This is a genomic window from Paenibacillus sp. S33 (genome assembly GCF_053615415.1).
In genome coordinates this window covers 1952399-2010069 of sequence record NZ_JBSIEZ010000001.1, presented here as the reverse complement: position 1 = coordinate 2010069, position 57671 = coordinate 1952399, and the positions used below count along the sequence as shown (strand labels likewise).

The 57671-nt window shown below is 45.1% G+C and carries 58 protein-coding genes, 1 tRNA gene and 1 other annotated feature (2 of these 60 running past the window's edge); of the genes, 17 read left to right on the top strand and 42 right to left on the bottom strand.

Annotated features, from left to right (window positions below; translation table 11 throughout):
- Both ACWGXJ_RS09550 and ACWGXJ_RS09545 read right to left on the bottom strand, forming a co-directional pair.
- Nucleotides 1-1173 carry the beginning of a beta-mannosidase gene (locus ACWGXJ_RS09550; protein ID WP_452566627.1) on the bottom strand. 1380 nt of this gene lie to the left of the window's left edge, so only the first 1173 of its 2553 coding nucleotides appear in the window; it begins with the start codon at nt 1171-1173; its stop codon lies beyond the left edge, outside the window.
- A gap of 204 nt (nt 1174-1377) precedes the next feature.
- Entirely contained in the window at nt 1378-2445 is a 1068-nt protein-coding gene (locus tag ACWGXJ_RS09545) for a LacI family DNA-binding transcriptional regulator (protein ID WP_250261767.1), read from the bottom strand.
- A 280-nt stretch (nt 2446-2725) separates the two neighbouring features.
- Between ACWGXJ_RS09545 and ACWGXJ_RS09540 the strand changes: the two genes are divergently transcribed.
- Entirely contained in the window at nt 2726-4417 is a 1692-nt protein-coding gene (locus ACWGXJ_RS09540; RefSeq protein ID WP_452566626.1) for an ABC transporter substrate-binding protein, read from the top strand.
- Between the two features lie 72 nt (nt 4418-4489).
- Here ACWGXJ_RS09540 and ACWGXJ_RS09535 read toward each other — a convergent pair whose 3' ends face one another.
- The 3 genes from ACWGXJ_RS09535 to ACWGXJ_RS09525 are packed head-to-tail and all read right to left on the bottom strand — an operon-like array spanning nt 4490 to nt 6697.
- Nucleotides 4490-5713: an MFS transporter gene (locus ACWGXJ_RS09535; protein WP_452566625.1), complete on the bottom strand. Its 1224-nt coding sequence runs from the start codon at nt 5711-5713 to the stop codon at nt 4490-4492.
- Entirely contained in the window at nt 5700-6275 is a 576-nt protein-coding gene (locus ACWGXJ_RS09530; protein WP_452566624.1) for a GNAT family N-acetyltransferase, read from the bottom strand. The genes ACWGXJ_RS09535 and ACWGXJ_RS09530 overlap by 14 nt, the downstream gene beginning before the upstream one ends.
- Nucleotides 6276-6334: 59 nt before the next feature.
- A complete protein-coding gene (locus ACWGXJ_RS09525; protein WP_061828689.1) occupies nt 6335-6697 on the bottom strand; it encodes a DUF2500 domain-containing protein in 363 nt (120 codons plus the stop codon).
- Nucleotides 6698-7102: 405 nt separating this feature from the next.
- On the opposite strand from ACWGXJ_RS09525, the gene nrdI reads away from it, so the two are divergent.
- The 3 genes from nrdI (at nt 7103) to nrdF (ending at nt 10715) form a co-directional block, all read left to right on the top strand.
- Nucleotides 7103-7462, top strand: coding sequence for a class Ib ribonucleoside-diphosphate reductase assembly flavoprotein NrdI (gene nrdI, locus ACWGXJ_RS09520; protein WP_016819181.1), 360 nt, complete (start codon nt 7103-7105; stop codon nt 7460-7462).
- Nucleotides 7449-9533: a class 1b ribonucleoside-diphosphate reductase subunit alpha gene (gene nrdE, locus ACWGXJ_RS09515; RefSeq protein WP_061828561.1), complete on the top strand. Its 2085-nt coding sequence runs from the start codon at nt 7449-7451 to the stop codon at nt 9531-9533. The genes nrdI and nrdE overlap by 14 nt, the downstream gene beginning before the upstream one ends.
- 216 nt (nt 9534-9749) lie before the next feature.
- The gene (gene nrdF, locus ACWGXJ_RS09510; RefSeq protein WP_029516760.1) at nt 9750-10715 is read left to right on the top strand and encodes a class 1b ribonucleoside-diphosphate reductase subunit beta; all 966 of its coding nucleotides are present in this window, start codon (nt 9750-9752) and stop codon (nt 10713-10715) included.
- Between the two features lie 175 nt (nt 10716-10890).
- Here the strand turns inward: nrdF and ACWGXJ_RS09505 are convergent, their stop codons facing one another.
- From ACWGXJ_RS09505 to ACWGXJ_RS09455, 11 genes are all read right to left on the bottom strand, one after another.
- Nucleotides 10891-12126 carry an MFS transporter gene (locus tag ACWGXJ_RS09505; protein ID WP_250261769.1) on the bottom strand — a complete coding sequence of 412 codons (1236 nt, stop codon included), beginning with the start codon at nt 12124-12126 and terminating at the stop codon, nt 10891-10893.
- Nucleotides 12127-12282: 156 nt separating this feature from the next.
- Nucleotides 12283-12756: a MarR family transcriptional regulator gene (locus ACWGXJ_RS09500; RefSeq protein ID WP_235308061.1), complete on the bottom strand. Its 474-nt coding sequence runs from the start codon at nt 12754-12756 to the stop codon at nt 12283-12285.
- Nucleotides 12757-12987: 231 nt separating this feature from the next.
- Nucleotides 12988-13413: a VOC family protein gene (locus ACWGXJ_RS09495; protein ID WP_235308060.1), complete on the bottom strand. Its 426-nt coding sequence runs from the start codon at nt 13411-13413 to the stop codon at nt 12988-12990.
- Nucleotides 13414-13504: 91 nt separating this feature from the next.
- Nucleotides 13505-14158 (bottom strand): hypothetical protein, encoded by a 654-nt coding sequence (locus ACWGXJ_RS09490; RefSeq protein ID WP_452566623.1) that lies wholly within the window; start codon nt 14156-14158, stop codon nt 13505-13507.
- Nucleotides 14159-14180: 22 nt separating this feature from the next.
- Entirely contained in the window at nt 14181-14720 is a 540-nt protein-coding gene (locus ACWGXJ_RS09485) for a GrpB family protein (protein WP_452566622.1), read from the bottom strand.
- A 90-nt stretch (nt 14721-14810) separates the two neighbouring features.
- A complete protein-coding gene (locus ACWGXJ_RS09480; RefSeq protein ID WP_452566621.1) occupies nt 14811-16919 on the bottom strand; it encodes a class I SAM-dependent methyltransferase in 2109 nt (702 codons plus the stop codon).
- Between the two features lie 357 nt (nt 16920-17276).
- Complete coding sequence (locus tag ACWGXJ_RS09475) at nt 17277-18248, bottom strand: glycoside hydrolase family 43 protein (protein WP_254327869.1); 972 nt, start codon at nt 18246-18248, stop codon at nt 17277-17279.
- Nucleotides 18249-18289: 41 nt separating this feature from the next.
- Entirely contained in the window at nt 18290-19675 is a 1386-nt protein-coding gene (locus ACWGXJ_RS09470; protein ID WP_254326049.1) for an arabinan endo-1,5-alpha-L-arabinosidase, read from the bottom strand.
- A gap of 80 nt (nt 19676-19755) precedes the next feature.
- On the bottom strand, nt 19756-20598 hold the full coding sequence (locus tag ACWGXJ_RS09465; RefSeq protein ID WP_025723511.1) for a carbohydrate ABC transporter permease: 843 nt from the start codon (nt 20596-20598) through the stop codon (nt 19756-19758).
- Between the two features lie 27 nt (nt 20599-20625).
- On the bottom strand, nt 20626-21516 hold the full coding sequence (locus ACWGXJ_RS09460; protein ID WP_013309768.1) for a carbohydrate ABC transporter permease: 891 nt from the start codon (nt 21514-21516) through the stop codon (nt 20626-20628).
- A 93-nt stretch (nt 21517-21609) separates the two neighbouring features.
- A complete protein-coding gene (locus ACWGXJ_RS09455; RefSeq protein WP_029516750.1) occupies nt 21610-22953 on the bottom strand; it encodes an ABC transporter substrate-binding protein in 1344 nt (447 codons plus the stop codon).
- Between the two features lie 508 nt (nt 22954-23461).
- On the opposite strand from ACWGXJ_RS09455, the gene ACWGXJ_RS09450 reads away from it, so the two are divergent.
- On the top strand, nt 23462-24391 hold the full coding sequence (locus ACWGXJ_RS09450; RefSeq protein WP_452566620.1) for an ArsR/SmtB family transcription factor: 930 nt from the start codon (nt 23462-23464) through the stop codon (nt 24389-24391).
- Nucleotides 24392-24447: 56 nt separating this feature from the next.
- Here ACWGXJ_RS09450 and ACWGXJ_RS09445 read toward each other — a convergent pair whose 3' ends face one another.
- Nucleotides 24448-25158, bottom strand: a complete 711-nt coding sequence (locus ACWGXJ_RS09445; RefSeq protein ID WP_452566619.1) for a DUF1361 domain-containing protein — start codon at nt 25156-25158, stop codon at nt 24448-24450.
- Between the two features lie 92 nt (nt 25159-25250).
- Nucleotides 25251-25859, bottom strand: a complete 609-nt coding sequence (locus ACWGXJ_RS09440) for a DUF1349 domain-containing protein (RefSeq protein WP_254327866.1) — start codon at nt 25857-25859, stop codon at nt 25251-25253.
- A 189-nt stretch (nt 25860-26048) separates the two neighbouring features.
- Nucleotides 26049-26287, top strand: a binding site (T-box leader).
- Nucleotides 26288-26329: 42 nt separating this feature from the next.
- On the opposite strand from ACWGXJ_RS09440, the gene ACWGXJ_RS09435 reads away from it, so the two are divergent.
- Nucleotides 26330-27514 (top strand): aminotransferase class I/II-fold pyridoxal phosphate-dependent enzyme, encoded by a 1185-nt coding sequence (locus ACWGXJ_RS09435; protein WP_452566618.1) that lies wholly within the window; start codon nt 26330-26332, stop codon nt 27512-27514.
- Between the two features lie 170 nt (nt 27515-27684).
- Here the strand turns inward: ACWGXJ_RS09435 and ACWGXJ_RS09430 are convergent, their stop codons facing one another.
- The 4 genes from ACWGXJ_RS09430 to ACWGXJ_RS09415 all read right to left on the bottom strand — a co-directional run bounded on the left by ACWGXJ_RS09430 (nt 27685) and on the right by ACWGXJ_RS09415 (nt 30013).
- Nucleotides 27685-28245, bottom strand: coding sequence for a GrpB family protein (locus tag ACWGXJ_RS09430; protein ID WP_254349439.1), 561 nt, complete (start codon nt 28243-28245; stop codon nt 27685-27687).
- A gap of 12 nt (nt 28246-28257) precedes the next feature.
- Nucleotides 28258-28566, bottom strand: a complete 309-nt coding sequence (locus ACWGXJ_RS09425; RefSeq protein WP_452566617.1) for a macro domain-containing protein — start codon at nt 28564-28566, stop codon at nt 28258-28260.
- A gap of 53 nt (nt 28567-28619) precedes the next feature.
- The gene (locus ACWGXJ_RS09420; protein ID WP_069291647.1) at nt 28620-29351 is read right to left on the bottom strand and encodes an SDR family NAD(P)-dependent oxidoreductase; all 732 of its coding nucleotides are present in this window, start codon (nt 29349-29351) and stop codon (nt 28620-28622) included.
- 80 nt (nt 29352-29431) lie between these two features.
- On the bottom strand, nt 29432-30013 hold the full coding sequence (locus ACWGXJ_RS09415; RefSeq protein ID WP_069291646.1) for a TetR/AcrR family transcriptional regulator: 582 nt from the start codon (nt 30011-30013) through the stop codon (nt 29432-29434).
- 194 nt (nt 30014-30207) lie between these two features.
- Between ACWGXJ_RS09415 and ACWGXJ_RS09410 the strand changes: the two genes are divergently transcribed.
- Nucleotides 30208-31443 (top strand): MFS transporter, encoded by a 1236-nt coding sequence (locus tag ACWGXJ_RS09410; protein ID WP_254325895.1) that lies wholly within the window; start codon nt 30208-30210, stop codon nt 31441-31443.
- A gap of 84 nt (nt 31444-31527) precedes the next feature.
- Here ACWGXJ_RS09410 and ACWGXJ_RS09405 read toward each other — a convergent pair whose 3' ends face one another.
- The 4 genes from ACWGXJ_RS09405 to fabF all read right to left on the bottom strand — a co-directional run bounded on the left by ACWGXJ_RS09405 (nt 31528) and on the right by fabF (nt 35239).
- Entirely contained in the window at nt 31528-32268 is a 741-nt protein-coding gene (locus ACWGXJ_RS09405) for a zinc ribbon domain-containing protein (RefSeq protein WP_452566616.1), read from the bottom strand.
- A gap of 105 nt (nt 32269-32373) precedes the next feature.
- Nucleotides 32374-33327 carry a helix-turn-helix transcriptional regulator gene (locus ACWGXJ_RS09400; RefSeq protein WP_452566615.1) on the bottom strand — a complete coding sequence of 318 codons (954 nt, stop codon included), beginning with the start codon at nt 33325-33327 and terminating at the stop codon, nt 32374-32376.
- 20 nt (nt 33328-33347) lie between these two features.
- On the bottom strand, nt 33348-33854 hold the full coding sequence (locus tag ACWGXJ_RS09395; RefSeq protein WP_322172122.1) for a GNAT family N-acetyltransferase: 507 nt from the start codon (nt 33852-33854) through the stop codon (nt 33348-33350).
- A gap of 146 nt (nt 33855-34000) precedes the next feature.
- Nucleotides 34001-35239: a beta-ketoacyl-ACP synthase II gene (gene fabF / locus ACWGXJ_RS09390; protein WP_165175803.1), complete on the bottom strand. Its 1239-nt coding sequence runs from the start codon at nt 35237-35239 to the stop codon at nt 34001-34003.
- Between the two features lie 162 nt (nt 35240-35401).
- On the opposite strand from fabF, the gene ACWGXJ_RS09385 reads away from it, so the two are divergent.
- From ACWGXJ_RS09385 to ACWGXJ_RS09370, 4 genes are all read left to right on the top strand, one after another.
- Nucleotides 35402-36241: a helix-turn-helix transcriptional regulator gene (locus ACWGXJ_RS09385; protein WP_452566614.1), complete on the top strand. Its 840-nt coding sequence runs from the start codon at nt 35402-35404 to the stop codon at nt 36239-36241.
- A 135-nt stretch (nt 36242-36376) separates the two neighbouring features.
- Nucleotides 36377-38191, top strand: a complete 1815-nt coding sequence (locus ACWGXJ_RS09380) for a DEAD/DEAH box helicase (RefSeq protein ID WP_069291644.1) — start codon at nt 36377-36379, stop codon at nt 38189-38191.
- A 1-nt stretch (nt 38192) separates the two neighbouring features.
- On the top strand, nt 38193-39143 hold the full coding sequence (locus tag ACWGXJ_RS09375) for a YqhG family protein (protein WP_061828581.1): 951 nt from the start codon (nt 38193-38195) through the stop codon (nt 39141-39143).
- Between the two features lie 258 nt (nt 39144-39401).
- Nucleotides 39402-40457, top strand: coding sequence for a hypothetical protein (locus ACWGXJ_RS09370; RefSeq protein ID WP_452566613.1), 1056 nt, complete (start codon nt 39402-39404; stop codon nt 40455-40457).
- Nucleotides 40458-40554: 97 nt separating this feature from the next.
- Here the strand turns inward: ACWGXJ_RS09370 and ACWGXJ_RS09365 are convergent, their stop codons facing one another.
- The gene (locus ACWGXJ_RS09365; protein ID WP_029516735.1) at nt 40555-40746 is read right to left on the bottom strand and encodes a YqzE family protein; all 192 of its coding nucleotides are present in this window, start codon (nt 40744-40746) and stop codon (nt 40555-40557) included.
- Nucleotides 40747-41035: 289 nt separating this feature from the next.
- On the opposite strand from ACWGXJ_RS09365, the gene ACWGXJ_RS09360 reads away from it, so the two are divergent.
- Nucleotides 41036-41797 (top strand): N-acetylmuramoyl-L-alanine amidase, encoded by a 762-nt coding sequence (locus tag ACWGXJ_RS09360; RefSeq protein ID WP_452566612.1) that lies wholly within the window; start codon nt 41036-41038, stop codon nt 41795-41797.
- Here the strand turns inward: ACWGXJ_RS09360 and ACWGXJ_RS09355 are convergent.
- The 3 genes from ACWGXJ_RS09355 to ACWGXJ_RS09345 all read right to left on the bottom strand — a co-directional run bounded on the left by ACWGXJ_RS09355 (nt 41772) and on the right by ACWGXJ_RS09345 (nt 43709).
- Entirely contained in the window at nt 41772-42707 is a 936-nt protein-coding gene (locus ACWGXJ_RS09355) for a divergent polysaccharide deacetylase family protein (protein WP_452566611.1), read from the bottom strand. The genes ACWGXJ_RS09360 and ACWGXJ_RS09355 overlap by 26 nt on opposite strands.
- A gap of 125 nt (nt 42708-42832) precedes the next feature.
- Entirely contained in the window at nt 42833-43345 is a 513-nt protein-coding gene (gene msrA / locus ACWGXJ_RS09350; RefSeq protein WP_061828586.1) for a peptide-methionine (S)-S-oxide reductase MsrA, read from the bottom strand.
- Between the two features lie 279 nt (nt 43346-43624).
- Nucleotides 43625-43709, bottom strand: a tRNA-Leu gene (locus tag ACWGXJ_RS09345).
- A 222-nt stretch (nt 43710-43931) separates the two neighbouring features.
- On the opposite strand from ACWGXJ_RS09345, the gene ACWGXJ_RS09340 reads away from it, so the two are divergent.
- Nucleotides 43932-44468: a hypothetical protein gene (locus ACWGXJ_RS09340; RefSeq protein WP_452566610.1), complete on the top strand. Its 537-nt coding sequence runs from the start codon at nt 43932-43934 to the stop codon at nt 44466-44468.
- A 142-nt stretch (nt 44469-44610) separates the two neighbouring features.
- On the opposite strand, the gene ACWGXJ_RS09335 is transcribed toward ACWGXJ_RS09340, so the two are convergent.
- From ACWGXJ_RS09335 to ACWGXJ_RS09315, 5 genes are all read right to left on the bottom strand, one after another.
- Nucleotides 44611-44940 carry a carboxymuconolactone decarboxylase family protein gene (locus ACWGXJ_RS09335; protein WP_165176713.1) on the bottom strand — a complete coding sequence of 110 codons (330 nt, stop codon included), beginning with the start codon at nt 44938-44940 and terminating at the stop codon, nt 44611-44613.
- A 118-nt stretch (nt 44941-45058) separates the two neighbouring features.
- A complete protein-coding gene (locus ACWGXJ_RS09330) occupies nt 45059-45280 on the bottom strand; it encodes a hypothetical protein (RefSeq protein WP_061828588.1) in 222 nt (73 codons plus the stop codon).
- 140 nt (nt 45281-45420) lie between these two features.
- Entirely contained in the window at nt 45421-45765 is a 345-nt protein-coding gene (locus ACWGXJ_RS09325) for a hypothetical protein (protein WP_007429850.1), read from the bottom strand.
- Between the two features lie 101 nt (nt 45766-45866).
- On the bottom strand, nt 45867-46439 hold the full coding sequence (locus ACWGXJ_RS09320; RefSeq protein ID WP_013309742.1) for a xanthine phosphoribosyltransferase: 573 nt from the start codon (nt 46437-46439) through the stop codon (nt 45867-45869).
- Nucleotides 46440-46523: 84 nt separating this feature from the next.
- Nucleotides 46524-47129 (bottom strand): DedA family protein, encoded by a 606-nt coding sequence (locus ACWGXJ_RS09315; protein ID WP_209947969.1) that lies wholly within the window; start codon nt 47127-47129, stop codon nt 46524-46526.
- A 140-nt stretch (nt 47130-47269) separates the two neighbouring features.
- On the opposite strand from ACWGXJ_RS09315, the gene ACWGXJ_RS09310 reads away from it, so the two are divergent.
- Complete coding sequence (locus ACWGXJ_RS09310) at nt 47270-48376, top strand: YkvI family membrane protein (RefSeq protein ID WP_028542811.1); 1107 nt, start codon at nt 47270-47272, stop codon at nt 48374-48376.
- Here ACWGXJ_RS09310 and ACWGXJ_RS09305 read toward each other — a convergent pair.
- A complete protein-coding gene (locus ACWGXJ_RS09305) occupies nt 48373-49497 on the bottom strand; it encodes a glycosyltransferase family 4 protein (protein ID WP_452566609.1) in 1125 nt (374 codons plus the stop codon). The two genes, ACWGXJ_RS09310 and ACWGXJ_RS09305, sit on opposite strands and share 4 nt — an antisense overlap.
- 205 nt (nt 49498-49702) lie before the next feature.
- On the opposite strand from ACWGXJ_RS09305, the gene ACWGXJ_RS09300 reads away from it, so the two are divergent.
- Nucleotides 49703-50884: a GGDEF domain-containing protein gene (locus ACWGXJ_RS09300; protein ID WP_452566608.1), complete on the top strand. Its 1182-nt coding sequence runs from the start codon at nt 49703-49705 to the stop codon at nt 50882-50884.
- A gap of 125 nt (nt 50885-51009) precedes the next feature.
- On the opposite strand, the gene ACWGXJ_RS09295 is transcribed toward ACWGXJ_RS09300, so the two are convergent.
- Together ACWGXJ_RS09295 and ACWGXJ_RS09290 are read right to left on the bottom strand one after the other, a co-directional pair.
- Entirely contained in the window at nt 51010-51792 is a 783-nt protein-coding gene (locus ACWGXJ_RS09295; RefSeq protein ID WP_322172115.1) for a pseudouridine synthase, read from the bottom strand.
- A complete protein-coding gene (locus ACWGXJ_RS09290) occupies nt 51789-53453 on the bottom strand; it encodes an RsmB/NOP family class I SAM-dependent RNA methyltransferase (RefSeq protein WP_452566607.1) in 1665 nt (554 codons plus the stop codon). The genes ACWGXJ_RS09295 and ACWGXJ_RS09290 overlap by 4 nt, the downstream gene beginning before the upstream one ends.
- Before the next feature lie 163 nt (nt 53454-53616).
- Between ACWGXJ_RS09290 and ACWGXJ_RS09285 the strand changes: the two genes are divergently transcribed.
- Nucleotides 53617-54144: a thioredoxin family protein gene (locus tag ACWGXJ_RS09285; protein ID WP_013309735.1), complete on the top strand. Its 528-nt coding sequence runs from the start codon at nt 53617-53619 to the stop codon at nt 54142-54144.
- An 83-nt stretch (nt 54145-54227) separates the two neighbouring features.
- Here ACWGXJ_RS09285 and ACWGXJ_RS09280 read toward each other — a convergent pair whose 3' ends face one another.
- Genes ACWGXJ_RS09280 through ACWGXJ_RS09270 form a run of 3 tightly spaced genes read right to left on the bottom strand, consistent with a single transcriptional unit; the run spans nt 54228 to nt 56739 of the window.
- Nucleotides 54228-54797, bottom strand: a complete 570-nt coding sequence (locus ACWGXJ_RS09280; RefSeq protein ID WP_250268018.1) for a DUF309 domain-containing protein — start codon at nt 54795-54797, stop codon at nt 54228-54230.
- Entirely contained in the window at nt 54798-55610 is an 813-nt protein-coding gene (locus ACWGXJ_RS09275; protein ID WP_023988035.1) for a GTP pyrophosphokinase, read from the bottom strand.
- Between the two features lie 34 nt (nt 55611-55644).
- Nucleotides 55645-56739 (bottom strand): quinone-dependent dihydroorotate dehydrogenase, encoded by a 1095-nt coding sequence (locus tag ACWGXJ_RS09270; RefSeq protein WP_061828594.1) that lies wholly within the window; start codon nt 56737-56739, stop codon nt 55645-55647.
- Between the two features lie 217 nt (nt 56740-56956).
- On the opposite strand from ACWGXJ_RS09270, the gene ACWGXJ_RS09265 reads away from it, so the two are divergent.
- On the top strand, nt 56957-57103 hold the full coding sequence (locus tag ACWGXJ_RS09265; RefSeq protein WP_023988033.1) for a hypothetical protein: 147 nt from the start codon (nt 56957-56959) through the stop codon (nt 57101-57103).
- 27 nt (nt 57104-57130) lie between these two features.
- Here the strand turns inward: ACWGXJ_RS09265 and ACWGXJ_RS09260 are convergent, their stop codons facing one another.
- Nucleotides 57131-57671, bottom strand: partial view of a L,D-transpeptidase gene (locus ACWGXJ_RS09260; RefSeq protein ID WP_452566606.1) — the end only. It continues 884 nt past the right edge of the window; 541 of the gene's 1425 nt are visible here — the last part of the coding sequence; its start codon lies beyond the right edge, outside the window; the stop codon is at nt 57131-57133.

Genomic DNA, 57671 nt, shown 5'->3' with positions numbered 1-57671 from the left:
ATCTTGCCACACGAGCAAACCGTATTCATCACAAAGCTCATAAAATATGTCTTGTTCATAAATACCGCCACCCCACACCCGCAGCATATTCATATTCGAGGCAGCTGCACTGGCAATTTCATACCGATATCGTTCCATCGTAACTTCAGTGACAAAGCTGTCATTCGGAATATGGTTAGCCCCTTTTGCAAACACAGGGATTCCGTTCAGCTCAAAATAAAAGCTCTCTCCTGCTGCATCCCGTTCACGTACAAGACGGATGGAACGCAGTCCCGTTTTTACTGATTTTTCCGCGATTACAGCTCCTTGTTCTTGCTCCACCAATTCGGCCACAAACGTATATAAATGCGGCTCCCCCAGCCCACGGCACCACCACAGCTTCGGCTTCTTCATCTCCAGCTCCAGCTCGACCGTCTGCTTCCCCTTCAGCAGCCGTACCGGCTTGGACCACACCTTCCCGTCAGCGGAAATACGCAACTCGGCATCTCTAATCTCATCTGCATTTTCGATCTCTACCACTGCCATGAGTTTAGCCCCTACCGAATTCACCTCGTCCTGTCGAATAAACAAGTCTCTCACGATTAGACCGGACCACGCCTCGATCCGGACCTCTCTCCAGATACCGCTCGTCACCAGCCTCGGTCCCCAGTCCCAACCATAGTGGTAGGGAGCCTTACGCGCGAAAACGCTTACCTTTTTGTCGGACAAACCACCGATCTCGGACTGATCATTGGGTGCAGGGAGTCCATAACCTAAGCTTTCCAGCTTGGGTACATCTTCAGCAATCGGAGAACGAAAACTGATTTCCAGCCGATTTTCCCCTTGCTGAACAATTGCCTTCACATCCTGTCTCCATACCCGAAACATATTATTGGCTGACAAGACATATTGGCCATTCACTTTTACATTCGCGTATGTGTCCAGACCTTCCAACACCAACTCTACACATTGACATTGAAGCTGATCTGCATTTATCTCAAAATGGGCTTCATATATCCAATCCTGCTTATCAATCCACTGTACCTCCATCTCGTTCATACCGATAAACGGATCAGGAATTTTGCCATGCCGTAAAAGATCAGTATGCACACAACCCGGCACTTTCGCGCTGAGCCACTCATCACTTTGTGCTTCCCTAAACCTCCAGCCATCCAACCCTATCACATTAACCATCGTCACAAGCCTCCTATAAGCATGATTGGGAACATCTGGATTCGTCAGTAACATAACAAAAATAACATTAAGCTAACAAAATAGTCAATTGTTTTTTAGAACAAATGACAAAATACAAAATAAAAGTCGCCCTCTGCCCCTAACAGGCTAAAAGCGACCTCCTTCGTCTTCACGGTGTATGGTGTCATAACACGTATCTGGACATTAACTATATGTGATTGTGCTGATGGGACGCTCACGGTCATCATTTTCCCGACTGATCCGGGGTGCATGAACTTCCCGTACGAATAGCTCAGCATGTAGCAACTTTTTCTCGACAGGCGAGTTCGGGTTCGTTATGCGCCATAACAACTGGTCCACTGCACGCATTCCCAGCAATTCCTTATCCACTCTCACCGTGGCATAAATCGGCATTTGTTCATTCGTATCGTCAAACCCGGTCACTCCGCAACGCCTCGGAACGTCAATCCCCTTTTCTTTCAGAACATCCACGACTTGCGCAGCAGTCACATCATTAGCACATACAAAAACCTCAGGCAGTTCGTCCTCGGACAACTTTTCCATTTCCTCAGCAAGCGCTTGCGCTCCCCTGTGAAGAAGAGCTTTAATCTGCCGCAATTCTACTCCGCTCATTTCCAGTGTGGATCGACATGCTTCCCAGCGTTCGTAGAAACTGTGAGCGTCATCAATATGACCTACAAACTGAAAGCGGGTATAGCCCCTACACAGCAAGTCCTTCATTAATTCACTCATGCATGTGCGATTATCTGTAAACACCGTATCACTTAAAAATGCAGAATCCCAATGATCTACCATAACGACCGGAATACCCATCCGATAAATGTTCAGCAACAATGAAGTTGAAATCGTCCCTACCGTGATAATTCCTTTAATCGACTCTGGATTCAGTAAAGAAAACATGTCTTCAGTCGAGGGCTCCGTTAACGTGATCATATCCATACCCTTACGGTTCAGACGCTCGGAAATCCCTTCAAATACAGGTCCCCAGTACCTAGATTCCCTGTTCTGGTACCTAATATTCGGAAATAACACTAGCACGGTACCCGACCATTCTCTGGTATCTGTGTCCCGAGGCTCTACCCCTGTGATTTTGGGATGACTGCGAAAATAGCCCATCTGGGCGGCAAGCTTGACCAGAACCGCCCTTGTCTCTTCACTTACACCGGGTTTGCCTGACAGTGCACGCGAAACAGCGAACTTTGAAACGCCCGCCGCATCCGCAATTTCTTGCAACGTTACTTTTCCACGCATCTTCTCACCCAACCCTATTCGGAATCTTTTTCTACCTTAATCTTTCTAATACACGGGTGTACCTATAAACTGGTACCATCGTAGCATACTTTGTTTTAGATCATCAAATGATTGATTTGTACAAATCCACACCCTGCACCAAAATATGTTTGCTTAATAAAAAAACAAACCGCATAACAAGCAATTATAAATTACTTGACGTGAGGTTCTTTATTTCCTACAATTTACTATTGAAAGCACTTACATTGTGTAAATCATACTTATTAAGGGGGATTTGCAAATGTTCATGAACAGGTCGGTACGACAGAGTTCCATTCTACTCCTGTCTTTGCTGCTGCTCGTTACAACGGGCTGCGCGAATGGAACAGACGGTAAGGCAGAAAAGGAAGATCCTAATGACACCAGTCCCATTACTCTTACTTTCTTTGGCGGTGATTCCAGCTCTAACTGGAACAACATGAAGGATGCTGTCGGGCAGGAAATTATCAAGAAAACGGGTGTTACGCTAAATGCCGAACATGCTGTCAATGGTCGAGGCGAGGAAAAGTTTGCTTTAATGGCAGCAAGCGGAGAGTATCCAGATCTCGTGTACCCCAAAGGAGACATTGGAAAAATGGTCGACGCCGGGGCACTCATTGACTTAACCGACCTCATTGACAAATACGGCCCTAACATTAAGAAAGTGTATGGAGACTATTTTAATCGTATTAAATATAGTAGTGAAGATCCAGCCATTTACACGATCCCGACCAATTTGGGTGTGGATCACATCGCGTTTGATGCACAAGCTGGCTTCGAAATCCAGCATCAGGCACTTAAGAAGCTTGGATACCCTAAAATCCGCACCGTTCAAGATTTTGAAAAAGCACTTAAAGATTATGTCGCCAAATATCCTACCACCAATGGCCAGCCTACCATCCCCCTATCACTCGATGCCGAAGACTGGAAAATTCAAATTACGGTGACAAACCCGGCTGTTACTGCTACAGGTGGACCCGACGATGGCGAATATTATATTGATCCTAAAACACACAAAGCCATTCTTCACTACAAGCGCCCAGAGGAACGTGAATATTTCCGTTGGTTGAACCATATGTACAATGAAGGACTGTTGGATAAGGATACATTTGTGCAAAAAAGTGATCAGTACAAGTCCAAAATCGCCGCAGGCCGTGTCATCGGACTCATTGATCAGGAATGGAACTACCAAGATGCCGAAAATGCGCTCAAGGCAGCAGGTAAGGATGAATTCACTTACGCCCATTTTCCAGTCACTTTAAATGAAAAATACGAGGACCATTCCCTCCAGCCCATTGGCTTCGATACTGCATCCGGGATCGGAATTACAACCTCATGCGAAAATCCGGTGCGAGCTATCAAGTTTCTGGATTTTCTGGCCTCCGACGAAGGACAAATTTTACGCAATTGGGGAATTGAAGGCCAGCATTACAACGTAGAGAACGGCAAACGAGTCATTCCGGCGGATGTGCAACAACGTAAAAACACCGATAACGCTTCTTTTAGCAGAGAGTCAGGAATCGGTTTGTACTGGATATGGGGGCCACATTATGGCGATAGCGTGAAGGACCCTTCTGGCAACTATTACACAACCAATTATCCAGAGATGATTACCGAAAATTATAGTCAAGCCGAAAAAGAGTCCCTTCAGGCATACAAAGCCCAGACGTGGAAAGACCTGTTTCCGAACGAAAAGGATTTTCCGGTAAAAGAGTGGGGTGCTGCCTACAACATGCCTGTTCCGACCGATACGAATTACAATGTTATTTATCAAAAGTCGCAGGACATTGTACGCAAACGGATTCCTGAGGCTGTACTCGCCAAGCCAGATCAGTTCGACGCTGTGTATGACCGCATGCTCCAAGAGCTGGATCAGGCAGGTGTGCCAAAGGCTGAAGAAATCTATACTGGCCTAATCCAAAATCGGCTGAAACTGTGGTACGGTGAAAAATAAGGTTTGCTTTTTAATGAAATATTATAGGGCTGACAGACCATGCTGTTCAGCCCTTCTACATTAACTTTTACATTAAATATTCTGTTTGGTTTCTTTTTCTTTCCAAGAATTACTTTTCCCTGAAACACGATGGACGTAAAACAATAAAATGATTGGAATCAACGCAATCCCGCCACACATCACCCAAGATATTTGAATAGGTGTTTGATCGGAAGACAAATCCGTAAAATTACGACTGATGATCCCTGTCACGATTAAACCTACGCACATGCCTAATTGTGAAATCGCAGAATCCAGAGATAGTAGTGTAGAACGATACTCATTAGAGATTCTTTTGTTCAGAAAAATTTGTTTGGCAACCGGGTACATGCCGCGTCCAATTTCATAGATCAAAAAGGTAAGCAATACAGGATAAAATGTGTTGAACGCACCAGCTAAAATGAGCCATACCCCTATCATGCCGCAAGCATACATGAGTATATGTACATCACTGTATCGTGCGCCTAGCTTTCGAACCAGATAACTTCCCAAAGTCATACATAGTGAATAGCCTGCCTTGATAAACCCCATAATCCAAATTCCTTGTTCGGAAAGGCCAACCAGACGTGGCTGTTGAAATGTATTCCCCGCTGAGTTCGAAAAGCTGATAAATAAACCAATCATAAACACAATCCAGATGGACTTATTTTCAAAACCGATACGGACGCTTTCTCCGATAATCGTTTTAATGCGAGTAGTAGACGTCTTTCGATGAGCAACATTCTCCTCATCCATATAAAAGGAACATAGAAAAATGCATACAATAATAGATAAAATACTGACTGCCCATGGAAGTGAATAGTTATAGGTTGCGAGAAAGGCCCCCAACAGACCACAAATAAATCCCGAAATGTACTGTATACTGTTAGAGGTTGTAAAAAGAACTTCCATGGGCTTATCACTGTTTTCCACAACCCAGGATTCTAACGAACCTGATTGTAAACATATAGCCAGACCCCCAAAAACTTGCGCGAACACAAGCACCCCGATATGATCTGTCCAAACGAACAACACACTGTAGACTAAAAAACAGCAAAGTCCCAAAATAACAGAAATTTTTCTGCCATACTTGTCTGCAATCGCCCCTGTGGGTATCTCAAACAAAAAAATACTTACAAAAAATACAACCAGTAAGAAGTTCGCACTTTGCAGAGAAAGTCCTTTAGCTAATAGAAATAGGATGAGCGTAGTCCCCGTGATTTCACTCATAAAAAATTGAAGAAAGCTGACGGAGTAAAATAGCTTATGAGGTTGCACTCTCAGGACTCCGTCGCTTGCTCTCAGCCTTATATTCACTTCGCAAAATCCCCATCTGAATAATGTCATAGTATTGCCCTTCCCTGAATAGCTTTTCCCGCAGCCGACCTTCTTCCTTGAAGCCGCAGGCCAGATAGCAACGGTGTGCACGTTCATTGAACGCATAGACCTCCAACTCCAGCCGATGCAGATTCAGCGTATGAAATGCGAATTTTTGTAACAACCGGATCGCTTCCCGTCCGTAACCTTTGCCCAGATCGCCGTCACGCCCGATCACAACACCAAGGGTGGCGTGCCGATTCACCCAGTTGATTTTGAATAAATCCAGTTGTCCGATATAGTCCAGTGTGTCTTTATGCGCAATGACAAAACCTTTGATCTCGGGGTTGCCGTCAATCATCATCTGCACAAAGGATTCGCTATTCACCTGTGAATGCGGGTAGATAAACACGTCGCTTAAACCACGTGTGATTTCCGGGTCATTGACCCATTTTCGGATAGCTGGTATATCTTCTTGACGGTATTCTCTCAATACTATTCGTTTTCCAATGATATGCGGCATCGTAATCTTCCCTCCAATTATGTATTTGTTTTGGCAATACTAACTCGCCGCCAACACCTTTACGCTTCCATTACTCTCACAAACTCCAGAAAACGTGTACCTTTATAATGAAGCTCCCCACGATCCCCGATCACAATCATACCAAAGTCTGTATCCTTCACCTCCAGCTCCATACGTTCACCCCCGTCAAACTCAAAGGTGATATAATAATATGTCGAAGCTGAAAAATCGCCTGATCCCCCACGCACTCTCGTCCGTTTATCCACAACCTTACATGAACGTTGTACCCGTTCGGCTGCTTGATTGGACAGGCCCGCTCCTATCGTTTTGACAATTCCCATAATCATTACAAAAGCAATGAGTCCAAATACGATAAAAAAGATTGTATTAAACGATTGAAATTCCATAAAATCACTTCCCATTCGCTTCATCCTTTCTACAGTAAAATGTAAATTTTCCATTCTATTGCCCATTGACAAATCGTACATCTTCACCCTCAAAAACTCCAATACTTTTTTAACATACTTACGAAAAAAAAGTTCTTTCGCTCTTTTCCGCACCCCGCTTGGACTTATACCCGATCTGGGTCCTCTGATCCCCTCTAGACCGATTGACAAAACTATATATAGATATAAAATAGAAAATGTACTCTAAATATAGTGTAAAAAACGTATTTATGCCCGATATCTTGAAGATACAGGTATGAAAATACATGTAAATATAGAGTCAAAATCTTAAATGGCGCAGCCAGCAAGGGATTCCATCTATAATAGATCCCAGGCAATGCGTTTTCTTTTTTCGTTAATTGTTTAAGGAGGTTGCATACCATGCTGATTGCATATGATTCGAAGACCGGCAATGTAAAAAGATTTATAAACAAGCTCAAGCTTCCAGCGGTTCAGATCGAGGAGCAAATGACTATAGAAGAACCTTACGTACTTATTACATATACAACTGGGTTTGGGCAGATACCTGAGAGGGTATCTTCCTTTTTGAAAAAGAATGCTCAAAACCTTGTTGGTGTAGCTGCAAGCGGCAACCGTAACTGGGGTGAGAAATTTGCCAAAAGTGCGGATTTGATTGCCGATCATTATAATGTCCCCGTGATTAGTAAATTTGAATTATCTGGAACGTTCGGAGATGTAGAGCGTTTTAAACAGGAGGTGAGCCGAGTTGCGGCATATTGAATTGAACAACATGTTGATGAAACGCGATACAGACGGCTTTTTCCAATTGGAAAAAGACCAAGAGGCTGTAGCAGAGTTTATGAAGGAAGTTCAGGAACGGAGTTTGAAGTTTGCTGACACAGCCGCTCAAGTGCTGTATATGATTGAGAATGATTATTACGAAAATTTCTATAACAGCTACACGGCTGACGAAATTAATGATATTTTCCATATCACTCATAGCTATAATTTTAAATTTCCTTCCTATATGGCAGCATCCAAGTTTTACACCGACTATGCAATGAAGAGTAACGACCGGAAAGTCTATCTGGAACATTACCCTGACCGGGTTGCTGCTGTCGCGCTGCATTTAGGACGCGGTAATGCCGATACGGCACGCCTGTTGTCCCGCTCGATGATGGAGCAACGCCTCCAGCCAGCAACACCAACCTTCCTGAATGCAGGCAAAAGCCGCCGTGGGGAATTGGTATCCTGCTTCCTGCTCGAAATGGACGACTCCCTGAACTCAATCAACTATGTGCTGAACACCTGCATGCAGTTGTCCAAAATCGGGGGCGGTGTTGCGGTCAACCTGTCGAAACTGCGGGCACGCGGCGAAGCGATTAAAGGCGTAGAAGGCGCAGCAAAAGGCATTATGCCTGTGCTGAAGCTGATGGAAGACGGCTTCTCCTATGCGGATCAAATGGGACAACGTAAAGGCTCTGGGGCAGCCTATTACAACATTTTCGGATGGGACGTGCTTGAGTTCCTGGATAGCAAAAAGATCAATGCTGACGAAAGAGTACGTCTCAAGACACTTTCTATTGGATTGCTGGTGCCAAACCGCTTTTACAAGCTGGCTCAAGATAATGAACCGCTGCATGTATTTGCTCCTTACAGTGTGTTCAAAGCCTATGGAACGCATCTGGACGACATGGATTTGGATGAAATGTACGACACGTTGCTCGCTGACGATCGGGTGAAGAAAAAAATAGCGATGAGCGCACGTGACATGCTGACGAAAATTGCCATGATTCAGTTGGAGTCTGGTTATCCATATATCATGAACAAAAGTAACGCGAACCAGGCACATGCTCTTAAAAACGTGGGTCAAGTCAAGATGTCGAACCTATGCACGGAAATCTTCCAGTTGCAGGAAACTTCCGAAATTACAGATTACGGCCAACAGGATACCATCCGCCGGGACGTGAGCTGTAATCTGGCTTCTCTGAACATTGTAAATGTGATGGAACATGGCAAAATCCGCGAATCCGTTCACGAGGGTATGATCGCGCTCACCTCAGTCAGCGATATGACCCAAGTAGCTAATGCACCAGGTGTTGCGAAAGCAAACCGTGAAATGCACTCCGTCGGACTGGGTGTTATGAATCTGCACGGCTATCTTGCCAAGAACAAAATTGCGTATGAAAGCAATGAAGCGAAGGACTTTGTCCGTACCTTCTTCATGACGATGAACTATCATTCCATCGAAAAAAGTATGGAAATCGCGAAAGCAGCTGGACAAAGCTTTTATGGATTTGAGGAATCGGATTATGCGACAGGCGTATATTTTGACCGATACCTGAACACAGATTATCGACCAACAACTGCACGTGTACAAGAGTTGTTCAAAGACATCTATGTTCCGACTTCAGCGGACTGGGACAAATTAAAAGCAGATGTGATGAAAAATGGTCTGTACCACGCCTATCGGATGGCGATTGCGCCGACTGCTAGCATTTCGTACATTCAAAATGCAACATCCAGCGTCATGCCGATTGTTGAGCAGATTGAAACCCGTACCTATGCCAATTCGACGACCTACTATCCAATGCCTTATTTGCAAAAGGATAACGTGTTCTTCTATAAATCTGCTTATCAAATGGACCAGTTCAAAGTGCTTGATCTGATTGCAGAAATCCAGCCGCACGTGGACCAAGGAATTTCGACCGTGCTTCATGTGAACAGTGACGTGACTACGCGTCAGTTAGCACGTTGCTATCTGTACGCTGCACACAAAGGACTTAAATCGTTATACTACACACGCACCAAAAAGCTGTCTGTGGAAGAGTGCCTCACCTGCTCCATCTAAAGTATAAGGTAACAAGCTGTAGTATAAAAATTAGATTTTGAATAGATATAGATGCTTTGCATTAGAAGCTGTATCCAGCGTGTGGTTCAGACCTTTTCGGGACTGGACAGACCCTCGCGGATACAGCTTCCGTATGTCAAGCATACGATGATTCGCCTGCACTATTTCAATGTGTGTTTCCAGGGAATCTCACAAGCTGAAGGGAGAATGCTAACAATGACAGGTATACAAGCTGTAAACTGGAATCGCTCGGACGATGATTTCACACTGATGTTCTGGAACCAGAACATTATGCAATTTTGGACGGATGATGAAATCCCGTTGTCTGACGATAAAATGTCCTGGGTAACCCTCAGTGATATCGAAAAAGAAGCCTACATGAAGGTGCTGGGCGGCTTGACGCTACTGGATACCATTCAAGGCGGCGTGGGTATGCCGCAAATTATGGAGCATGTGGACGGACTACAGCGCAAAGCTGTACTAAGCTTTATGGCGATGATGGAACAAATTCATGCCAAGTCGTACAGTAGCATCTTTACAACGCTAGCTTCCACGGAAGAAATTGACGGCGTATTCCGCTGGGTGGAAGAAAATCCACATCTCCAAACCAAGGCAGAAACCATTCGTCAGTATTATATGAATATCCACACACCGAAAGACCTGTATCTCGCGATGGCAGCGTCGGTGCTGTTAGAAAGCTATTTATTTTATAGCGGCTTCTTCTACCCTCTTTATCTGGCGGGCCAGGGCAAGTTGACATGCAGTGGAGAAATTATCGATTTGATCCTACGGGACGAAAGTATTCACGGTGTGTACGTAGGTGTACTGGCACAGGAGATTTATGCAGAATTGGATGAGGAAGAACAACGTGATCTTTACCAGACACTGGTAGGCTTGTTGCGCTACTTGCACAATAACGAGGAACAATACACCGAGCAAATTTACACTCCTATTGGACTCGTAGACGATGTGAAAGTCTTTTTGCGCTACAACGCCAACAAGGCCATGATGAACTTGGGCTTTGATCCACTGTTTGAAGAAGAGGAAGTTAATCCCATTGTATTCAACGGCATCAGCACTCACACTAAGCAGCATGATTTCTTTTCTAAAAAAGGAAACGGCTATGTGCGGGCGATGAATGTAGAGCCGCTGACAGATGATGATTTTAATTTTGGCGTATAAGTACAAATACGTGAAATTAATTTAGCAAGGTGATACTATGAAGAGCCGTCCGCATGCGGATGGCTCAGACTGTAAAATAATAGGGTTTCAGAACTTGTTCCTAAGTTCTGAAACCCTATTATTTTCTTAAAACTACCTGCTATGCAGGTGGTTCCGGAAAGCTTCGAGCAGTAGTTTACATATTCACATGCGTTCTCTTATATAAAACTGGTATGGCCACTGCTATAAGAATCATACCCATAAAAGCGGGTGCGGCATGACCAAGTGATACATAGATTTGACCTCCAATGATAGGCCCCATCATTCTTGCTAAAGCCTGAATAGATTGACTACCTCCTTGAATCCTTCCTTGTTCACTAGAATCAACAGACTTGGAGAGCATCCCATTGAATGAAGGCCCAAAGACTGAATCACCAAAACCAAATATAAACATTCCAGCGATAAAAAGAGGATAGAATGAGAACAAAGCAGATAGCGCAATAAGACTATAGCCTATAATCTCCGAAACCATTCCAAGAATGGCTATCTGTTTATCACTAAGTTTTCTCAAAAGCTTTGGCATGATGAAACCTTGTGAGATAATGTCTTGGACACCCATAATTGAGAACATAAGTCCGATTAGTGCAGGCTTCCAACTAAAAGTATCCATTGTAAATTGTGAAAAAACGGCCTGTAAAGATCCGTTGGGTATCCAAAGTAAGAACGCCGAGATAAGTAGCCTGTTTAAGTTTTTCATGGAAAGCAGGTTTGCAAGCTGTATGAATGGATTAAGTCTTACAAAAGTAATTTCTTTCAGTCTATGTTTCTTGTCAAGGCTCTCAGGCATAAAAAAGAATCCATATATAACATTCACTAAAGTTATAATTGCTCCAAAATACATGGGTACAGAATAACCAAACTTGGCAAGTAACCCGCCTACAGTTGGGCCAATGACGGTACCTACACCTACAACCGCACTCACCCATCCAAAGTATTTAGTTCTCTGTTCTGTAGGAATGATGTCTGCAAAATAGGCGAAGATCGTGCTTATGCTCCCACCTGTTATACCCTCTATTATGCGTCCCGCAAATAGTACCCATAGAGCTCCTCCTATGCCAAAAACCAAGTACCCGATTGCGGAACCCAAAAGGCATACTAAGAGCAATGGACGACGGCCATATTTGTCACTCAGAGCTCCAAGCACGGGGGCCGCAAAAAACACGCAGAAGGCATAAACAGAAGTCAGCAGCGTGACAACGATAGCTTGTTCTCCCGGATTGCTTATATAAGGCTGTACTAAGAAAGGGACGACAGGTGCTATGATACTGAAGCCTATTCCGCAAAGAAACACAGAGATAAGACCGAATATTAAAGCGTGTTTATCTACGGTTTGTTCTGTGTTCTGTTCATTGTGTGATCTAAATTTGAACATTAAATTCTCCCCTCAAAGGCTATGTTTTTATTTCCTTGGAAGCAAAAACATCGTATCACAATTTTGCTTCCTCGGCAACAAAATAATAGCAAAAAAAAAGGCTGCCTGTTCTCAATAGAGCCCGGCTGCCTGTGATTTGATTTTCATTATTCAGATTTATTCCGACTTAATATCTATACCCTGTTTCTTTATTTCCGCATCCAAATGCCTATTATACTTTTCCACGAAGCTAAGCATACTATCAAATTGTTCCTCGGTTACCTGTTCAAACACGGCTTTATCTCGCTCTTGAAACTCTTTATGCAAGTCCTCATGGATTTTATAGATTACTTTCCCTTGCTCCGTAAGCCGAAAATAGATTTCTTTCTTGTTATCCGGCTTCTGGTAGCTTTCGATAATGCCTTTTTTTATGAGCTTCTTAGTTATTTTACTTATGGCACCGCTAGTCATATAAAGGGACTCCGCAAGTTTTGTCACGTTGGAATCTACATTTCTTTCAATGTATTCGATGCAATGGACTTCAGAAGACTTATAACCCTTAAGACTGTCTTCCATCTTATCCTTATTAAGCCACACCATCTTGTTATATAAGTCCCTGAACCCCATCATGACCTGTTCTTCTTTGTTCATGGCCTGTCCTCCCACCCGTTGGTGCATTAACAACATAATATAATATATTTTTGTTTCTATTTCAACAAGCGTCTAAGCATTCAGTAAATAAACCTAATCTACTAAACGGCAAGCAGGGTAAAAAAGATATCACTCCCCATGCTGTATGTATATTTATTCTTCAGACGAGGACATACACGCAAAAAAACGGCCAGATCGCTAAAGTAGCGGAATCGAGCCGTTTTCCATTTCTTAAGACCGAGCCTCTGTGAACATTTGAAAGGTGACACCAAACTTGTCTGTTACATTCCCATAAGCTGGACTAAAATGGGTTTCCTGCAAAGGCATTCCCACCTGTCCTCCTTGCTGTAGAGCATCAAACATTTTTTGAGCTTGCTCCACACTATCGGTTGTAATACAGATGCTCACCTGATTCCCACTGCTAAACGGTGATCCGGGAAAGGTATCAGAAAACATGAGCTCTGTCTCACCCACTTTAAGGGTAGCATGTCCCACACGTTCCTTGACCTCTGCGGGAATGGGAAAATCGGGGTTTTCCGGCATTTCTCCAAAGGTTTGAATAAAAAGCAGTTGAGCATCCAATGCCTCTTTATAAAATTCGATTGCTTCTTTTGCATTTCCATCCATCGTGATGTAAGGAATCAAACGTTTGGACATCTTCAACACAGCTCCTTTAATTCGAGGTGATTAACCCAGCATTTCTCCTGTATTATATACAAAACTTGTCAAGAAAAACAAATCTGTATTCTTAGCTTTCATGCACTTGAACGCCAAGCTGCTTTAGCTCCTTTATCGCTTCCGTAACGTTACGCTGTGGATGAAGCGCAGAGATCATCTGTGCAGTGATCGGAACGCCGTTGAAAATCTGGCTTACCACTCCTAGAGAAATCGGCAACTCATAGTAACTTTCAGCCCAATCCTGATATTCCTCCGGTGTAACTATAATTTTCCCCAGCAAAAAGGATGAGCCATCGTCATATCCCTCAGGAAAGTTCGTGTTGCCCTTACTCCACTCCTTATCTCCCGCTTCCCTCCACATACAAAAGGTAACGTCCTCCTTCTCCAGTGCTTCATCTTCCAAAAGCTCCATCATATCATCAGGCACACCGTCATACATGCCCGGCCAGACCTCATATTCGTCTCTCGCATGAGGACTTACAGGGGATTCGTGGTCAAAACCCTTCAACAGCACACCTCCACACGTCCATAGCATATGAATCGTATCTCCAGCGCCGTTGTTCACCTCACCTAGGCACACATCACCAGACCATTCAGACTGCATACGATACGTGCGTAACCAATCTTCTGGAGACAATATAATATCCAGCGTTGACAGCAGCATCATTCTCTCTTTTAAACCATTCGGCGTTACCTGTGCATCAAGCATCATATTCTTCATCATACCTCCACTTTGTCCATGCGTACTAAGAATTCATCTGTCCCTGCCTATATCTTTCAAGCTTCGCCCGCTCAACCACCTGCCGAATGAATGGTCCTTTGGCTTCGGTATACGCTGCACGGTCATATCTGAATGGGTACGCCAAATCTTTTTTTAAAGTATCATACGCTTGCAGGCTATCAGGATGCGCTTTTAAGTAATCTCTGAACAATAGATGGTTTTCCCAATGCTCATCTTTATACTTGTAAATATGCAAGTGATGAGTCCCAGCTCCCCATTCTCCACGGCGAAAGAAAGCTCTCTCTGGAAAATCAGGCTTATGTACATATTCATATTGAAACCCTTGTAGACGCTCTCGATGTTCGGATTGAAGACTTGCCAACTCCTCCACTCCAACCATAATATCAATAATAGGCTTGGCTCCCAGATCGGGAACGGACGTACTACCGATATGCTCTATGCCAACACATACATCTCTGAGAGCCTCTACAATTTTCCTTTTCTCTCGCATATACTCTTCAGCCCACTGCGGGTCATACCCGGATATTTCCACCTGCGAGGACATACATGAACACACCTCCACTAGCTTTCTAAAAAATGCCTTCTAATCGTGCTTGGCACAAATCAGAAGGCATTCTCTTGTTCAAATTAAAAATCATTCAGCAATTCCAGCCCTATCATTCGGCTTCTCAATCACGATCAGACAGGTGCTGTCTGGCAAAGGAACCCGCTGGCCCTGCTCATCCATGAACTCAACACGGCTGGACAGCGCCTCGGCATAGCCCTCCTGTAAATAGTGGCGGCTCACCCTGATAATCGCTTGTGGTCCAAGTGTGTTACGAATACGCTCTTCATACTGTGACGGGGTAAAATAACCAAACTGCTCCTGCACTTCATGTATATAGGCTTCCGCCCCCCATGTATAGGTATATAGAAATTCCATCGCATCATTTACTGGCAAAACAGCCTCATGCTCCCCCACACGCTCTATTTCAATGTGGCGGCCCGCAAAATCTTGCGCATACCGCATCAGCCATTCCATTCCGTCAGGCTCCAAAAATCGAATTCGTCTGCGCTGCTCTACTGGTTCGGTCATAATACCGTCTCGAATGATAATGCGTCCGCCGGGTGCAAGTACACGATAAGCGCTTTGCAAAGCAGCTTCCACTGTTTGTGAGTTGAACCTTTTTCCATCTCGTTCGATGTAGGAATACAGCTCGTGAAGAATCGAAGAGAAAATAACCGTGTCCATGCTTTCTGTTTCCACAAATTCTTCCAGTCGGAGCGCATCACCTTTGATGACATCCCAACGACGGTGCTCCAATTGCTTTTTACGTTTAAGAGCCTCAATCACATTCACAGAAATATCAAGACCCAACGGCTTCGAGTCCGGTCTTTCCTGCTCGATCAGGTCCAGCAGTACGCCCCCGCCAGGTCCGATATCCAGTATACGGGTTCCAGTCACGTAATCCAGAATGACCCTTTTGAAATCTCCGGTCTGGTTCATATCTGTAAGGTACGTCTCCTCATTGTGAAAGCGATCATAAGCATCACGCCGTAATCCGAACAGATCAAACAGCAGCAGGACTGCTTTGTCATACAGAGGCGTCTTTTCTGCCTCAATACAAAAGTCGATCAATTTTTCAGCAGCTGATGAAAATACAAAATTAAAAAATACAGTACTTGGCAGCTCCTCTTTATGCTCCACGATCACACTTAAGTGAGGATTATGCTTCCGTTTTCCTTTTGAGATGTCCTGCCAAGACAGTGCACTTAAATATTTTTCTATCATTCGTTTTTTATATACGTTAATTTTCTTGACACCACGATAGTCATAATACATCGTATTCATGAGCGATTCGAAACTGATATGGCGAACGGTTGCAGGCTGTTCCTGCCCTGTGCCATCCCTCAATGTGAGTAAAAATACCTTTACCAGTTCTTGAAGTGAAAAATCCTGCAAAGCTGATTCTACATACCAAAGTGTCCGATTCTCCAACGGAGCCAGCGCCTTCTCTACATTCAACTCCCGCTCTAGTTCTGTGTAAGCCTGCTCGAACGGCTCCCCTTCATGAATGGAAACCGACCGTAATCTTTCCAGTCGCTCCTTTACACTCCAGACTACAGGTGCATTATCCCATGCAATCCAGCCGATCAGCTGCTCCACTTCACTGCGTACTTGGTCCCATAATGCAGGTTCTACCCCGGCGATAATACATTCGTTCAGAGCCCGTAAAACAAGCTCCAGTTCCTCAGGGCTCAGCCAGCCCTTACGAGTAATTTCAAGCAGCAGTCGATTTTCCGCAAAAGGAATTTCTCCCCGTATATATTGCCCAATCAATCCATGCGTCTCAATCAGAATTCGGGTCATGCTATTGCGCGGGTAAGCAGGGGACTCCGCTTGGGCCTGTCTGACATACAGTTGAGAGGAGCCGATATTATGTACAAATAAATTAATTCCCTCATGCTGCCAGCGTAGCCGTTCGCGGACTGTGCCTCCTTTGGCTGTCTCAGACCATACCAAAACATCCTCCAGTAGCTCTTTAACCCAGAATGACAATGGAAGTCCGTCCAAAATAAGCAACGTGCGCTCCACGTAGTCCAGCACAGGATTGGCATCCTTTAACTCACCTATGGATCGAATGCGTTCCAAATTTACAATACGCTCCTCAGCCGAAACAAGCAGCTTTAGCCAAGTCGGTGTATCCCAGGCCAGATCATTTTCTTTCCTGTAATTAGCAATGGCTTTTAACGATTGCAGCATTTTTCTCACCTCGTGTGATTCGGATTCGGTATGCACAGGAGACTTTGGATAGGATATTTGGATAAAACCTTGTATATAGTACACTTTACCATACATTTGTAGCTTCCATCTCGTGGAAAATATTAAACATTTGTATCAATTAATCGCTTGACATATTCTAGGCTTCACATAACCTGATTTAAAGTTCCCATAGTTTCCGAGACGTCTCTCCCTCCCAAAAGCAAAAAGATACCTTCCAGCCTAAGGCCGAAGATATCTCATTGATATTGTTAGACGCAGCAAAATCATTTCTCTGCGATGTTTTATAAAGTTATAGCGTCGCTATGTGACGCGTCAATCGTCTAGCATATATTCTGCTTAGTTATTAACGGAGACGCCATCTGGCACTGGAATACCAAAATTAGGTGTTCCATCTTCCTTCCAGTTGAACGGCTGAACACGTGTATGACGATTCGGGTCATACAGCGGGTCGCCTGTAATTTCCTTGTAATTCCGGGCGTGATATACGATTACATCGCTACCGTCAGCAGCAACCGTAAAACTGTTATGACCTGGCCCGAATTGTCCTGTTTCCTCATTGGTGCAGAATACCGGCTCAGGTGATTTCGTCCATGATTTCGGATCAAGTAAATCCGCATTCTCATCTGCTGTCAACAGGCCCATGCAATAATTGTGGTCTGTGGCGCTAGCTGAATAACTGATAAAGATCCGCCCGTTCCGTTTCAGAACCGCTGCTCCTTCATTCACCTTAAAACCGATGATTTCCCAATCATATTCAGGAGTGGAGATCATGACCTGCTCACCGCGCAGCGTCCATGGATTGCTCATTTCAGAAATATACAGATTGGAATTACCGACGATGTCAGGGTCCTTCTGAGCCCACACATAATACAAAACCCCATTATGCTGGAAGGTTGTCGCATCGAGAGCGAACGTCTCCCAACGGGTTTTGATCTGTCCTTTTTCCACCCATTCCCCTTCCAGAGGATTAGCTGAATCATTTTCCAGCACGAACATCCGGTGGTCGAACAGGCCTTCCTTCGTTTCCGTTGTACGAGCTGCTGCAAAATAAATGTACCATTTGTCGTTAATATAATGAATTTCCGGTGCCCAAATGTTCGCACTTAACGGGCCCGTTTCATATTTGTGCCACACTGCGACAGGCTCTGCTGTACTCAAGCCTTGAATAGTACTTGCTCGTCGAACCTCAATGCGGTCATACTCTGGCACAGATCCGGTGAAATAATAGTATCCGTCACTATGCTTGTAAATCCAAGGGTCTGCCCGTTGCTCAATGACCGGATTATTAATGGGTACAGATTGATTCATGGTTATTCTCTCCTCTATGTGTAGTATGTAGTTCAAACAAATTAATCGCTGATACGTTTTCCCCAAATGGAAATTCCTTTTTCATTCATACCCGTGAAAATTAAAGTATGGCGACCAAGCTCCCAGTCCCATGAAGGAAGCAATAACAATTCTTCCTTTGTTCCCGCGGATGTATTGCTCCAATCCATTGTTAGAGTACGCTTGCCATCAAAACTCCAGTGACCTTCAAGAGAACCGCTGGTTGCCCGCCCTCCATCTTCCAGACGGAGCGGTTCAGCTTCCACCTGGCCGTCTACTTCCTGCCTTATCACGATGCGCTCCCAGTTGCCGGATAATAGCCTTTTGGGTATATCCTGCTCCTTTTCGCCCGCATAGCGCTCCGGAGAGACGACCGGCCAGCCCTCTGCCGTCCACAATATTTTGCGTACATGCAGGTACGGCCAGCTCTTGTCCGTTTCTCCCCGCGCATGATGTACAATATAATAGTCCGCACCGTCCTTCAGGACAGAATTGTGACCCGGCGCAATCCAGCCTTCTCCTTCGCTGAACCGATAACCGCCCAATACCTTGTTTCCAATCTCGTATTGAGGCAAATAGCTGGTATCTGCCATATCATGTCCATTCATGTCCACATAAGGGCCTGTGATAGAATCTGAACGGGCAACACGAACATTGTAGTCCTCAAACAAAGAATCATACGAGACGAACAAGTAGTATTTACGGAACATTGGATTGTACACAATGTAAGGCCCTTCTACAGCACCGTCCTCAGTTGCCCGATCTCTGGCAGCGATATTTTTACCATAGCCAGATTCTTTGAGCTTTCCAGTCTGGGGATCAAGCGGTGTAATATAAATACCGCCGAAAAAAGAGCCGTATACCATCCATGGATTTCCCTCTGCATCCAGCACCGGATTGGCATCAATCGCATTCAGCTTGTCATGCTCTCCTGTTTTAACGACCAGCCCCTCATCCTTCCAAGGGCCTTCCGGGGAGCTGGACGTCTGCAATCCAATCGCAGACCGTGTGCTGCCAAAGGTAGAAGCGGAGTAATACATCCGATAGGTATCACCCACCTTGATGATGTCCGGTGCCCACAGATTGGTTGCCGATGACCACGCCTCTGCTTCCTTTGGAATGCCGGGGAGTGCATACTGAACCCAGTTCCAGTGAATCAGATCAGTCGATTTGCGTACCATGACACCAGGTCTCAATTCTCCACCTGTCTTTACATCCGTTGAGTAGACATAATAGCCTTGATCTGTTTTGATAATCGCCGGGTCATGTGCATTGTTAATGGTCCAGCGCTGTTCATCATTAATCGTACTCTGATCATACAAGTGATCGGGAGGCGGAGCCTGCGGATACACAGGGTCCGGAGTGTTATCCCCACAGCCGGATAGACCCAGCATAAGCAGCATAACCATAACTGTTATTCTCCTCCTTCCTTTACCCATTACATATTGTGACTGCCTTACATCATTCATCCGTCCCCTCCAAGTGTCAATTAACCTTTGACACCCGAAATGGCAACCGATTCAATAATTTGTTTCTGGAAGATCAAGAATATAATCAGTACAGGTAACAAGGCTATAATCGATGCTGCCATAATAAGCGGATAGTCCGTCTGAATAGCGTAAGTCGCATTAAAATTCGCGATAACCAGCTGCAATGTCTGCGTTTCTGGTGAGTTCAAGTAAATAATCGGTGCCAAATAATCGTTCCAAATCCCCATGAACCATAAAATAAGCTGTGCCGCAACTGCCGGCTTAATGAGCGGGAACGTAATCGACGAATAGAGTCGGAAATAAGAACTTCCGTCAATTTTCGCAGCTTCGATAATGGCATCCGGTACGCTAAGCAAGTATTGCCGTAGGAAAAAGATCATAACTACATTTCCGAACAAACCTGGAACGATCAGAGGCAAAAGTGTATCGACCCAGCCAAGTTTGGAAAACATCATAAACTGTGGAATCATAACCGTTGGGTATGGAATCATCATAGATGCGATGAGTGCCAAAAACAGTTTGTTTTTATGAGGGAATCTCAGCTTTGCAAATGCAAAAGCGGCCACACTGGATGTGAAGGTACCAACAACGGTAACACTTACAGCCACAATCACGCTGTTCTTGATCCCGCTTAACAAAGGTCCTGCTTCCCAAATTTCCTTATACTTGCCAAACTGGAACACCTCTGGTATCCATACTGGTGGAAGAGCAAAGACATCCTGCTTTTCTTTCACCGAAGTGGACAGCATCCAAAGCAGCGGCGCGATCATCACAATCGCTCCAATCGCTAGTACAATAAAGATAATGATATTGGTAACTTTCGTTTTTTGACTATGGGACATAATCAGACTCACTCCTTTCCGCGAAAATCAATCCCCATCAAAGGACGATTTTTCATTCATTTTAAATTGAATCAAAGTTACGATAAAAATGAAGATGCCGAGAATCATAGCCATCGCGGAGGCATATCCCATTTGCAGGTTTTTAAATGCCTTATCCCAAATATAAAAGACGATTGAGGCGGATGAGTATTCCGGACCCCCTGTAGGTGTCATAATGTTCATTTCAGTAAAGATTTGCGAACCACCAATGATATTAGTTACGACCAGGAAGAAGGTTACTGGTTTCACCATTGGCCATGTAATATTACGGAACATCTGGAATCCGCTAGCTCCATCTAGCTCTGCTGCTTCATAATAAGAGCGAGATACGCTTTGCAGGGCTGCCAAATATAGCAGCATCGTATATCCGAGACCCTTCCAGACGGTCATGAGAATCAAGGCCGGTTTGACCGTATCTTTATCCATCAGCCAGTTAGGACCCTTAATACCGAATATTTCGAGGAATTGGTTCACCAAACCATAGTCTCCGTTGTATGCCCAGTTCCACATAATAGAAACGGCAGCCAACGAAGAAATAACCGGGATATAGTAAATCACACGAAATGTTGTCGTACCTGGAATCTTGCGATTCAAACCTAGTGCCAGCAGTAAAGCTAGTACAAGACCGATCGGAATACCCAGCATTAAGAAAAGAGTATTGTACATCGATTTATAAAAGAGCTCATCGCTAAATAAATCTTTAAAATTGTCGAGGCCAATAAAGTTCATTTGTCCCAATCCGTCCCAGTCTGTAAAAGAGCCGTATAACGAATAGACAAACGGGAATAACGTAAAGATTAGCAGACCGAGAATAGGTGGAAGAATAAATAAGTATCCATATACCTTCTCTTTGCGGTAGAGATTAGATTTGGTTATCACAGGGCTCACCTCTGTTTCTAATTTGGAATGAAGATGATGTTAGCAGCATGATATTTAGCCACTAACATCATCCCTTTTTCCTCTATTTACGCATTATTTCTGTGATTTTTTCTCTTGCTCCACCGCTTTATCTAGCAGTTTCTGCATCTTCGGTTGTTCTTGTTTCACATAATCTGCCGCCGTAATTTTACCATCCAACACAGGTTGAATATCTGTGAAGAAAATATCGTACCATTCTGCATTATACGTATAGTTGCCTGGTAATGAGCGTCCATAGTCATTCACGATATCAATAAACTCTTGTTTATTGTTAGGCTTGGTTTTCGTATCTTTGGACCATTCATCAGCCATGTCCAACAGATTCGGAATTTGTACCTTGGCATCTACGAGCTGCTTCATTCCTTCTTTAGAAGTTGTCAGATAGTTAACCAGTTCAACAGCTTCATCCGGGTATTTTGTTTTAGAGGAAACGCCGATACCCAGAGAACCAATCCATGTTGCCGATTTGCCAGTCGATCCGGCTGGGAACGGCAGCAAATCATATTCAAATGGCAGTTTTTCAAATGTACTCATATCCCAAGGACCTACCGGGAAGAATGCCATTTCGCCCTTCATCCAACGTTGGTATGTGTCCAATGTTTGTGATTGTTCAATACCAGGTGTAATTTTATATTTGTTTTGCATATCAGCAAAGTACTGAAGCGCTTCCGCAAATTTCGGATCATCAATCGTTACTTTAGTTTTGCTCTCATCCAGCCAATCAGCCCCATTACTCCATACAAAGGCTTGCAATGCCCACTGAACGTTAAAGCCTGTACCGTATTGATCTGGCTTGCCGTCACCATTGGTATCCTTGGTCAACTCTTGGCTAACCTTGATAAATTCATCCCATGTATACGGTTTGTCTTTGTCAGGCAATGGAACGCCCGCTTTTTCGAACATCGTTTTGTTGTAGCCGAGTGCGAATGGACCTAAGTCCTTCGGCATACCGTAAATATCTCCTTGACCGGCCATTTTGCCGTCATAGCGATACAAATCTATACCGTATTTCCAGATGTTATCCAGTTTAATATCCTTGTTCTTCTCAATGTAAGGAGTGAGATTCTTCAACACCCCACTGTTTACATAAGCTTTCACATCTCCAGGGGCAAAATAAAAGATATCTGGGAGGTTGTTTCCTGTAATCGCAGCTCTAAGTTTTGTAGCATATTGATCTGCTGCCGTCACGACCATTTTAACCTTTACGCCAGGATGTTCCTCTTCAAATTTCTTGATTACTTCCTTATAAGCCTTTTGTTCATCTGTTCCACCACGGAACATGAATGTCAGTTCCTTACTTCCATCACTACTGGAACTTCCCCCACTACAACCAGCCAGTGCAGCCACCATTAACAACAGAACAACCATTGTTATTGCAAAACCTTTTTTCTTTATCAACGCGACCCCTCCTAAATTTAAATGAAACCGCATACAATCGGTGCTAAAATAATTTCATACCACTCGGCCTAATCTTTAACTGTGCGGTACACAACCCGTTGTTGATTGCCGCTGTGATTATCATCCCTCTCATGTACCGTATAATTAACATTTTTCTTTATCAATAATGAATTCGTTTACAAACAAAATATAGCATGCCTTTCCTCGGTTCGTCAATGTATTTTTCAATCTTTTTAAATAGTTATAAAACATAGGTTAGAGTAACATGGAAAGCAAAATTAAATCGTATTTAAGTTTATTTACATCAAAAAAACTAGAAATAAATCTTAAATACGATTTATTTATGAAGTAATCCCTAATTTGGAGTTCAATTCGCTCCTCTCTTGGTTTAGTAAAGAAAATTTACAAAAAAGCAGTTTACTTCTTTTTGATTTTATTTTAACATAAATCAAAATAAATATATAAGCGCTTACATTACAATTTTTATAGATAAGGATGGTCTATAGCTATGATTTATATTAAGGACTTAATGTCAGGGTTAGATATTTTTAAAGCACTGGGTTCAGAAATCCGCATTCAAATTCTCGAGTTACTTGCTTACCAGGGACAAAGTATGAATGACATTGCCAACAAACTTAATTTGAGTAACGGTACAATTACAATGCATATTCGAAAATTGGAAGAATGCGGTCTTGTGGAGATCAATACCGTGAGCGGCAAGCACGGTATCCGAAAAATGTGTTATTTGAACAAGGATAAGCTGATGGTAGATTTGCGCAGCAGAGAACAAAAAAATGTGTATGAGGTTGAGATTCGCGTAGGTCATTACAGTAACTATCAAGCGTCCCCCACTTGTGGATTGGTGACCCGAGACAGCATTATCGGCGATTTTGATGATCCACGCTATTTTGCAGATCCCGGGCGGCTGGAGTCGGAAATGATCTGGATGGCCGAAGGCTTTTTGGAATACCGCATCCCCAACTATCTGAAAGCGAATCAATCCTTTAAAGAAATTCAATTCTCCGCAGAACTAGGCTCAGAAGCACCCTGCTATTGTGAGGAATATCCCTCCGACATTTGTTTTCACATTAACGGTATCCCTATTGGGCACTGGACCAGCGCCGGAGATTTTGGAGAAGTGCCGGGGGTTCTCAATCCAGATTGGTGGCCACCGCATTTAAATCAATATGGTATGCTCAAATTAATTCGCATCAATCAGCAAGGCAGCTTCATTGACGGGTGCCGCATTTCCGAGGTCACAATAGACGATATTAACCTTAACTATAAAAGCGACATTACACTCCGCTTATCCGTAACCGATCAATCGGAAAACAAAGGTGGGCTTACTATTTTCGGCAAAAGATTTGGGAATTTCAGTCAGGATCTACTTGTGCGGGTGCTTTATGATGTGCACGGGGAGGACAACGCCAACTCCTGACACGCCACATGTAAAAATAGGCCGAAGCCTGTATTCATTGAATACATGTCCTCGGCCTAAATATCCTGATCCTCACTTAAAGAGATATAGATCAATAAATAAAAAATGACTGCTATCCCAAATACCAACCAGCAAAAGGACAGTAAATGAAGCCTTGGTACTGCATGTACTCCCCATCTCCAAATATCCGTAAGGAGCACCAGTGGCTGCAACAACACATCCCAGCTATTCCAGCGAGCAAATCTGCCTATATATACGCCTATACTGGCCAGCCACAACAACACAAAAACTACAGCCCATGCGAGCCCACCTGAACAAATCCTCCTCAGCATATGGTGGATCACCAATACACAAAGGGATGTAAGAAAAAGGCCAAGCCCTGCTGCTGAAAAAGACGTAAATAAGATTAACCAAAATTGTGTGTTCAACCAAAAACGTGTATCAGGATTCACATCGTAAAAACGAAACGCATGAAGTAACTCAGTCACCAAATAAAGAGCATTCGGCAGAAAAAACAACCATACAATTGAGGAGAAAAATAAAAGAATACTTCTCACTTTTGTACTTCGCAGTCGGGATAAAGCCATCATTCCCAGAGTGATAAAGACCGGAACCCAGGCCAGGAATATATCCCAATACAGAAATTGATACATCCTCGTTCCACTTGTGGACTGTAAATACATAATGAGTCCGAAACAGCCCAACGTAGCTACAAGCAGCACTCCCAACAAACTGGGCAGCTTGTAACCCTTCCTTCTTAACAGCAAGTTTCCATCTACCTCCTGCCTGATCATGCGTATATACGTCTTTTTAAACCCTATTTCATAGCGCTTTCATATTTAGAGAGGCCTTTGTCTATTTACTCCACGTTTCGTATGTCCTCGGATACATGGGTTGTTATCGTCAAGGCATCAAAGGTAACAGCACAGCCCTCCCCCACCGGAGATTGAGCAACAACTCCGACTTTGAGCTGGTTAGGAACATTCATACCAAAATATCTCGCCAACTTCCAATGCTGACCGTCTGATGAATAATGAAATGCAAAGCAATTTCCAGCTCGTGCCACTCGTAAATACGGATTGGACACGTCCATCGCCCCAGAGACACAATCATCGGATGTATCCCGAGTGACCACACTAAGAATAGATGGAGTGCTTTCAAAATATTCAAAACACAGCTTAGCCCAGTGGGTATCATCCGCCATCATCATCAAGCATCCTGAATCATAAGGCTGCTTCATATCAACACGAACCCTCGTCCATATTGTAAAATCACCTTGAAGCGTTGTATGCAAAAAGGGTGCGGACGATTTTACCGTTGCGCCAGACGGATCTCTAAAGAAATCTGCCTGTGAAGGTGCAGAAATTTGCAAAGACTTGGAATCATCGAATCTCCATTCAGCCGGCTCATTGATCCAACTCCAATCCGCCGGCAAAACTTTACCGCTAAAGCGTTCAAATACGTTCATATGGATACCATTCCTCTCTGGCAATATAGTCATATAACACATTGAAATCTGGGGCACAATCCCCTTGATACCACTATATACGTTATTTTCCAGTCGTCAATAATGATGATCTGTCTTTAATGTTTATAAAAAAAAGACTTGCCATCCTGAAATGTTGTGCTTATAATTACACCTAACTTGATACGGTAACAAATTTCAATGACGAGAACGAGTAAGCTATACAGCGGATTTGCAGAGAGTTGGGGCAGGTGAAAGCCAACATTCCGAGGGTAGCCGAACGCCATCTCTGAGAAGCGGGCTGAACCTGAAGTAAGCTCTGCCGCCTTTCCAGCGTTAACCGGAACACGTATTGATGGATACGTGAACAGAGTGTCATTTCGTATGGAATGAAACTAGGGTGGTAACACGGGTATAAACTCGTCCCTTTACAGGGGCGGGTTTTTTTGTTTTTCAAAAAGGAGGAAATCATCATGACAAATGTATCGACAGCAGTATCTATAACCGATTTTTTGACTCCAGCTGTACGGGAAATGCCACCTTCAGGCATCCGTAAGTTTTTTGAATATAGTACAGGCAGAAAAGATATTGTATCGCTTGGTGTCGGTGAACCTGACTTTGTAACCCCTCAACATGTCAGAAAGGCCTGTATCACAGCACTGGAAAATGGTAAAACATCATACACACCGAATGCTGGACTTCCCGAGCTTCGTGAGGAGATTGCCGGGTATCTGGAGAGCAGCTTCAGCACATCCTACAACCCGACAGATGAAATCATGGTAACCATTGGAAGCAGTGAAGCACTGGATTTGGCACTACGCGCCCTGATCACCACACACGATGAAATACTTATTCCGGCTCCATGTTATATTTCGTATTCGCCCATCACGTTTCTGAACGGAGGACATACCGTAACGGTTGAAACCTCTGCGGATCAGCAGTTCAAGCTAACAGCTGAGGCACTCCAAGCCAAGCTGACTCCACGATCCAAAGTGCTTATTCTCTGTTATCCGAATAATCCGACGGGTGGGGTGATGACCTATGAGGATTGGTTGCCGATTGCCCGCCTGGTTGAGGAGCATAATCTTGTCGTTATATCAGACGAAATTTATGCTGAACTGACCTATGGACAGAAGCATGTAAGCTTCGCTTCTCTGCCGGGAATGAAAGAGCGTACCCTGCTCATCAGCGGCTTTTCCAAAGCATTTGCGATGACAGGCTGGAGGGTCGGCTATGTGTGTGGCCCAAGAGAGTTGATTTCAGCTATGCTGAAGATTCATCAATATACCGCCATGTGCGCTCCTATTATCGGGCAAATTGCCGCTATTGAATCCCTGCGTAACGGGCTGGAGGAAAAAGATCGTATGATGGAATCTTACAATCTGCGTAGAAAATGGTTCGTTGAAGGCCTATGTCAGACAGGACTGCCATGTCACGAACCAAATGGTGCCTTCTATGCTTTTCCCTCCATTATGCACACAGGGTTAAGCTCAGAGCAGTTTGCCAAGCAGTTGCTGGAAGAAGAAGGAGTCATTACAGTACCCGGTTCCGCATTTGGCCCAGGCGGCGAGGGCTTTATCCGCTGCTCATATGCGTCATCGCGAGAACAGTTGGAAATGGCTTTGGAACGCATTAGCGCATTCTTGAAACGTCTATAAATGCGATTTTCCCTATCATGAAATGAACACTGGGTGAACACTACCGTAGCAGCTTCTGAATAAGCTTTTTCTGGTGTGCTGGCAAGCCTTTTGGCCATTCCCCTACATGGCAATAACAAATGTTGGAGATTTCGGCGCTTGGTCGGAAAGCACCCGGGAGTCCGGACATCCTAATCTTTAGGATGTCCGGTATTCAGAACGTTTTGCACAAAATCAGTCTTGGCCTCCGTGTACGCTTCACGATCATGCTGATTTTCCATCGCCAGCCGCCTTTTTAATACATCATATTGCTGAATCAGCTCAGGCTGTTCACGAAGTCGGTTCCGAAACAATAGCTGCCGATCCCAATGCTCATCAGATTTCAGTATGAGATGCAGATGTCCCTTTCTTTGATCCTGTTCCACTTTAACCAAAAATCTCCTCCATTCCCGACCGTCCAATTCAGGCGGAACATAGTTCCAGCCTGCTGGTTGTAAAGCAGACACGATCTGTTCCAGTTGATCCCAAGATTCTAATTTTGCCATTATGTCAATAATGGGCTTAGCGGAAAGATTGGGAATTGCCGTGCTTCCTATATGTTCGATTTCCGTCACCTTAAACGGCAGTAATAACTCCCGCAACTGGTAAATGATCTTTAAGCCCTGCTCTGACCAGGCAGGATCAGGATTTACTATTTTTACAGGCTCCGTAGCCCACACCGGCCAATGGTCCTGGTTTTGCTCCTCATGCATTCATAATCCCCCCTAATTTCTACTCATGTATTGCAGCTTACGACTGTATAACTGAGCGTTTTCCGCATCAAAACAAACAAAAATAATTTCATTCAAACCGGCATGTTCCTGTACAAAACGTGTCACTTCCTGTATAGCAATATCCGCCGCCTTTTCTTTCGAGAAACGGTAGATACCAGTGCTGATATTCGGAAAGACAATGCTTCGTGCATTCAGTTGCAAAGCCAATTGGAGTGTATTCTGGTAGTATTTCGCCAATAGCTCCTCTTCTTGATGGTCGCCACCATTCCACACAGGACCAACGGTATGAACAACATTCACGTTTATCTAAGTTCAATTTGGGTATTCATTAATCCTCCTCCTCTCGTAAAAAATCATCTTAGATAACACCCATTATTAATATCAAAGGTCGCTCCCGTATAATGCCTGGATCTTTTCGATAGCAGAAACAGGACAGTATAAGCAACATCTTCTGCTTTTAAAGGCTCAGGAATTAGCTGATGATTTGTATATTCCTCCTTTCTCCAATCAGGAATATGATCCATCATTGGAGTACTTACCATCGTTGGTGCCACAGCATTAACTCTTATATAAGGTGAAAAATTCATGGCACAGCTTTTAGTAAAGCCCAATATTGCAGCTTTTGATAATCCATAGATCGCATCTGAGCTTCCTTCCATTCCAGAAACAGAAGACATATTTACGATAATTCCCTGATGCTTCTTCTCAATCATGAACTTTCCAAAAAATTGCGAGAAATATACACATCCCTTAATATTTATGTCCAGCACCTTCTCTATTTCTTCCATACCATAGTCGAGTATATTCTTTCCTCTATAAACACCTGCATTATTGACTAAAGCTGTTATGTCCGGGTGTTCTCCCTTAATGTATGTAAAAAAATCAGTTACTTCCGTATAGTTACTTATATCTATCAGATAGGTGTACAAACTTGGTGAATTCAGTTCAGCCTCAAGTTCGTTTAAAGAACGTTTATTCATATCACACGCAATAACACTTGCGCCTTCCCTTAGACATTGCTGAGTAATTTCCTTTCCAATGCCGGAAGCAGCTCCTGTTATAATAACTTTCATTTTATTAAGCAATGAAGAAACCCCTCTCTCGTTCGGTATATAGTTTTACTCAAAATACCTCTCTCAAGTACTATCAGCTATATGAAAGAAACTTACTTCAGTAACATAAGTGCAGTCGCAACCGAATGATCCACAAAAGAACGCTCTGGGCGCGACTTCATCATCACGGTAATCCCAATTAACAAAGAGACCATCGTATGGGCCAGAGCTCGTGCGTCCATGCTAGCCTCCAGCTCTCCTGATCTTATACCACGCTCGAGGGTTTCCTGAAAGACGGCAGAAAGATACATCTGATGTTCTCTGGTTAAAATCTCAAATTTCTCATCATGAGGGGCTAATTCTACCATCGTATTAATACAAAAGCATCCTCTATTAGGCCCATCCTCGTACTCTTCTGCCACGACTCCTCCAAAAAAATTGTAAAACGCTTCTTTTACAGAAGAATTGCTTTGTAGTCTAGAGCGTACATAAGCAGCGTGGGATTGCGTATATTTGCGCAGCGCGGCTTCGAATAATTGCTTCTTGTCTCCAAAGGCAGCGTAAATGCTAGGGCGCTGAATTCCCATTTTGGAGGTTAAATCACTTAAAGATGTAGCCTCGAATCCCTTTTCCCAAAAAATTCGCATCGCTGCATCCAACGCTTGATCTTCATCAAATTCCCGTGGTCGAACCATAAGCAGCTCCTTCTTTTCATATCGTTCAGTATATTAAGATTGTATAATCACGATAAGGAACTGTCAAATATGTACATGATGAACTCTTGACATTTCATATGTACACAAGTTATATTGACCTAAATTCATTACATACCAATCAGTATATTATACTCAACGGTATGTAAATACAGAAAGCGACGTGGTATGTGAAAATGAAGACGTCAGAAGAAAAAGCGGTACTCCTCCCTCATCAAACGGTAGCAAATGCTGCCGAAACAGCCCCCATTCCCTCCCTGTCCCGATCTGTGGCACTCTTGTTTGCCATAGCCTGCGGGCTGGCTGTCGCTAACATTTACTATGCACAGCCATTGCTGGATGCGCTGGCAAACGAATTTGGCATTACGCACTCATCGGTAGGCATGGTCATTACTATCACGCAAATTTGTTATGCGTTGGGATTATTGCTGCTCGTCCCGCTTGGCGATCTTTTGAATCGACGGCGACTGATTACAGGGCAAATGCTGCTATCCGTGCTGGCACTAATCGTGGTTAGCTTTGCTCCTACCCGTACAATACTGCTTATGGGAATGGCAATGGTTGGTCTGCTGGCTGTAGTCACTCAAACACTCGTGGCTTTCGCCTCTACCTTGGCTAATCCGACTGAACGTGGGCGTATCGTAGGTCTGGTGACCAGTGGAGTCGTTATCGGCATTCTGCTGGCACGAACCGTGGCCGGTGTATTAACTGATCTGGCAGGCTGGCGTTCAGTTTACCTTATTTCTGCCATACTTACGCTGTTTATGGCTGGAGCTCTGTTGCGGGTGTTGCCAAAGAACGAACCCACAAGTGCGACACTTTCCTATGCGCAGCTGCTCCGATCGGTTATCGTACTATTTTTGCAAGAACGAATTCTGCGCATTCGTGCTGTCCTTGCATTGCTTATTTTTACGGCGTTCAGCATATTGTGGACTTCGCTTGTGTTACCTCTCAGTGCACCCCCATTGTCTCTTTCACATACTGCTATCGGGGCCTTTGGTCTGGCTGGAGTCGCCGGGGCATTAGCAGCAGCACGAGCAGGGCGTCTTGCCGATCAGGGCTTGGGACAACGGACGACGGGTATCGCACTAGTTGTGTTGCTGCTGTCCTGGTTACCTATCCGCTACACCGAGCATTCTCTGTTCGCTTTAGTTCTTGGCGTCATTCTTTTGGACTTGGCGGTACAGGCTGTACATGTCACCAACCAAAGCTTGATTTTCAATGTGCGCCCTGAGGCACGGAGCCGACTTACTGCAGGCTACATGATATTTTATTCCATTGGTAGCGCCACCGGGGCCATCGCTTCCACTCATATGTACATCTATGCCGGATGGAACGGGGTGTGTCTATTAGGAGCTGGTGTCAGTGCTCTGGCTCTCATCTTTTGGGCTTTAACTCGACGTTCAACTTGAAGGGGAGACTGCTATTGATTGAATCAGAAAAACCGCCGGGTTCACGACAATGACCGGCGGTTCTCTTCTGTCACAACAAAATCATCACTTGATTGCAATATAAATCAAAACAGGTTCATCAGGACTGCCATACACTTCAAAATCACCTGTGTATGTCCGCTCCCCTTGTCCCGTGGCAGCCCACTCCCAGATCGTCTGCCATACACGGAAGACAGAAGAGGGTTCCTGAGTTGCCTGAAAAATGGCGTAGCGTGCAGCCGGAATGATAAGTTCTTCAAGGTCATCAGGAGTTTGGAAATCTACAGCCGCTTCCTTCCCGATAAAAAACGTATACTCGCCCAAAGCTCCATTTTCATAGTCAGTATAGCAACCATAGACAGAAGCATGTCCTGCTTTTTCCTTTATCCGACCAGGCACGTCCTCACTCCAAAAACGTTCCCACATGTTTGGAATGATCCCGTGAGATGTTTGTTCATTCTGATTACTTGTACGTGCTTTCAACCCAATCAAACGGATCTCACCTCGATATTCTTCCCGAATGGGTCCATCCAGTGTAAGCCCCGTATCCTCTGAGGACCGCCATCGTTTCAAAAACGGCAGGTAATTGCGCAGCATCGAAGTCGCTTCTTCTTCCTGCATCCCCTCCTCTACCAGGAAAGGCACAGACTGCTGAATCATTCCCTCCATCGTCAATTCAGGCTGTACAAATTCGCCTTCCTTGTAACAATACTTGCAATACTCATCCGTTTTATGATGTTGTGCATCCGTTCCATATTGGTCCTCATGCTCTAGCGGCATCCCGCAACTTTGACAAGCTTTATCCATCCTCGTAAATCCCCTTTCGCTAACTGATATCAGGTATGCCACAAGTATAACGAAACAAACCTGACAACTATGGGTCAGGTTTGTTTTACTTTAACAAGATTTCCTTTATGATTCCTGAACTTCTTCATAATTAGACGCAATACGCAGCGCCATCTGATGAATCTTGTCACGCAAATGGGCTGGTTCTTTGACAACCACATCCGGTCCCAGGCTTAAAATAAATCCGTACGCCCATGCATCCTCAGGAAACGGGACCGAAACCGTATAGATCCCTTCCTCCTGCTCGGTCAATGCTTCTACGCCAAACCAGTCCTCCGCCAGATGCCTTGAGTCACGGTTAAATTGTAGCGTAAATGGTTGTACGGCTCTGGATACCTCCATCCGCCCCTCATTCCACGGCAACACTTCATAAGAAAGATCCCTGCGAGCAAAAACGGTCTCTGTAACCACAGGGTCACTCATGCGCGAGAGTTTGAATAGACGAAACTGCTCCCTATCGGGACAATATGCATATACAAACCATTGTTGTCCTTTCAGAACGAGCGTATGCGGTTCAACATTCCGTTCCGTTATGGCTCCCCCCGCATTTCGATAGGTAAAGGCGACAGTGCGCGCTTGGCTCATTGCTTCTTTTACCTTTATCAATTTGCCTTCCTGCGCAGCCCGATTTCCCCATCCCGAATGATCGACGATAAACTGTGTGGTATGGACACTAAATTGCTCTTTCCCAGATTCCGGTATAATACTTTCAAATTTATGAAGTAACCGCGACACATTCGGGCCGCCCAACGACGAGGACAAACTCTGCAAACCCATCACGATATCCTTTATATCATGATCCGTCAGCATACTGCGATCCAGGCGGTATCCTTCCATAAGACCGATTCCCCCGTTGGCTCCCTGATAAGTGACCACCGGAATACCTGCCATACTAATCGCTTCAATATCTCTATAGATCGTCCGGATCGAAACCTCATATAAATCAGCCAGTTCCTTCGCTTGTATTCTATTTTTCTTTAGCAGCAAAATGACGATAGAAAGCAATCGGTCAATTTTCATTTTTTCAAAACCTTTCGTCATTAATAAAAATAAGCCATGAACTCCTCATCATATCCCTGACCGTGATATTCCAAAGCATTCTTTTCTATACCATAGGTTTCAAATCCCAATTTTCTATACAGCTCAACAGCAGCTTGATTGGTAGTCACCACACTCAGGTTGATTTGCTTCAAACCTTCCACTTTTCTACCTTGGCTGATAACTTCAAATAAAAGTTTTTTTGCGATCCCCTGGCCTCGATAGGTCGATGGTACATAAACTCCCCAAATTGCTCCCTTATGCTGCGTCTTTATTTTCTGCTCTCTTCTAAACCCGGTCATGCCAACCAGCTGATGATCCTTTGTAAATGCACCAAGTATGTAATGATCTCGTTTATTTTGTATCTGCTTCACCACATCAGATAGCGGAACTAGTGCGGCTTCCTCATAGGAGGTTCCAAAAGCTTCGGGGTTCATTTGTAGGGCTTCCAGTCTCAAATTCCAATAAGCCTCAGCGTCTGCTGGTTGTATGTTTCTGATTAAAACCATGGCTTCCCGTCCCTCCAAATGTTTTCCTTCATCTTACTCTATCTCTTATCTAAAATGAATCTGTTATTCTTCGATTAAAATAACCTCAGGTGCTCTATCCAGCCGGATAGAATGCCTGAGGTTTGGTTTCAATAACTCCTTACATATTATGACTCGTAGCGCTTCAGCACAATGACCGCATTATGACCACCGAAGCCGAAAGAATTAGATAGCCCAATATTTAGTGGAGCCTTGCGCGCTTTGTGAGGCACATAATCCAGATCGCAAACCGGGTCCGGATTGTCTAGATGCATCGTTGGTGGAATGATGCCTTCCCGTAGGCTTTGCACAAGCGCAATCGCTTCGACCCCGCCCGCAGCTCCCAGCATATGACCCAGCATGGACTTATTCGCAGTAACCGGAATCTGATAGGCATAATCACCAAACAGCTTATGGATTGCAAGGGTCTCAGCGGCATCCCCGACAGACGTACTCGTTGCGTGGGCGCTAATCACGTCCACTTCTTCCGGGGAGATGCGGGCCGAATGAAGGGCCGCTTTCATCGCCAAGTAAGCTCCGGTTCCTTCGGGATGCGGTGCAACCATGTGATAAGCATCCGAACTGGCTCCATAACCGATGACCTCACCATAGATTTCCGCACCACGGCGGATAGCGTGTTCCAGTGACTCCAGTACCAGAATACCTGCACCTTCGCTCATGACAAAGCCGTCTCGATCCTGATCAAAAGGTCGACTTGCTATAGAAGGCTCCTCGTTACGTGTGGACAAGGCAGTCGCATTAGCGAAGCTTGCCAAGGCCAATCTAGTCACCGCCGCTTCAGTTCCACCAGCAAAAATGACATCCGCATCTCCTGTGCGAATCGTCCGAAACGCCTCTCCAATTGCTGTATTCCCAATAGAGCAAGCCGTCACGGGTGAAAGCGTAGGTCCCATCGCTCCAAACGCGATACTAATTTGAGCAGCTGCCATATTCGAGATCATCATGGGTACCAGCGTCGGGCTAACTCTACCCGGTCCACGATGTAGCAGAACATCTACATTGTTCACCAACGTATCCAAACCGCCGACTCCCGATCCCACATAGACACCTACACGCTCCAAATCGGTGTGATCCAGTTCCAGACCGGAATCCTTAAGCGCTTGTTCTGCCGCATATAATGCAAACTGAGTAAACCGATCCATTCGTCTAGCATCTTTACGTCCCCATTGCTTTTCTGCATCAAAATCCTGTACCAGTCCAGCAATTTGTGCTTTCAAATCGGACACATCGAATGTATCAACTTTACGTATACCTGAATTGCCTTCCAGCAAATTCTTCCACAACGTGTCCACTTCATTACCTATTGGGGAAACGACACCCATACCTGTTATCACTACTCTTTGCATAAGCTATTCATTCCTCCTGCTCGGTGACTTACTTATAATCCTCATTTTACCCTTGTCTTATCCTATTACAAGTGTTTGTTTATCCTGGTATAATGAACACTACTATAGTAAACGCCTTATTTGCTCACTTCGGATATCCCCATTGAATGGAGAGAAAAACCTATGAAAACGGAAGCACGTCTGGAAGCACTATCTGTTTTTCTAAAAACAAAAAGGGCCCGCCTACACCCACATATGGTCGGTCTCCCCCAAGGATCACGTCGCAGAACACCAGGCTTGCGCAGAGAAGAAGTCGCTCAGCTGGCAGGTGTCAGTACGACCTGGTATACCTGGCTGGAGCAAGGACGAGATATTAAGGTGTCCGCCTCTGTGTTGGATGCTATTGCTGCCGCATTGCAGTTGAACACAGACGAGCGCAAATATTTGTATGATTTGGCGATCGAGGCCGGGTCTCACAGCCTTCCAGCTCCAGCAGAGCAGGCCGTCATTTCCCCCTCTCTGCAAAAGATCGTACAAGAGCTACACTACTGCCCTGCTATTATTTCAGATCGGCGTTGTCATATTGTCGGTTGGAACGCCGCTGCTGCTCATGTTTTTATGGATTTTGCCGAGCTACCACATGAGCAACGCAATATGATTGAACTGCTATTCACCAAAAAGGAGTTTAAAAGTCTAGCCGTGAATTGGGAACACTTTGTAAAGGGGTTCCTTGCAATTTTCCGCGCTTATTACGGACAATACGTAACAGACCCCTGGTATGCACAATTTATACAAAATATGAGTCAGACCTACCCAAAGTTTAACGAGCTTTGGAATCAGAGTGAAGTAAGCTCCGCGCCGGAGGTGCTCATTGAATTTCGTCATGCCAAGGCTGGCAAAATGCTATTTGACCTGACTTCTCTTCAGGTACAGGGCAGTGTTGATCTCCGTTGCAGCATCTACACCCCTAATGCGCAGACCTCTACGGAAAGTAAACTCCAAAAGTTAATGGAAGGCAGCTAAAGGATTTCATCCCTCCTGTTATGAAGATATCTTTTTCCGTCCATACTACATCTACGATCTGTGCTAAATAGATGCCACATATGTGACAGAACCAAGAGCTTCAACTGTGCTACTACCAGGAGGGAGGGAATCATCATGAAAGCCAAATCGACAAGTTCCCCGCACATACCTAATCAAGCGCCACTGCCTGTTCCGGTGCAATTTGATCGAAGCTGGCAGGATGAGCTGGACCAGCGGCTGCGCAAAGGTGGCCCTTGGGGAGATTGGAATCTGTATCAGCTGGCCATTGAGGCTGAAAAAGTCAAACTGGTGCCGAGCTTTGATGAGCTTCAATGTCTACAGCATTTGCAAGACCTCACTCCACTACCCCATCAGCTGGATACCGCTCGAAAGGTACTGTTTCAAATGTCCGGACGTGCCATTCTTGCCGATGAAGTCGGCCTAGGCAAAACAATCGAAGCTGGAATGATCCTAAAGGAATATCTGGTTCGCGGGCTGGCTTCCAAAGTGCTTATTCTTGTACCCGCATCTCTGGTCCTACAATGGGTGCGTGAGCTGAACAGCAAATTCGGTATTCCCGCTGTCGCCCAGAAAAAAGCGTATTCTTGGTCTTCCGAGGTCGTCGTGGCCTCTATGGATACCGCCAAGCGGGAGCCCCATAGTAACATCCTACTAGATACCGATTATGACCTGCTCATTATAGACGAGGCTCATAAGCTGAAAAATAAAAAGACATCCAACTACCAGTTCATTATGAAGCTGCGCAAAAAATATTGTTTGCTCCTGACAGCAACACCTGTACAAAACGATCTGTCTGAGCTGTTTAACCTGATTACACTGCTCAAGCCTGGTCAATTGGGAAGACATGGCGATTTTTCAGCCAACTTTGTTGTAGATAAACGTCTACCCAAAAATGAAGATCAGCTCAAGGATGAGCTATCTAAAGTCATGATCCGCAATCGTCGCGGAGAAGGCCCGGTTCAATTCACCAAACGAAATGTTTCCAACATTCACTTGGAACTTTCGCCGGAAGAGCAAGCACTGTACGATGGGGTGACCTCTTTTGTCAAAGAGCAATACCAGGCGAATGGCGGAAATTTAAGTAGCATGCTGTCTCTCGTCACCCTTCAACGGGAAGTGTGCAGCAGCCGGGACGCTGTGTTCGTGACGCTGGTCAATTTGTCTAAAAAGATGGCCCCAGACTCTCCCCTACGCGATCGTGTCTGGGATTTGGTTGCACATATTAAAGCGATCAAGGCCAATTCCAAAGCAGAAAAAGCGCTCGAGCTTATCCGTCAGATGAACGAAAAAGTGATCATTTTTACAGAATACCGGGCCACACAGGAGTATTTGCTGAACTATTTCCGTGACCGTGGCCTATCTGCTGTTCCTTACCGAGGCGGTATGAACCGTGGACGCAAGGATTGGATGATGGATCTGTTCCGTGGGCGCATTCAGGTCATGATTGCCACCGAAGCGGGTGGTGAAGGCATTAACCTGCAATTTTGTCACCATATGATTAACTTCGATTTACCGTGGAATCCCATGCGTGTGGAACAGCGGATCGGACGGGTACATCGGCTTGGACAGACGCATGATGTTAATATTTTCAACTTGTCCACAACCGGAACGATTGAGGAGCATATCCTGCATCTGCTGCATGAAAAGATAAATATGTTTGAGATGGTCATTGGCGGATTGGACGTTATTCTTGAGAAATTTGAGAAAAAAGAATCTATTGAAAAAAGTCTGTATAAGATCATGCTTGAATCCAGTAGCGATGATGAAATTCGCAAAAAAATGCAAAAGCTGGGCCACTCGCTGGATTCCATCAAGCAGGAAATGGAACAACTGCGCACAGACCAGCCAAACACCGAGGATTTATTAGGCCTAGCAGGCAATACGGTTCCTCCGGGCAAAGCTCGACGCAGTGTGAAGGGAGGTCGCTAGTTTGACCATGAATGCACAGCAAGTCCAGCGTTTTGTACACACCTATCTGGAAGCTACCGGATGCAGTGTCATTGAGAGGTCGCCTCATCATGTAACCGTCAAGCTTTCTCCAGAAGCGGATAAAGCCTTAACAAACCGCCCCTACTATTGGGGATACGTAGAGCGTACTGGCGTTCCAGCGCAGACGATGTCCTTCACTTTCATCTTTGATGGGGAAGCCTATCGTACAGAACAGGAACGTTTAGCGGATCATACGCCACCAACTCCAGCATCAGGCAACGCAGCACAAGATCAGGTCATGGGGCGTTACTTCGGTCATGTACCGACATTACCACAATTGGGACCTGGACGTATTTTGCAGGAGGAGCTTCGATATGGAAGCCGTCGGCTGCATCAAATTTTTGAAGCCGCACGAGATGGAGGGAAATATGTTTATTTGTTTGAGCAGCCTGATGCCCGTCAGCTGTCTGCCCGCTCTCCCGTAGTCTATGAAGCTTGGCTCAGCATCTGCTATAAGATTGAATTCGCCTGCGATTTGAAGCGTGAGGAACTTCAGTGGCTAGGTATTTCGCTTAAAAGCGGCACCATTGTAACCGATTTTGGCGCCATGCTCGAAACCCGGCAGCTCAGCCCGCTGCTGGCGGGTAATATGCATGTGCAGCCTGCCGAGTTATCTGTCCCTGAAGCTTCTAGCTCGCTTGAAAGCTATCTCACCGAACAGCTCCGTCAGCAAGATTATGATTGGGCTGAGCAGGCGAAGGAACGATTGCGCGAGGAATTGGAGGTTATTGACCACTACTACGATGATCTTATCAAGGAGCAGAAAGAGGAAGAGGATAAAAAAGAAGCCATATCAGAGCAGCATCAAGCCCGCCGTAAAGAAATGGTATGGCAGTATGAGCCCAAGGTACTCGTATCCGCCATTAACTGCGGGATATTTCATCTGCGGTAACCGATATCTCTTGCTCCTTCGCAGGAGAGTTGCAGAGGTATCGTCAGCTTGTAACATCTTGCTTCAGCCTACACCAGTTTCCGCTGCTGTAACCACAAGTTTGGTTAAACATGTCTCCTATGTATCGACAGCAAAAAGCGAACCTGGATACGACATTTGCGACGACAAGGTGCAGCAGTCTTTTTATCGGACAGGCTGTATGCTGTATAAAAAGAATGCCTCCGTCGGGCAATCAAGCCGACAGAAAGGTGGATTTCATTGAAGAAGAATCATTCCGGGCACTATACCATAGGTATGATCGCAGCTGTTCTGATCGGCCTGTCCGCAGTCTGTCCGTTCGCTTCCATTCATGCGGCTCCCTCAGTCGCACAAGGCAACAATTTAAACTTGGTGTCTCTCTACAATGAAAGCTCGCGGGTTGCTCCATTGAACTCCACGAGTCCTGCTACTCCTTCCCCGGGTGACGTTTCAGCAAGTTTTCCTACTGAGGAGCAAGGCGTGCCCGCAGACGTAAAACAGACTGCAGACAACATGGTACAATCCCTATCGTCGCAGCCCCCTTTTGTCTCGTGGAAAGATGCTGAGCTTAGCTATCATCCGCTCGGACCTGGAACCCATAGTTGGCTTGTTCAAGTAAACCGTGCGGGAGAATACATCGGCTACCTGATTATCGGATCAGACTCAAACGGCGTATATCAACTCAACGAATATGGGAATGGTCCAGGTGGACCTTATAGTATGGATATACTTCGCCAATCTCTGGTGTCGCTCACAGAAACCGATCTTTCATCTATCGACAAGCTGCAAATCACACCCATGTATGAGGAACCGCTACTAGCCTACTGGCTGGTGCGTTCCTCTACAGGCAGCGAAATATGTATTGATGCTGTAACTGGCGATCCGTTACCTGTAGAAGTGGTAGATGGGAGTTGGAAACATAAGCTCCAAAACAACGTATTCTCTTCATCTGTACCCTTTTTGAAAACACAGGCGCAAGCAGTTACGGTCTCGTCTGCTCCTTTCGATCCCTATGACGATCTGGGTTGGCTTCAGCCCAAGCAAAAACTTTTTGTCCGTAACACAGCACAATTTATGGATACACTGAGTATTTCACCGCGTATTATATTTTCTGCCACAGGTATCAATTTTGCCTTTGGAGGTCCCTTATCCATTAGTGGGTATCAGTCTTGGATATCCCCAGATCATCCGTCCCAACCCAATTTATATGCGTTAACCTACCATCATGGACTTTCCCGATTTGTACCGCTAAAACAGTTATTGTCAGCTGGCGAATTTTATCGTTTGGACTCCTAGTTATTAATAAACACGAAAAAGATCGGAATGATCTCTACAACATAAAAAGAGACCTCAAATGGCATAACCTATGCCTCTTGTGGTCTCTTTGGCGAGTTTAATGTCGCTCCCTTCGCCCTCTGCGTGTGGATTTCATCCACATTTTCAGAGCGAGAGGCAACATGCCAAACCATTTGCTCCCCCACGGCTCTCTGGCTTGTTTTTGACTGCGCCGAACATCACGCGGCGTTTCCATATAGCGAACAATCCGCTGCGTAATATACGTCACCAGTTCGTCACTTTTCGCCATCCTCCATGACCTCCTCCAATCTGCGCCTATTATTTCCATTTACATTGCTTGGAAATTCGGATTCACACGTTAGGTGCAGATAAAACTAGCTTGCTCATTTTCCAAAAGGTCTAACCCCTGTGGAAATAACTATGCATGGTTTCCCTTAAATGGAACATACTATCTTCAACATAACAGTTACCCCAAGGCTAATTGTCATATTTGAAGGCAGCTACGCTGCTTTAGGTTTGATGCCTGTTATGAATGGTTTTTCAGTAAATAATCAATTCGTCCACTGGGGGAATAGAATGTGAGGAAAAAAAGGTTAAACAAAATATGGCTGACATGCTTGGGGTTAAGTCTATGCATCCTTTGCAGTGCTGTATTCGCCCCATTTACCTATATAGCTGCTCAGCCCGACGAGAAAAGTAACGAACCAAACAAGTATATAGATAGTCCATCCAACATACATTCGTCCTATCACGCTTTTGCTAAGCCCGTTGTCCTGATTGATGTAGGCCATGGCGGTGTGGATGGTGGAACAAGTCACAAAGGAATTTTGGAAAAAGATATCAATCTCGCCATTGCTCAAAAGCTGTACTTGATTTTACGCTCCCAGGGATATCCTGCTGTCCTGAATCGGGACAAGGACTACGCACTGAGTGACGACAACCGTTGGCTGCAGTCCAAATCCCGGCACCTTAAAGACCTCGCCCAACGTAAAAGCCTAACAGAACAACTGCCCACCGCTTTGGTTGTAAGCCTGCATGTCAATTGGAGCAAACGTGCCGAAAAACGGGGACCCATTGTACTGTATCAGGATGAAGGCAGCAGCTATCTGTTAGCTGAACGGATTCAGCATTCATTAAACCGCTTATTTTGCATGAATAGAAAAACAGTGTACGGAAAACCCTTTTATCTTTTGAATAAAATCCGGCAACCCGCTGTAATTGTGGAAACCGGATTTATCAGTAACGAACAGGACAGAGCTATGCTTTCCGAGGATCGTGGTCAAAAAAGCATTGCCGAAGCTATTGCCGCAGGCATTATTGCGCATTTGACGGCATGGTAGTGTTGATGGCTGGGTCTCCCGTCCATCCCCATACAGCTCGTACCAAATCGCTAATACCCACAAATTTGGCGTGCTCCTTTAGCTTGGGAACCGACGAATGAAGAGCGGAGGATGTGTACATACCAGACACGCCGACGTGCCCAATCGTTACGCAGGTGTTGTGCTCATCCAGCCATTCAACCACTTTTGTAAGTTGCCGATTCACATGGGCGAGGTTATGGACATCATCCAGAAAAACATCATTTCGTACTGGTGGCATTCCCTTTTTAGCGGCAAGCTCAGGGACCACTGACCGATAATTAGTACGGCTATCGACAAAAAATAGTCCATGCTCCTTACAAACATCAAGAACAATGGACATAATGCGCTTATTAGAAGTGATCTTGGAACCCATGTGGTTGTTCATCCCTATCGCATAAGGAACATCCTTAATGGCTGCTGTCACCTTCGCACGTACTTCTTCATCCGTCATATTAGCCTTAATTGCTCCAGGCCCAAGCCATTCGGGCTTCCCCTGCTTTGGCTCCATTGGAAGATGGACGATGACATCATGACCGCGCTTATGCGCTTCCATAGCGTCCTGCTTGGTTGTAGGCAGGAAGGGCATCACAGCAACGGTAATCTTAACGGGTAAATTTAAAATTTGCTCAGTTCCTTTCATATGGTTTCCCAGATCGTCAATAATGACAGCAACCATCTTTTGCGGATCGTCCTGTTTGTCTATTGCTTCTGCAACACCAGTACTACAGACCATGAATAACATGCATACCGAAATACAGAGTACTACGGTTCTTCGCATTTTGGAGCTTGAATGGAATACAGGTACATAAGCTGGCTCTTTCCGAGCGCGAGATTCCTTTAAAGCCTTTTTTATTATATTTCTCATGTGCAGCTTCCATCGTGTACTCATTGCAGGTCAGCCTCCTTCTCTGTCCCTTCATTGTGTGAGTAACGTCGTCTAAATATGTATAAGGCAGATCCATGGAATAATCCCTAATCTGCCTTATCGTGCGTAGAAACGTATGTTAAAGCCGCTTACCAGTTCTTATCAATAAATTCATCACGACCTGATTGGGCCCGATCTTCCTTATAGTGCTTCACGTTTTTCTTGTGGTAATCCTGATGATAATCCTCTGCAGGATAAAAAATCGAAGCAGGAAGAATCTCCGTTACAATTGGCTTATCAAAGCGTCCACTTTGTGCCAACTGCTCCTTGGACTGTTGTGCAAGCTCACGTTGCTGCTCTGTATGATAAAAAATTGCGGGTTTATACTGTGTACCCCGGTCCTGAAATTGACCTTCCCCGTCGGTAGGATCTGTTTGCGGCCAATATAATTCGAGCAGCTTTTCATAAGGAAACAGCTCAGGTTCAAAAGTAATCTGCACCACCTCGTAGTGACCTGTAGTTCCTGTTTTAACCTGCTCGTAGGTCGGATCGGCAATCGTTCCTCCAGTGTATCCTGACACAATGCCATGAATGCCCGGCTGCTCTTCAAACGGAGTTACCATACACCAGAAGCATCCACCTGCAAAAGTCGCTTTCTCCATCTTACATCCAACCTTTCAATAACTTCATCATAAAGTGCGTTATTTTCTATCATATCTTAAAAGATAACCTTATAAAAGAATTGTTTATGAACTTGAGGAATTCGCAAAAATTCCACCTAAAAGAAATCAAGTAATTTGTCAGAATCCTTTATGGAAATCCATAGTTTGCGGGAAGACAAGAAACGTGTTCAGCTTAAACTATGAGCAAATCCCCGGAAATATAAGAAAAAGGTCTCTAAAACTGCTACGAGAGCAATTCTATAGACCTTTTCTAATAGATGCGGTCGAGAGGACTCGAACCTCCACGGGGGGTTAGCCCACACGGACCTGAACCGTGCGCGTCTGCCAATTCCGCCACGACCGCATATAAGTTGTCGTTTATCCTCGAAAGATCAATCTTTCTTAGCGACAAGATAGATCATACCATGCTCATATCAAGATGTCAAACCTTTTATATTTGTTAATTTCCTCTTGATAAAAAAGGAATAATAAATTAAAATAAGAACATAAGTTCTCGGGAACGAAGGTTCCTTTTCTTCATTCGGTTATGAATTATCATCACATTTTCCTAAGGCGGTGAATGGTAATGATCTCTTCAGATACTACTCAGCATGAATGGTCTCTTGTGAAAAGTTATCTGCTCCTTACCTTTATTCAAAAAGTATTTGAGCGGGACAGCCTAATTCTTGAAGAAAGCGGTATGCTGAAAACCCCTGATCTTTATGTCGAAATGGTTAATGCAGGTGTAGATCGTACCGGGATCCTGCTGTCTGAAATAAAACATGAATTTAATAAATATCACATTCATGTTCTGGACATACAACAAAACCACTCCGGCGTTCACGCCACCTATATAAGTAAAGGCAATAAAGAGCAGTTCAGTATGGCAATGCCAGCGTTCCGCAAAGAAATGTATGAGCGGATGCGAGCATATCTCGGACTCTCAACCTCTATGCCCCATACAGCTGCCCTTCCTTTACTAGAGAAACATCGCCCCGAATTACCAAACAATTCAACATCCAAACCTCTACGCATCGTTGAACGAAGTTTGGTTACATCCTCTTTGGCTTATAAGCGTAAAACGTCTCGCCCTGCTGCTTTTGCCGCAAGCAGAAGAGCATAATCCCCGCACAACCAATACGCAAAAGAAAAAAGCTTCCGCAGACACCAACTGTGCTCGGAAGCTCCTTTCCATATTCATCATATATCCAAATCGATCTATAACCGCTATGACGAAGTATAAGCTCATCAATTAATGATTCGCCTTATTGCAACGCCTTCTGTACACGCGTTACCCCTTGGCTTAGAGCATGTCCTCCACCTACTGCTGCGGCTACAGCAATGGTCTCCATAATTTCCTGATCACTGGCTCCTTTGGACCGCGCCTCGTCCACGTGATAAAACGTGCATACTTCATTGTTGGCAAATAAACCAATGCCTAGCGCAATCAGTTGCTTGGTTTTCTCATCTAGGCTGCCGGCTTGAAAGCACTCTCCGGTAAAGCGATGATATGCATGAACTACCTCGGGCAACCGATCTTCCAAATGGCTGATTTGATCCTTGTATGCATGTACTTTTTCGTCCATAACCGTCATTGACACAGCACGTCCTCTCTGTTGGATTTTCCTTCATTACTGTGTCCGATTTAGAGTTTCTGTATGCCTAATGAATCACCCAGTTATTTTTATCCAACACCCATTGGAGAACCCATTCCTAATCCAGATCTATCGGATTGTGACGCGGCTCGCTGAACGACTGGTATGTATAGCTGCGATCCAATTTGACCACACGTCGATTCTGGCGACGAATAAGCACCTGTTCCTCATCCCATGCCAGTACAATGCCCACAACATCGTTGGACTCCAATCCATCGCGTACGACACGCACCTTTTCACCGGAGAGTCGATAAGCATCCAATTCTTCGTCCATAATCATCCTTGTCCCCTCCTTATTCACTTTTTTAACATAACGATCATGGTTCTATATACATGAAAAAAGTTTAAAAAGAGACCTAAACGAATCATTTAGGTCTCTTCTCTCTTACTACTTATATGGATTGCCAACAGAGCGACAAATTATCCCGACTGATTCACACTGTGATCATGTTCTTTTGTATCGTTCTTCTCATACCAGAAGTCCAGCACTTGTGCAGACAACACTCGCTGATCTACATACTCCACTTGGTGAGCAGTAAATTCTTCTTTCCAAGAGAAGGACAATTCTTCGCATAGGTTAACCAACGTCAACAACTCAGACCAGGCCACATAGCGTTTATACCAAAAAAACTGAGGATGTTCAATCATATAGGGATACAAATCGTCGAATTCCGTATGCTTACAATCCAAGGCACGCTCAAAGTGTACTTTAGCCGCTGCCAGTTTTTCCAGAAAAAACTGTTCGGTCAATTGTTCTTTCCCCATGTTGCTGCCTCCTCTCCAAAACCTTATCTATATTATAAGCGAAATTGAAGCTCATGCAAAGGTTATTATTAGAAATAAGGATCAGGAGTTTTGAATTGTTACTATTCAGCAAACTCAATCTTGCCGTCAGCTAACGACGAAATTTTGACCAATGACTCTACACGAATACCCTGCTCACGGATGGTTCTCGCTCCGGCCTGAAAGCTTTTTTCCACCGCGACACCAAATCCAACCAACTCCGCTCCGGAGCGTTGAATGATTTTAACCATACCTCGCGCCGCATCACCATTAGCAATAATATCATCAATGAACAGAACACGGTCATCTTCGTGAATAAATTGACGAGACAGCATAATATCCGTAACAATACCTTTTGTAAACGAAGGTACGCGTTCACACAGCGCATCTGGATCAGCTAATAGGGTCTTTTTACGACGAGCAAATACCAACGGTACACCCAATTCCAATGCTGTCGCAAACCCGATGGCAATGCCTGAGGACTCCACGGTCACTACTCTGGTAATCTTCTCTTCTCGGAAACGTGCTGCGAACTCTCGTCCCATTGCCATTGTCAGTTCTGGATCAACCTGGTGATTAAGCAAACCATCCAGCTTCAGCACCTGATCTGATGCAATCACGCCTTCATTTAAAATTCGTTTCTTTAATACTTCCATTACATGACCTCCCACGGCAATCCTATGCGGTAAAAGTACCATACTTCACCCGCCGCTTTCAAGCTATAGCTGCTTTCCATGCGGTCATGTGACATTTTTTTTACGCTTGTTCCAGAACCATGCGGTGATTCCTCCCACAACGATTAAAAGAATAACGACCAGCCCTACCTGATGCGTCACCTTCTCCATTAGCTTCGCCACCTGCTCCCAATGCATGCCCACCGCATGTCCAATCCCCAAAAATGTACCGCACCACAGCAAAGCTCCTGCTGATGCATAACTGATATAGCGGAAAACGCCTAAACGGGTTGTACCTGCCAGATATGAGGATACATGTCTCAAGCCGGGGACAAAATATCCGAACAGGATTCCCCAGGTACCATAGCGCCCAAACCAATTTTCAGAAGAGGCAATCCTAGAAGGCGTAAGCCTCACCCATTTTCCGTATCGATGCAAAAGTGGTTTGCCCAACAGACGCCCCAATGTGTAGCTAAGCATCATACCCGTCATACTACCGAAAAATGTGACTGCCAGTGCAGCAATGAAGTTGTAGTGCCCTTGAGACACGAGCCCGCCGAAGGCGATCATTAGCACTTCGTCGGGTATCGGCATACCCGCTACTCCAAGTGCAAGCAAGCCGAACATTGCCAAATATCCGTATTCAAGTATCCATGCAAGGATTTGACCCATAAATTACGCTCCCGTCAAGCTATTCATTAATTCACTTTAATTATTTTCAGTCTCATCCAGTCATGTCCTATTTCAGTTGAACATAGTTTGTATTATATGCTCGCTGCAGCGTTATTCAAGCAGGCAAGGAGGGACTGGGGATGAAACGTAATATTCATGTTTTTCAAATTGCTTTTACATACATCGGTACAATCGTCGGTGCCGGATTTGCTACCGGACAAGAAATTCTGCAATTTTTTACGCAGTATGGTCGTTGGGCTACACTCACTATTATGCTATCCACAATCATATTTGTATGGTTGGGTACGAAAATGATGCTGATCGCTCATGATATTTCAGCCAAATCCTACGAGGACCTGAACAAACATCTTTTTGGTGCCAATGCCGGGAAATGGATTAGCTGGTTCACACTCATCGTGTTGATTGGCGTAAACAGCGTCATGCTGGCAGGAGCCGGCTCTGTTTTTGTAGAGCACCTTCACCTGCATTACCAAACCGGACTGCTTATTACACTGATTGGTACTTATTTGCTGCTAAGTAAAGGCATTAAGGCCATCTTGCACATGAACACCGTAGTTGTCCCTTTGATGATCATTATGTCTCTTCTGCTCGTTCACAGCACGCTCTCCATGCCCAATCCTCAGAGTTTTATTACGAATACGACAGATCACAGTACATTTCGAACCTTGCTCTCTCCACTGCTGTACACGTCCTTTAACCTAACTATGGCCCAAGCCGTGCTTGTACCACTTGGCAGCCAAACCTTTTCCCGAAGAACTATCCGCTGGGGCGGAGTTTTGGGCGGAGTTGGTGTCGGGTTTATGCTAATGGCTGCACACTTTGCCATGTCAGCACATATGCCGGGTATTCAGCAATTTGAAATCCCTATGGGAAGCATTGCTTACCGTCTGGGTGCCTTTGTCGAAATCATATACATTCTACTCATTTTCATGGAAATCTTCAGTACCTTTGTAGCCGACATTTATGGCGTCAGTCTGCAAATTCGTCAGCATGTCCAAATTTCGCCCAAGCTCATCACACTATTCATTATGCTCACCTGTTTTTTAATCAGTCAGTTCGGCTTCAGTTCACTGTTATCTGTCCTTTATCCTATTTTCGGAATGCTCAGTCTGATGTGGGTTAGTAAACTGATCATAGCAGGACGCAGGAGACCTTTCCGTTCCTCACGTCCTCGCTCCAGCTTTCGGCATTCCGATTCCAAACCAGGTGGTACTCGTCATGGTTAATGTGGAAATTTCAAATACATTTTCTTCAACTCGTTAACCGCCCGACTTAAAGAATAGCTTGATTTAGCTTTATCGCAGGCAGATCTAGCCAGCTCATAACGATAGGCAGGGTCAGCAATGACCTTTTCTAATGCGTCTGCCAGTGCCCTCGGATTGTCGGGTGGCACGAGCAGACCATTTACCCCATCTTCAATCTGCTCCGGTATTCCTCCCACTTCTGTACCTACCAATGCCAGACAACTTAACGCTGCTTCCGCAAATACCGAACCAAAGGCCTCCGCCCGAGAAGGCAAGACAAATACATCAAAGAAAGGCATAAACTCTTCTGGATGAAGGGTATATCCATAAAAAATCGTCTCATGGTATATATCGAGCTGTCGCGCCATCTCTTCCAGTTCAGGGCGAACCGGGCCGTCTCCAATAATATGAAGCACAAAATCCAGATTTCTTTTTTTAAGTTCAGCACAGGCCCGCAATAAAATATCCAGTCCTTTCGCCGGAACAAGGCGACAAACGGTTATGAGCTGTGTCACTTCATTTTCGTGTGGAATGGGTTTGAAGCGCTTCTCATCATATCCATTCGGAATGACTGCAATGTCTTGCGGATTCTGAACGTAAGGAGTTAAGTAATGCTGAAAAGAATGAGATACCGCTATCAGGCGATCCGCCTTCTGCTCCATTTCCCCATACAGTGACACCAAGAATTGGTGTTCAGGCCCGTTCTCCTCTATTTTCCCGTTTAGAATTAACTCCTTCTCATAGGAAGAGTGAATCGTCTGTACGAGCGGAATGTCAGGAAAAACAGTTTTCATGGCGATTCCGGCAATCGGATGATGAGCATGAATGAGGTCATAGGGCTTCTGAATACGAAGCCGGGTCCACCACAAATAGTCACGGTACGTCTGAATATATTTTTGAACGATTGAATATTGTTCATATCTCGTCCAGTCAAAGGTGTCAAAAGTTACTTCGTCCCTACCCTTGTTACGAATCCGTTTAGGGATTGAAAATAGCTCCATTTCCCAACGGGGGGATGTAAATCGCTCTTGCAGATATGGAATCATGGATGAAACGCCTCCCGGTTGCTCGGGTGGGAAAAAGAGAGCCTGTAGCAATTTCATGACGTGCTTCCCCTTTCAAGCATTAAACTGCCGGATCACAGATTGTATGTATAGGTTTCCGGATTTTCTGAAAGATGATATATTGAGAATAAATGTTAGTCACAAAAGAAAATTATAACATTTTAAATAGGATAAATCCTGTCTATTGTATCGGAACGATATCAACCGTTCAATAGATTGACTATTTTTGCAAATGGAGTCGGTGATGTTGACGTTGTTGTCCTTATCGGGAACCTTGGGTTTCCCATCTCTGGCCGGGGCCGTAAGTGCAGCCTGCGGTTTGTATATTATACTCATGATGGCACTGATGTGCGTGATCATATATAGCAGACAACGAAAAAAAGCCTATATCCTTTTTTCGGTTGCCGCTATTATTATTATGACATATGAAGCCATGAATCTCTATTCAGCAGGTGGAGGCAAGATGCAACTCCAAGGAATCGTGTGGAAAAATGTGCTGGAGGCGTCTGCCTTCGTGCTCATCAATGCCGCCGTATTTCAACTCTACCGGAAGCTGAAACGTGCGCAGACATGGACCTTGCTGCTGCTGGGTGCGTTATTGATATTGCCGGTTATTGCCTGGACTGCAGGTTTGTTGCCCGCTTGGATCAGCGCAGCGAAACTAGTTGGGTTCACTCTGTTTTATCGAGTACTGGCACTTATACTGGGCCTTGTGTTCATCACCCCACGAATCGGACAGCCAAAGAAGTATGTAGCGGGCTTATTCATGTATTTGCTCTGGCTCGGCTATTTGTGGCTGCGAAATGACATCCCTGAAGAAGCTGGAAGATCAAACACAGTCCTATATATGTCATTTTTACCATTGCTGTACTACACTACGTTATTCCTCATCCTGTTTGAACGGATTGTGGAGCTGCTCCAAAGGATTTACCGTTCTTCCATCACCGATGGCCTGACAGGGCTATATAACCGTAAATATTTTTCGGGACGACTACGGCGATATATGGATCAAGGAATCCGCGTGTCGGTCATTTTTTGCGATATTGACAATTTCAAAAAGTTGAATGATACACAGGGCCATGCTCGTGCGGATGAAGTACTCAAACAGGTGGCACAGATTATGGAGGATGAACTGGATGAAATCGGACTGACCGGACGATACGGTGGCGAGGAACTGGTCGCAATGGTTGTGGATCGACGTGCCAAGGTTGGACATGTCGCAGAACGTATCCGCGAGCGGGTCGCGGAAGAAAGCATTGTCACCATCAGTGTCGGACACAGTACAGTGAAGAAGGAAATGAACCCGGATGAACTGGTCAAGCAGGCCGATCAAGCGATGTACATATCCAAAACGACAGGTAAAAACAAGGTTACAGCTTATACAGCAGCCGAAGTGAAAAAGAGTCGGGCAGCACGCGCACAATAATTCGTAAACTGCGATTCAGTGTTGAACGTTGAGTTTGAATAATTCTCAGTCTGGTTGTCTATATCATAAAATGACGCACAGGAATCTCATAAGAACCTGTGCGTCATTTATATTTAATCTGCCCATCAAACTTCTGACGTTGCAGATGCTATATCCCGGCCGATCCATGCCAGTTCTTCACTAGTCAGCTCTCGATAGCTGCCCAGTGGCAGCTGTTCATCCAGCTTCAATGGGCCCATAGCTATTCTTTTTAAATAGGTCACCTTTTTACCAACCGCTTCGAACATACGCTTCACTTGATGAAACTTCCCCTCATGGATTACAAGCGAAATATAGGAAATGACTTCTCCATCTGCCTGGTGCGGATGTTCGTGGCGAAGAATGGTCAACTGTGCAGGAAGGGTAACATACCCATCATCCAGTTCCACTCCTGCTGTAAATTGATGTATGTCCTCCTCCGTGACATGACCCGATACGGTAGCCTCATATGTTTTAGGGACATGCCGCCGTGGAGAAAGTAGTTCGTGCGCTAGCTTACCATCGTTGGTCAACAACAATAGCCCTTCTGTATCTTTGTCTAAGCGTCCTACTGGAAAAGGCTCAAAGTGTCGTTCCTCCGCGCTCAGCAAATCCAGCACCGTCCGCTCCCTCGTATCTTCAGTTGCAGATATAACGCCCGGTGGCTTGTGCAGCATGATGTAAATATACTCCCGAAAAACAACACGTTCCCCGTTCACTTCAATCTGATCCTGGTATGGATGAACCTGTAAGCCGCTATCCTTAGTGATCCTCCCGTTTACTGTGATCATCCCTTGCTTCACCTGTCGCTTGATATCACTACGGGAGCCATATCCCATATGGGTTAAAACTTTATCCAAACGTTGCGTTTGTCTCCCTTTTCCACTCATACCGATGTCCACCTCCAACCTGTAGGGTATTCATTTTTGAGCATGCCGTCCTGCCATTTGCCCCACCCAGCCGAATAACCATCAATGCACACGAGAGTATAGCCTTTGGGCTGGACTTCGTTCCGCAGTGCCATTCTCTCAACGGGGATGGACAAGGTCTCCCCTTTTAAATACCGGATGGCCTCAGCATCTGAACTGGAGAGATTGATGCTTCTAGCCGCCTCTGAAGGGCGTAATGCCACCGCCAGCGGGTGTGAAGGCACAAAGCGACCATTCTTGTCGGTACCCATAAACCAGCCTGGTCGCACCACCTTAAGGCCGTCCAAACGATGGGATGCCAATGGCGACTGATAAATACGATCTCCATAGACCACCGTATAGCCTGTAAAGGACACCTCCAGCTGATCCTTCACAAATTGGTGATAGGACTCCAGCACATCTTGTGGGGAGCGTGCAGCGGATTTTACATTCTCTTTGCCAGAACGAGACTTATTGCCACCCAAGCCGCGCGCGGACTTTCCTTTACCGGACTTCACATCCATTCCTTTTCCACTTCGTTTAGGCTCACCAGTCGCATGTCTTCCTTGACCGCTTGGCATCAGTGCTTCCTTGACGGACAAAAACTGCTTCTTCCGTGGATACGCTGCATCTATGTTCAATGCCCTGTCATTCTTGCCCTCAAATGGAGTCAAATCCCCGGATTCAGTGTGATCTTCAGTCCCAGTGACACGACCACCCTGGTGTTGCAACACAGCGATAAAATGGCCTTCTCCCTCTACGAGATGCGGCCAAAGGCGTGCTGTTCCCCGCAGTTCGGGGTGTGATGCCGCGACCTCTTCACTCATCCATTCCGGGTGGCCTGGTGCAAAACCTGCTTCCGATGGAACAGGGACTACGTCAAAATCGGGATGAGCCTCCAGAAATTCTGCGATCATTCCTTCATTTTCTTCTGGCGCAAAGGTGCAGGTCGAATAGACAATTCTCCCTCCTGTGCTCAGCATCGAGGCCGCTACACGCAAAATGTCCCGTTGCATGACTACACATTTATCCACCGAATGCGTTTCCCATTGTTTTGCCATATCCTCATCTTTGCGGAACATACCTTCTCCCGAGCAAGGTGCGTCAATTAGTATCTTGTCAAAAAAATGAGGAAAGGCATCGGCGATTCGATCCGGGCTTTCATTCAGCACCACGGCATTACGCACACCGTACAATTCCACATTTTTAGCCAACGCTTTGGTTCGGTCCGCGCTAATATCATTTGTCACCAATACGCCGCTTCCTTGTAGTTTGGCAGCTATTTGGGTCGATTTCCCGCCCGGTGCAGCGCACAAGTCCAATACAGCTTCATCTTGAGCTACATTGAGCAGTTCAACCGGAGACATTGCACTCGGTTCCTGTATATAGTACAGTCCCGCATGGTAGTAAGGATGTAACCCCGGCTTGGTACCGTGCGGAATGTAAAAACCCGTGGCACACCATGGAATCGGCCGCAGTTCGAACGGAGAACGTTCCTTAAAGTCCTCCACCGAAATTTTTAACGTATTAACGCGAATCCCGGCAAGGGGCGTGTGGTCATAGGCGGTCATAAATGCTTCAAATTCGTCGCCGAGCAGTTGCTCCATGCGCTTTACAAATGCTGTGGGGAGCTGTACACCCATAATCGTAATCATCCTGTCCTTTTAAAATAAATTTTATTGTACCATATTCAACCTGTTATCCTGCAATATCGGTGTGATTTACGAACTTTCACTACAATCTGTAATGTTGTATAATAATGAGATTCATAGCTACATATTTTGAATTTTGATAGGAGAGATTGCATTGAACGCACAAAAATCCAACAAAAAAAAGCTTATACCTGTCATCGGCTTTTTTGTTGTGCTGGTCATTTTGCTTGGAGTACTGCTCGCTTTAAATTCAGGCACTAAAAATAAGCTGTATGGCGTTTCCACAGCCTCGTTAAATCCTGCTACTCAAGAGCTGTTAAATGACCCGAACTATCAGCAAATTATTAAGCCGGAAGATCTACAGAGTAAAATTGACAAAAAGGAAAACTTCTTCGTCTATCATTTCGCTTCCGACTGTGTGCATTGCCGCGCCACTACTCCTAAGCTCTTGCCTTTGAGCAAGCAGGAGAACATTACGATGCACGAATTTAACCTGCGTGAGTATGAGGATGGCTGGGACAAGTATAAGATTGAGTATACCCCTACGCTCATTTATTACGAAAAAGGCGTGGAAAAGGAACGTATGGTAGGTGGATTGAAGGAAAGTCCTTCGGACAATGGGTATACACTCGACGATTTCAAAGCCTTCTTTGAGAAATATAAAAAGAACGTAACCTCCTAGTCAAACGTTCACACACCTGAAACGATAAAGCAGCCCGATCCTTATAAACGGATCGGGCTGCTTGCTTATCATGCGCTTCAAACTCAAGGCGCATCCTTCGTTTCCGCCGAGACAGAGCCTGAGCCTCCAGTTGCCTGTCTTCGCCTAATTGAAGCTGCCAGCGCCTGCTGACGCTGCTCATGCTTTTCCCCACGCCGAGGACCTCTCTGCTGCGGGATGTTGACTGGAATGGACGACGATGCCTTCTCCACGGCCCGGCGCAGCCCGGGCTCGACGATTTCTATCGTCAAATCCCGATAAACCGGCGGTTGGTGCTGAAGCTCTTCCGTACCGGTCATAACTGCTTCAGCAAGCTGACGGGCGCAAACGCGCGCCTCGTCCACCAGCTTCGCCATATTAATGCCCAGCGCCTGCGAAGGAGCATGCTCCAGCCTGTGGACCGCACTATTCAGCATCATATGTCCACCACGATAGTTACCATTCCGGAAATGATACAGTCCTACAGCAACTTGCAGCAAGCCTTTATATACAGGGTCACGGTCCAGCTTAAGCCACAGCTCTTCCAGTACCTCATGACATTCAAAGTAATCCCGATCCCGATTGAAGTATACCAAATAAGTCACGTACAGCGGTTCGTAGGAAAGGTTTTCCATTTAATACTCATCCCTGTCTTCTTCCTTGGTAGAGGCTTCTAGCATCTCTTTGACCTCATCGTGAAGCAGCTTGATTCCTTCCATGTCGTGCCGTTCCCACAGTTCATTAAATCTGCGCTGCGCATCAATCGTTTCACTGATCTTATGGTAGAAATACAGCCGGTGCATACCTGTTAGCACTTTAGAAACGATATTGGCTTCATCCTCGAACTTTTTCTGCGCTTCCAATATTTCAAGACGCATAGAAGACATCTCATTATCCAATACAAAGGCTGCCTCAGCTGCCTTTTTCAATCGTGTGCGCATATTATCAGGCAAGCTTTCACGATACTTATAGCTAAGAGAATGCTCTATGGTTGCCCAAAAATTCATAGCCAAAGTACGGATTTGAATTTCTGCCAGCACAATCTTCAGCCCCACTGCTGTTTGAACCGGATACTCCACAATCATATGAAAGCTGCGATAGCCGCTGTCTTTATAATTGGTGATATAGTCCTTTTCATACAGTACGGTCAAATCCTTACGTCTTCTGATATATTCGGCCACCCGCCGAATATCCTCTACAAATTGACACATAATGCGAATGCCTGCAATATCCTCGATTCCCGTCTCCAGCTGATCAGAAGGAACCTGTAATCTCTTTGCCTTATCGAGGATGCTTGATATTTTTTTAACCCGTCCGGTTACGAATTCGATAGGAGCGTATTCCTCGCGCTTTTTCAGCTCCGCACGCATTGTTTTGAACTTGACCTTAAGCTCTTCCACCGCCTGATCGTATGGCAGTAAAAATGTTCCCCAGTCTCTTCCGTCCATCCCCGTACCTCCTGTCTCTTCCGACAACGCTTTTTTATCTGTGATCTGCACCAACAGCCTCGGTAATGTGTCTAAAGCCGTCCTTTCGAAGCAGCTCACGCAGGCCAGCATGTATAGCCCTATTTACTTCCGGCCCTTCGTAGATCAATGCTGTATAAATTTCAATCAGGCTTGCGCCTGCTTTAATTTTGTCATAGGCATCACGACTCGTGAAGATGCCGCCCGATCCGATGATAGGCAGCTTACCTTCCGTCTGGCGGTACACCCGTCCGATGACCTCTGTGGAACGGTCACGCAGCGGCTTACCACTCAGCCCTCCTGTTTCACTCGCATTTCGGTGCGTCAGACCAGCTCTGGATATTGTTGTATTGGTCGCAATAATGCCGTCTACTCCACTGGCAGCAATCGCATCTGTCATATATTCCAATTCCTCATCCGATACATCTGGCGCAATTTTAACCAGTACAGACTTGGCATTGCCATACTTTTTCGCCTGAACTCCCATCTCTGCCCGAACCGCTTCCAATAGCGACTTCAGTTCATTACCATGCTGGAGCTTTCGTAAATCCGGCGTATTCGGCGAGCTAATATTCACTACAAAGAAGTCCGCATACGGATACAGTGCGGAAATACACTTTTCATAGTCCTTATGAGCATCCTCATTGGGCGTGATTTTATTTTTGCCGATATTAACTGCGACCGGAACAGGTCGATGTTTGAGTGCAGCCAGACGTTTGGCCATGCTCTCAGCACCCAGATTGTTAAAGCCCATCCGATTGACTAACGCCTCATCGGGAGGCAGTCGGAACAACCGGGGCCGATCATTGCCGGGCTGTCCCACAGGTGTCACCGTTCCCACTTCCATAAATCCAAACCCGATGGAAGAAAAACCAGTAACCGCTTCTGCATTTTTATCCAGTCCTGCAGCCAGTCCAATCGGGTTGGGAAAATGAATGCCAAACAGATCAACGGCAAGATCCTCCGTTTCCTTGACTCCGTACATCCCTCGCAGTGTCGCTGCTCCACCAGGGAATGAGCCCGCATGTTTTAAGCCGTCAATGACTACATGATGGGCCGTCTCTGGACTCATTTTAAAAAAAACAGGTTTCGCAATCCTTCGATACAACACGATTCATCCACTCCGTTCTATGCCCTTGCACAATCCTAAAAAACATCTCTACAAAATAGTTTAGCTTTTTCCATACCAAAAAGAAAGTAATTTGCGAGGTGTAGCTCCAGAACAATTCAGTTGTCATGGAGATGTCATTGAAAATGTATAATCAAACCATTTACAATGGACATAGTAAGACAAGACCTTAGCCCGTTAGAAAAGAGGGATTGCTGATATGAAGACCAAGCGCAAGCCGCCTAGTCTGCAAAAGAAAAAGGATGAGGTGAACAAGAAAGCGATTGTATGGACCGCCGTCAGCTTTGTTCTCCTCATCATTGTGATTATTCTGGTCATTGTTTTAGCACAAGCAGGAAATCGTTAAACACCAAGTAGCAATAGCATCAAAACGTTAATTTAGCCAGTGATAGGTTTTGCGGGGATTCGTCTGGTCATGCTGCGGCTCACTTGTAAATCGAGAACCAGGCACAAGCACTTGATCAGGCAATCCCCCGTTACCAATAACTACCTCCGTACCCGAAGGTACGAGTGCAAACAATTCCTCCACATCCTCTTTACCCATTCGGACGCAACCCAACGACTCATTTTTGCCAATGCTGTCCGGCTCGTTCGTGCCATGAATGGCATAATTCGTTGCAGACAGTTGCATTCCACGGCTGCCAAACTCACCGTTGGATTTGCCGTTCGGATTTACTACTTTATCGGTAATCACAAACTTCCCTTCTGGTGTTCTTTCTCCGCCCAAACCGATAGGATAATTTCGAATAAGTACATTGCCACTTACCAGGGCGAGCCTGTGCTTGGATTTGTCCACCACAATTCGCAGCGGTTGCCCCAGAAAAGGTCGTCCGTGCAATGACGATGCCAGTAATGGACTACTTTCGGCCGACGAGTCAGCGTCTAAATCTACTGCCTTCCCTGTTCCCTGTCCT

Excerpts from the sequence above, each read along its gene's own strand:
- ACWGXJ_RS09545 (WP_250261767.1), bottom strand. The coding sequence starts at position 2,445 with ATGCGTGGAAAAGTAACGTTGCAAGAAATTGCGGATGCGGCGGGCGTT.
- ACWGXJ_RS09540 (WP_452566626.1), top strand. The coding sequence starts at position 2,726 with ATGTTCATGAACAGGTCGGTACGACAGAGTTCCATTCTACTCCTGTCT.
- ACWGXJ_RS09530 (WP_452566624.1), bottom strand. The coding sequence starts at position 6,275 with ATGCCGCATATCATTGGAAAACGAATAGTATTGAGAGAATACCGTCAA.
- ACWGXJ_RS09525 (WP_061828689.1), bottom strand. The coding sequence starts at position 6,697 with ATGGGAAGTGATTTTATGGAATTTCAATCGTTTAATACAATCTTTTTT.
- nrdI (WP_016819181.1), top strand. The coding sequence starts at position 7,103 with ATGCTGATTGCATATGATTCGAAGACCGGCAATGTAAAAAGATTTATA.
- nrdF (WP_029516760.1), top strand. The coding sequence starts at position 9,750 with ATGACAGGTATACAAGCTGTAAACTGGAATCGCTCGGACGATGATTTC.
- ACWGXJ_RS09505 (WP_250261769.1), bottom strand. The coding sequence starts at position 12,126 with ATGTTCAAATTTAGATCACACAATGAACAGAACACAGAACAAACCGTA.
- ACWGXJ_RS09500 (WP_235308061.1), bottom strand. The coding sequence starts at position 12,756 with ATGAACAAAGAAGAACAGGTCATGATGGGGTTCAGGGACTTATATAAC.
- ACWGXJ_RS09495 (WP_235308060.1), bottom strand. The coding sequence starts at position 13,413 with ATGTCCAAACGTTTGATTCCTTACATCACGATGGATGGAAATGCAAAA.
- ACWGXJ_RS09490 (WP_452566623.1), bottom strand. The coding sequence starts at position 14,158 with ATGATGAAGAATATGATGCTTGATGCACAGGTAACGCCGAATGGTTTA.
- ACWGXJ_RS09485 (WP_452566622.1), bottom strand. The coding sequence starts at position 14,720 with ATGTCCTCGCAGGTGGAAATATCCGGGTATGACCCGCAGTGGGCTGAA.
- ACWGXJ_RS09480 (WP_452566621.1), bottom strand. The coding sequence starts at position 16,919 with ATGCTGCAATCGTTAAAAGCCATTGCTAATTACAGGAAAGAAAATGAT.
- ACWGXJ_RS09475 (WP_254327869.1), bottom strand. The coding sequence starts at position 18,248 with ATGAATCAATCTGTACCCATTAATAATCCGGTCATTGAGCAACGGGCA.
- ACWGXJ_RS09470 (WP_254326049.1), bottom strand. The coding sequence starts at position 19,675 with ATGGTTATGCTGCTTATGCTGGGTCTATCCGGCTGTGGGGATAACACT.
- ACWGXJ_RS09465 (WP_025723511.1), bottom strand. The coding sequence starts at position 20,598 with ATGTCCCATAGTCAAAAAACGAAAGTTACCAATATCATTATCTTTATT.
- ACWGXJ_RS09450 (WP_452566620.1), top strand. The coding sequence starts at position 23,462 with ATGATTTATATTAAGGACTTAATGTCAGGGTTAGATATTTTTAAAGCA.
- ACWGXJ_RS09440 (WP_254327866.1), bottom strand. The coding sequence starts at position 25,859 with ATGAACGTATTTGAACGCTTTAGCGGTAAAGTTTTGCCGGCGGATTGG.
- ACWGXJ_RS09435 (WP_452566618.1), top strand. The coding sequence starts at position 26,330 with ATGACAAATGTATCGACAGCAGTATCTATAACCGATTTTTTGACTCCA.
- ACWGXJ_RS09430 (WP_254349439.1), bottom strand. The coding sequence starts at position 28,245 with ATGCATGAGGAGCAAAACCAGGACCATTGGCCGGTGTGGGCTACGGAG.
- ACWGXJ_RS09415 (WP_069291646.1), bottom strand. The coding sequence starts at position 30,013 with ATGGTTCGACCACGGGAATTTGATGAAGATCAAGCGTTGGATGCAGCG.
- ACWGXJ_RS09410 (WP_254325895.1), top strand. The coding sequence starts at position 30,208 with ATGAAGACGTCAGAAGAAAAAGCGGTACTCCTCCCTCATCAAACGGTA.
- ACWGXJ_RS09405 (WP_452566616.1), bottom strand. The coding sequence starts at position 32,268 with ATGGATAAAGCTTGTCAAAGTTGCGGGATGCCGCTAGAGCATGAGGAC.
- ACWGXJ_RS09400 (WP_452566615.1), bottom strand. The coding sequence starts at position 33,327 with ATGAAAATTGACCGATTGCTTTCTATCGTCATTTTGCTGCTAAAGAAA.
- ACWGXJ_RS09395 (WP_322172122.1), bottom strand. The coding sequence starts at position 33,854 with ATGGTTTTAATCAGAAACATACAACCAGCAGACGCTGAGGCTTATTGG.
- fabF (WP_165175803.1), bottom strand. The coding sequence starts at position 35,239 with ATGCAAAGAGTAGTGATAACAGGTATGGGTGTCGTTTCCCCAATAGGT.
- ACWGXJ_RS09385 (WP_452566614.1), top strand. The coding sequence starts at position 35,402 with ATGAAAACGGAAGCACGTCTGGAAGCACTATCTGTTTTTCTAAAAACA.
- ACWGXJ_RS09380 (WP_069291644.1), top strand. The coding sequence starts at position 36,377 with ATGAAAGCCAAATCGACAAGTTCCCCGCACATACCTAATCAAGCGCCA.
- ACWGXJ_RS09365 (WP_029516735.1), bottom strand. The coding sequence starts at position 40,746 with ATGGCGAAAAGTGACGAACTGGTGACGTATATTACGCAGCGGATTGTT.
- ACWGXJ_RS09355 (WP_452566611.1), bottom strand. The coding sequence starts at position 42,707 with ATGAGTACACGATGGAAGCTGCACATGAGAAATATAATAAAAAAGGCT.
- msrA (WP_061828586.1), bottom strand. The coding sequence starts at position 43,345 with ATGGAGAAAGCGACTTTTGCAGGTGGATGCTTCTGGTGTATGGTAACT.
- ACWGXJ_RS09340 (WP_452566610.1), top strand. The coding sequence starts at position 43,932 with ATGATCTCTTCAGATACTACTCAGCATGAATGGTCTCTTGTGAAAAGT.
- ACWGXJ_RS09335 (WP_165176713.1), bottom strand. The coding sequence starts at position 44,940 with ATGACGGTTATGGACGAAAAAGTACATGCATACAAGGATCAAATCAGC.
- ACWGXJ_RS09330 (WP_061828588.1), bottom strand. The coding sequence starts at position 45,280 with ATGATTATGGACGAAGAATTGGATGCTTATCGACTCTCCGGTGAAAAG.
- ACWGXJ_RS09325 (WP_007429850.1), bottom strand. The coding sequence starts at position 45,765 with ATGGGGAAAGAACAATTGACCGAACAGTTTTTTCTGGAAAAACTGGCA.
- ACWGXJ_RS09320 (WP_013309742.1), bottom strand. The coding sequence starts at position 46,439 with ATGGAAGTATTAAAGAAACGAATTTTAAATGAAGGCGTGATTGCATCA.
- ACWGXJ_RS09315 (WP_209947969.1), bottom strand. The coding sequence starts at position 47,129 with ATGGGTCAAATCCTTGCATGGATACTTGAATACGGATATTTGGCAATG.
- ACWGXJ_RS09310 (WP_028542811.1), top strand. The coding sequence starts at position 47,270 with ATGAAACGTAATATTCATGTTTTTCAAATTGCTTTTACATACATCGGT.
- ACWGXJ_RS09305 (WP_452566609.1), bottom strand. The coding sequence starts at position 49,497 with ATGAAATTGCTACAGGCTCTCTTTTTCCCACCCGAGCAACCGGGAGGC.
- ACWGXJ_RS09300 (WP_452566608.1), top strand. The coding sequence starts at position 49,703 with ATGTTGACGTTGTTGTCCTTATCGGGAACCTTGGGTTTCCCATCTCTG.
- ACWGXJ_RS09295 (WP_322172115.1), bottom strand. The coding sequence starts at position 51,792 with ATGAGTGGAAAAGGGAGACAAACGCAACGTTTGGATAAAGTTTTAACC.
- ACWGXJ_RS09290 (WP_452566607.1), bottom strand. The coding sequence starts at position 53,453 with ATGGGTGTACAGCTCCCCACAGCATTTGTAAAGCGCATGGAGCAACTG.
- ACWGXJ_RS09280 (WP_250268018.1), bottom strand. The coding sequence starts at position 54,797 with ATGGAAAACCTTTCCTACGAACCGCTGTACGTGACTTATTTGGTATAC.
- ACWGXJ_RS09275 (WP_023988035.1), bottom strand. The coding sequence starts at position 55,610 with ATGGACGGAAGAGACTGGGGAACATTTTTACTGCCATACGATCAGGCG.
- ACWGXJ_RS09265 (WP_023988033.1), top strand. The coding sequence starts at position 56,957 with ATGAAGACCAAGCGCAAGCCGCCTAGTCTGCAAAAGAAAAAGGATGAG.